This is a genomic window from Corynebacterium vitaeruminis, from assembly GCF_001054325.1.
GTDB classification, from domain to species: domain Bacteria; phylum Actinomycetota; class Actinomycetes; order Mycobacteriales; family Mycobacteriaceae; genus Corynebacterium; species Corynebacterium vitaeruminis_A.
The window spans coordinates 57,672-115,030 of sequence record NZ_JVVM01000026.1 but is presented as its reverse complement, the minus strand read 5'-3'; the positions used below and the strand labels follow the sequence as shown (position 1 = coordinate 115,030).

Annotated in this window: 51 protein-coding genes and 1 pseudogene (2 of these 52 cut by a window edge); 24 read left to right on the top strand and 28 right to left on the bottom strand. The window is 57.8% G+C overall.

Features of this window, described 5'->3' with window-relative positions; genetic code table 11:
• The 3 genes in view from ADA16_RS09285 to holA are tightly spaced (each overlapping or abutting the next) and all read left to right on the top strand, a layout consistent with a single transcriptional unit that may run on beyond the window.
• Positions 1-739: the 3' portion of a ComEA family DNA-binding protein gene (locus tag ADA16_RS09285; RefSeq protein WP_239659427.1), read on the top strand. 38 nt of this gene lie to the left of the window's left edge; 739 of the gene's 777 nt are visible here — the last part of the coding sequence; its start codon lies off the left edge, out of view; its stop codon occupies positions 737-739.
• Complete coding sequence (locus ADA16_RS09280) at positions 723-2,723, top strand: ComEC/Rec2 family competence protein (protein ID WP_048761231.1); 2,001 nt, start codon at positions 723-725, stop codon at positions 2,721-2,723. Before ADA16_RS09285 ends, ADA16_RS09280 begins: the two co-directional genes overlap by 17 nt.
• The gene (gene holA / locus ADA16_RS09275; protein ID WP_048761230.1) at positions 2,720-3,778 is read left to right on the top strand and encodes a DNA polymerase III subunit delta; all 1,059 of its coding nucleotides are present in this window, start codon (positions 2,720-2,722) and stop codon (positions 3,776-3,778) included. The genes ADA16_RS09280 and holA overlap by 4 nt, the downstream gene beginning before the upstream one ends.
• Before the next feature lie 119 nt (positions 3,779-3,897).
• Here the strand turns inward: holA and ADA16_RS09270 are convergent, their stop codons facing one another.
• The 3 genes from ADA16_RS09270 to ADA16_RS09260 form a co-directional block, all read right to left on the bottom strand.
• A complete protein-coding gene (locus ADA16_RS09270; protein WP_048761229.1) occupies positions 3,898-4,332 on the bottom strand; it encodes an OsmC family protein in 435 nt (144 codons plus the stop codon).
• Positions 4,333-4,756: 424 nt separating this feature from the next.
• Complete coding sequence (rpsT, locus tag ADA16_RS09265; RefSeq protein ID WP_038628143.1) at positions 4,757-5,023, bottom strand: 30S ribosomal protein S20; 267 nt, start codon at positions 5,021-5,023, stop codon at positions 4,757-4,759.
• Positions 5,024-5,330: 307 nt separating this feature from the next.
• Positions 5,331-5,945: a type II toxin-antitoxin system PemK/MazF family toxin gene (locus ADA16_RS09260; protein WP_048761227.1), complete on the bottom strand. Its 615-nt coding sequence runs from the start codon at positions 5,943-5,945 to the stop codon at positions 5,331-5,333.
• A 162-nt stretch (positions 5,946-6,107) separates the two neighbouring features.
• Between ADA16_RS09260 and lepA the strand changes: the two genes are divergently transcribed.
• Positions 6,108-7,955, top strand: coding sequence for a translation elongation factor 4 (gene lepA, locus ADA16_RS09255; protein ID WP_048761226.1), 1,848 nt, complete (start codon positions 6,108-6,110; stop codon positions 7,953-7,955).
• A gap of 91 nt (positions 7,956-8,046) precedes the next feature.
• On the opposite strand, the gene ADA16_RS09250 is transcribed toward lepA, so the two are convergent.
• Complete coding sequence (locus ADA16_RS09250; protein ID WP_048761225.1) at positions 8,047-9,063, bottom strand: GIY-YIG nuclease family protein; 1,017 nt, start codon at positions 9,061-9,063, stop codon at positions 8,047-8,049.
• 160 nt (positions 9,064-9,223) lie between these two features.
• Between ADA16_RS09250 and ADA16_RS09245 the strand changes: the two genes are divergently transcribed.
• The 6 genes from ADA16_RS09245 (at position 9,224) to ADA16_RS09220 (ending at position 18,425) form a co-directional block, all read left to right on the top strand.
• Positions 9,224-10,240: an ankyrin repeat domain-containing protein gene (locus ADA16_RS09245; RefSeq protein WP_048761222.1), complete on the top strand. Its 1,017-nt coding sequence runs from the start codon at positions 9,224-9,226 to the stop codon at positions 10,238-10,240.
• A gap of 91 nt (positions 10,241-10,331) precedes the next feature.
• Entirely contained in the window at positions 10,332-11,915 is a 1,584-nt protein-coding gene (locus ADA16_RS09240; protein ID WP_048761219.1) for a cation:proton antiporter family protein, read from the top strand.
• Between the two features lie 184 nt (positions 11,916-12,099).
• Positions 12,100-13,035 (top strand): hypothetical protein, encoded by a 936-nt coding sequence (locus tag ADA16_RS09235; protein WP_239659426.1) that lies wholly within the window; start codon positions 12,100-12,102, stop codon positions 13,033-13,035.
• A gap of 49 nt (positions 13,036-13,084) precedes the next feature.
• Positions 13,085-13,657 carry a histidine phosphatase family protein gene (locus tag ADA16_RS09230; protein WP_048761216.1) on the top strand — a complete coding sequence of 191 codons (573 nt, stop codon included), beginning with the start codon at positions 13,085-13,087 and terminating at the stop codon, positions 13,655-13,657.
• A gap of 82 nt (positions 13,658-13,739) precedes the next feature.
• Positions 13,740-17,453, top strand: coding sequence for an exonuclease domain-containing protein (locus ADA16_RS09225; protein ID WP_082150694.1), 3,714 nt, complete (start codon positions 13,740-13,742; stop codon positions 17,451-17,453).
• 6 nt (positions 17,454-17,459) lie between these two features.
• A complete protein-coding gene (locus tag ADA16_RS09220) occupies positions 17,460-18,425 on the top strand; it encodes an ADP-ribosylglycohydrolase family protein (RefSeq protein ID WP_048761210.1) in 966 nt (321 codons plus the stop codon).
• A 16-nt stretch (positions 18,426-18,441) separates the two neighbouring features.
• Here ADA16_RS09220 and ADA16_RS09215 read toward each other — a convergent pair whose 3' ends face one another.
• Complete coding sequence (locus ADA16_RS09215; protein ID WP_048761372.1) at positions 18,442-20,280, bottom strand: BCCT family transporter; 1,839 nt, start codon at positions 20,278-20,280, stop codon at positions 18,442-18,444.
• A gap of 158 nt (positions 20,281-20,438) precedes the next feature.
• Positions 20,439-21,524, bottom strand: coding sequence for a lipoate--protein ligase family protein (locus ADA16_RS09210; RefSeq protein WP_048761207.1), 1,086 nt, complete (start codon positions 21,522-21,524; stop codon positions 20,439-20,441).
• On the opposite strand from ADA16_RS09210, the gene ADA16_RS09205 reads away from it, so the two are divergent.
• Positions 21,523-22,032 (top strand): cation transporter, encoded by a 510-nt coding sequence (locus tag ADA16_RS09205; RefSeq protein WP_082150693.1) that lies wholly within the window; start codon positions 21,523-21,525, stop codon positions 22,030-22,032. The two genes, ADA16_RS09210 and ADA16_RS09205, sit on opposite strands and share 2 nt — an antisense overlap.
• Positions 22,033-22,052: 20 nt before the next feature.
• On the opposite strand, the gene nagB is transcribed toward ADA16_RS09205, so the two are convergent.
• The 4 genes from nagB to ADA16_RS09185 form a co-directional block, all read right to left on the bottom strand.
• Positions 22,053-22,838, bottom strand: coding sequence for a glucosamine-6-phosphate deaminase (gene nagB, locus ADA16_RS09200; RefSeq protein ID WP_048761204.1), 786 nt, complete (start codon positions 22,836-22,838; stop codon positions 22,053-22,055).
• A 99-nt stretch (positions 22,839-22,937) separates the two neighbouring features.
• The gene (locus ADA16_RS09195) at positions 22,938-23,249 is read right to left on the bottom strand and encodes a hypothetical protein (protein WP_048761199.1); all 312 of its coding nucleotides are present in this window, start codon (positions 23,247-23,249) and stop codon (positions 22,938-22,940) included.
• Between the two features lie 220 nt (positions 23,250-23,469).
• Positions 23,470-24,258: a MerR family transcriptional regulator gene (locus tag ADA16_RS09190; RefSeq protein ID WP_048761197.1), complete on the bottom strand. Its 789-nt coding sequence runs from the start codon at positions 24,256-24,258 to the stop codon at positions 23,470-23,472.
• A gap of 96 nt (positions 24,259-24,354) precedes the next feature.
• Entirely contained in the window at positions 24,355-26,130 is a 1,776-nt protein-coding gene (locus ADA16_RS09185) for an ABC-ATPase domain-containing protein (RefSeq protein WP_048761194.1), read from the bottom strand.
• A 141-nt stretch (positions 26,131-26,271) separates the two neighbouring features.
• On the opposite strand from ADA16_RS09185, the gene ADA16_RS09180 reads away from it, so the two are divergent.
• A complete protein-coding gene (locus ADA16_RS09180; RefSeq protein ID WP_239659425.1) occupies positions 26,272-27,597 on the top strand; it encodes an MFS transporter in 1,326 nt (441 codons plus the stop codon).
• Between the two features lie 41 nt (positions 27,598-27,638).
• Here ADA16_RS09180 and ADA16_RS09175 read toward each other — a convergent pair whose 3' ends face one another.
• The 3 genes and pseudogenes from ADA16_RS09175 to ADA16_RS09165 all read right to left on the bottom strand — a co-directional run bounded on the left by ADA16_RS09175 (position 27,639) and on the right by ADA16_RS09165 (position 29,404).
• Complete coding sequence (locus ADA16_RS09175; RefSeq protein WP_048761192.1) at positions 27,639-28,238, bottom strand: LURP-one-related/scramblase family protein; 600 nt, start codon at positions 28,236-28,238, stop codon at positions 27,639-27,641.
• Between the two features lie 29 nt (positions 28,239-28,267).
• A pseudogene (locus ADA16_RS09170) lies at positions 28,268-28,783 on the bottom strand (zinc-binding dehydrogenase); the annotation flags it as partial.
• Between the two features lie 24 nt (positions 28,784-28,807).
• Complete coding sequence (locus ADA16_RS09165; protein WP_048761190.1) at positions 28,808-29,404, bottom strand: HD domain-containing protein; 597 nt, start codon at positions 29,402-29,404, stop codon at positions 28,808-28,810.
• 57 nt (positions 29,405-29,461) lie between these two features.
• Between ADA16_RS09165 and ADA16_RS09160 the strand changes: the two genes are divergently transcribed.
• On the top strand, positions 29,462-30,556 hold the full coding sequence (locus ADA16_RS09160; RefSeq protein WP_048761187.1) for a trimeric intracellular cation channel family protein: 1,095 nt from the start codon (positions 29,462-29,464) through the stop codon (positions 30,554-30,556).
• Between the two features lie 15 nt (positions 30,557-30,571).
• On the top strand, positions 30,572-31,867 hold the full coding sequence (locus ADA16_RS09155; RefSeq protein WP_048761186.1) for an alpha/beta fold hydrolase: 1,296 nt from the start codon (positions 30,572-30,574) through the stop codon (positions 31,865-31,867).
• A 49-nt stretch (positions 31,868-31,916) separates the two neighbouring features.
• On the opposite strand, the gene ADA16_RS09150 is transcribed toward ADA16_RS09155, so the two are convergent.
• From ADA16_RS09150 to arsC, 9 genes are all read right to left on the bottom strand, one after another.
• Positions 31,917-33,770, bottom strand: a complete 1,854-nt coding sequence (locus ADA16_RS09150; RefSeq protein ID WP_048761182.1) for an amino acid ABC transporter ATP-binding/permease protein — start codon at positions 33,768-33,770, stop codon at positions 31,917-31,919.
• 1 nt (position 33,771) lies between these two features.
• On the bottom strand, positions 33,772-35,604 hold the full coding sequence (locus ADA16_RS09145) for an ABC transporter ATP-binding protein (protein WP_048761179.1): 1,833 nt from the start codon (positions 35,602-35,604) through the stop codon (positions 33,772-33,774).
• A 21-nt stretch (positions 35,605-35,625) separates the two neighbouring features.
• Positions 35,626-36,666, bottom strand: coding sequence for an ABC transporter substrate-binding protein (locus ADA16_RS09140; protein ID WP_048761176.1), 1,041 nt, complete (start codon positions 36,664-36,666; stop codon positions 35,626-35,628).
• A gap of 84 nt (positions 36,667-36,750) precedes the next feature.
• The gene (locus tag ADA16_RS09135) at positions 36,751-37,611 is read right to left on the bottom strand and encodes an ABC transporter ATP-binding protein (RefSeq protein ID WP_048761172.1); all 861 of its coding nucleotides are present in this window, start codon (positions 37,609-37,611) and stop codon (positions 36,751-36,753) included.
• Positions 37,608-38,705, bottom strand: coding sequence for a FecCD family ABC transporter permease (locus ADA16_RS09130; protein WP_239659424.1), 1,098 nt, complete (start codon positions 38,703-38,705; stop codon positions 37,608-37,610). The genes ADA16_RS09135 and ADA16_RS09130 overlap by 4 nt, the downstream gene beginning before the upstream one ends.
• A 142-nt stretch (positions 38,706-38,847) precedes the next feature.
• Positions 38,848-39,015 (bottom strand): antitoxin, encoded by a 168-nt coding sequence (locus ADA16_RS11030; protein WP_082150692.1) that lies wholly within the window; start codon positions 39,013-39,015, stop codon positions 38,848-38,850.
• A 120-nt stretch (positions 39,016-39,135) separates the two neighbouring features.
• Positions 39,136-39,330 carry a YbdD/YjiX family protein gene (locus ADA16_RS09125; RefSeq protein ID WP_048761166.1) on the bottom strand — a complete coding sequence of 65 codons (195 nt, stop codon included), beginning with the start codon at positions 39,328-39,330 and terminating at the stop codon, positions 39,136-39,138.
• Positions 39,330-41,660 carry a carbon starvation CstA family protein gene (locus ADA16_RS09120; protein WP_048761162.1) on the bottom strand — a complete coding sequence of 777 codons (2,331 nt, stop codon included), beginning with the start codon at positions 41,658-41,660 and terminating at the stop codon, positions 39,330-39,332. The genes ADA16_RS09125 and ADA16_RS09120 overlap by 1 nt, the downstream gene beginning before the upstream one ends.
• A 266-nt stretch (positions 41,661-41,926) precedes the next feature.
• Positions 41,927-42,271, bottom strand: coding sequence for an arsenate reductase (glutaredoxin) (arsC, locus tag ADA16_RS09115; protein WP_048761159.1), 345 nt, complete (start codon positions 42,269-42,271; stop codon positions 41,927-41,929).
• Between the two features lie 190 nt (positions 42,272-42,461).
• Here arsC and ADA16_RS09110 point away from each other — a divergent pair, with 190 nt between their 5' ends.
• From ADA16_RS09110 to ADA16_RS09080, 7 genes are read left to right on the top strand one after another with little or no spacing between them, the layout of a single operon-like run.
• A complete protein-coding gene (locus ADA16_RS09110) occupies positions 42,462-43,592 on the top strand; it encodes a metal ABC transporter substrate-binding protein (protein ID WP_048761156.1) in 1,131 nt (376 codons plus the stop codon).
• 23 nt (positions 43,593-43,615) lie between these two features.
• A complete protein-coding gene (locus ADA16_RS09105) occupies positions 43,616-44,299 on the top strand; it encodes a metal ABC transporter ATP-binding protein (protein ID WP_065421351.1) in 684 nt (227 codons plus the stop codon).
• Positions 44,289-45,119, top strand: coding sequence for a metal ABC transporter permease (locus ADA16_RS09100; protein WP_048734944.1), 831 nt, complete (start codon positions 44,289-44,291; stop codon positions 45,117-45,119). Before ADA16_RS09105 ends, ADA16_RS09100 begins: the two co-directional genes overlap by 11 nt.
• Positions 45,112-45,930 (top strand): metal ABC transporter permease, encoded by an 819-nt coding sequence (locus ADA16_RS09095; protein WP_048734941.1) that lies wholly within the window; start codon positions 45,112-45,114, stop codon positions 45,928-45,930. Before ADA16_RS09100 ends, ADA16_RS09095 begins: the two co-directional genes overlap by 8 nt.
• A gap of 3 nt (positions 45,931-45,933) precedes the next feature.
• Positions 45,934-46,626 carry a metal-dependent transcriptional regulator gene (locus ADA16_RS09090; protein WP_048734938.1) on the top strand — a complete coding sequence of 231 codons (693 nt, stop codon included), beginning with the start codon at positions 45,934-45,936 and terminating at the stop codon, positions 46,624-46,626.
• Positions 46,593-47,036, top strand: a complete 444-nt coding sequence (locus ADA16_RS09085; protein WP_048734934.1) for a hypothetical protein — start codon at positions 46,593-46,595, stop codon at positions 47,034-47,036. The genes ADA16_RS09090 and ADA16_RS09085 overlap by 34 nt, the downstream gene beginning before the upstream one ends.
• Positions 47,033-47,554 (top strand): hypothetical protein, encoded by a 522-nt coding sequence (locus ADA16_RS09080; protein ID WP_048734931.1) that lies wholly within the window; start codon positions 47,033-47,035, stop codon positions 47,552-47,554. Before ADA16_RS09085 ends, ADA16_RS09080 begins: the two co-directional genes overlap by 4 nt.
• Positions 47,555-47,567: 13 nt before the next feature.
• Here ADA16_RS09080 and ADA16_RS09075 read toward each other — a convergent pair whose 3' ends face one another.
• A complete protein-coding gene (locus ADA16_RS09075) occupies positions 47,568-48,533 on the bottom strand; it encodes a quinone oxidoreductase family protein (RefSeq protein WP_048761357.1) in 966 nt (321 codons plus the stop codon).
• Positions 48,534-48,607: 74 nt separating this feature from the next.
• The gene (locus ADA16_RS09070) at positions 48,608-49,288 is read right to left on the bottom strand and encodes a GntR family transcriptional regulator (RefSeq protein ID WP_048761154.1); all 681 of its coding nucleotides are present in this window, start codon (positions 49,286-49,288) and stop codon (positions 48,608-48,610) included.
• Between the two features lie 195 nt (positions 49,289-49,483).
• On the opposite strand from ADA16_RS09070, the gene ADA16_RS09065 reads away from it, so the two are divergent.
• Together ADA16_RS09065 and ADA16_RS09060 are read left to right on the top strand one after the other, a co-directional pair.
• A complete protein-coding gene (locus ADA16_RS09065; RefSeq protein ID WP_048734924.1) occupies positions 49,484-50,962 on the top strand; it encodes an MFS transporter in 1,479 nt (492 codons plus the stop codon).
• Between the two features lie 11 nt (positions 50,963-50,973).
• A complete protein-coding gene (locus ADA16_RS09060; protein WP_048761152.1) occupies positions 50,974-51,441 on the top strand; it encodes a GNAT family N-acetyltransferase in 468 nt (155 codons plus the stop codon).
• A 47-nt stretch (positions 51,442-51,488) separates the two neighbouring features.
• On the opposite strand, the gene ADA16_RS09055 is transcribed toward ADA16_RS09060, so the two are convergent.
• Both ADA16_RS09055 and ADA16_RS09050 read right to left on the bottom strand, forming a co-directional pair.
• On the bottom strand, positions 51,489-52,964 hold the full coding sequence (locus ADA16_RS09055) for an NAD(P)(+) transhydrogenase (Re/Si-specific) subunit beta (RefSeq protein ID WP_048761149.1): 1,476 nt from the start codon (positions 52,962-52,964) through the stop codon (positions 51,489-51,491).
• A gap of 6 nt (positions 52,965-52,970) precedes the next feature.
• Positions 52,971-54,563, bottom strand: a complete 1,593-nt coding sequence (locus tag ADA16_RS09050) for a Re/Si-specific NAD(P)(+) transhydrogenase subunit alpha (protein WP_048761147.1) — start codon at positions 54,561-54,563, stop codon at positions 52,971-52,973.
• A 377-nt stretch (positions 54,564-54,940) separates the two neighbouring features.
• On the opposite strand from ADA16_RS09050, the gene ADA16_RS09045 reads away from it, so the two are divergent.
• On the top strand, positions 54,941-56,143 hold the full coding sequence (locus tag ADA16_RS09045) for an alpha/beta hydrolase (RefSeq protein WP_048761146.1): 1,203 nt from the start codon (positions 54,941-54,943) through the stop codon (positions 56,141-56,143).
• 37 nt (positions 56,144-56,180) lie between these two features.
• On the opposite strand, the gene ADA16_RS09040 is transcribed toward ADA16_RS09045, so the two are convergent.
• Together ADA16_RS09040 and ADA16_RS09035 are read right to left on the bottom strand one after the other, a co-directional pair.
• On the bottom strand, positions 56,181-56,726 hold the full coding sequence (locus ADA16_RS09040) for a TetR/AcrR family transcriptional regulator (protein WP_048761144.1): 546 nt from the start codon (positions 56,724-56,726) through the stop codon (positions 56,181-56,183).
• Positions 56,713-57,359 carry the final stretch of an MFS transporter gene (locus tag ADA16_RS09035; protein ID WP_048761142.1) on the bottom strand. 850 nt of this gene lie beyond the right edge of the window, so 647 of the gene's 1,497 nt are visible here — the last part of the coding sequence; its start codon lies off the right edge, out of view — the gene reads right to left on this strand; it ends in the stop codon at positions 56,713-56,715. The genes ADA16_RS09040 and ADA16_RS09035 overlap by 14 nt, the downstream gene beginning before the upstream one ends.

The following is a 57,359-nucleotide window of genomic DNA, read 5'->3' as shown; positions in this document are numbered from 1 at the left end:
ACCGATTGATCAAGACAAGCGCATGGCGGTGGACTTTTCCACGCGCCGGGCGGTGGTGACACCGCGGGTGGCGATGGCTGCGTGCATTGTGATCGTGGTGTTGGCGCTGGGAGCTATCGCTGCGGTGGTGTGGCCATCGTCGCCGCAGGTGGAGATGCCTGCGGTGCAGGACGCGGCTGCTGTGGGGACGACACCGGAGACGACTGAGACCGCGGCGGAGACGCCTGGCGATCCGGGGCAGGAGGCTAACGCGCAGGCGCAGACGGGGCCGTTGATTGTGTCGGTGGTGGGGCTGGTCGTGCATCCCGGCGTGGTGGAGGTGCCAGCGGGAGCACGGGTGGTGGAGGCAATTGAGCGTGCGGGTGGGCTTTTGCCGGAGGCAAATCCAGCTAGCGTCAATCTCGCGGCGCCGTTGATGGATGGCCAACAGATTGTGGTTGGGACGGAGGCGTTACCAGCAGGGGAGATGGCGGGTGGTCCTGGTAGCGCTGGGGGTTCTGGCGCCGGTGCTGCCGACTCTGGTGCTGCTGGCGCGAGCGAGTCGAGCGGGAAGATTAACGTCAATACCGCGACGGCGACGCAACTGGAGGAACTACCCGGAATCGGACCCGCAACGGCGACCAAAATCATCGACTTTAGAGAAAAGAATGGGCCTTTTGCGAGCATCGACGCGCTTGAGGAGGTCCCGGGAATCGGCCCGGCGAAGGTAGAGGCTTTGCGCGATGCCGCCACCGTCTGACCTACGCGCTCGTGCTGGGCTCGATGTGCGGTTAGTGCCAGCAGCGGTGTTGGTGTGGGTGACTGCGGTGGCAGTCATTATGCGCCCAGAATGGGCGATGGTCGTGGCACCGAGCGCAATCGTGATTGCGGTGGGGTTGCCGTGGGCGTGGCAACACTGGTCATGGCGATGGGGCAGTGGCGCGGTGACCTCCGGGTGGCGAGCCATCGCCACCCTCCTGGTACCGGTTGTGGCAGTGGCCAGTGTTGCGCTAGCCACGCGAATCCGCATTGCCCGAGCCCGCGCCCACGAGCTCTATGACGACATTGGTGGGATGGCGAAAGTGCAGCTGCGCCTGGTCACTGAGCCGAAGGCAACCGAGTTCGGTGCCAGTGCGAAAGCACGCATCGAGGGTCTTCCCGGGCAAGTCTCGGTTTTCGGCGATGAGTCACTTTTAGCGGTTACGAGAGACACCGTCGTTGAATCCACCGCCGGTGTGCGCGCTGCGAGCAAACCCTGCATTAGTGGAATCCAGCTGAATCTCCGCGGCGATGTTGAGGTTATCGCGCCACCACGGGGACTGGCAGCTGAGGTTCGTCAGCAGCTCTTTGAATCGGCGCAGGCTCTCCCCGTTGGTCCCGACCGTCTAATCCCCGCCATGGCCATCGGCGATGAGCGTGGCTTTAGCCTCACCGACGGCGACATGATGACCGCCTCCGGACTTTCACATCTATCAGCAGTCTCTGGAGCCAACGTTGCGCTTGTCGTGGGAGCTGTTGTAGCGGTGTTTTCGTGGGCTGGGCCGCGGGTGCGGGTCGCAGTCGCCGCACTTGCCCTGTATGGTTTTGTGGCAATTGTGGGCACAGAACCGTCAGTACTACGGGCGGTGGTCACCGGTTGCATTGGGTTGCTGGCAATTATCGTGGGACGAGCCGGCCAAGCCATCGCGGCGCTGTCGGCTGGCATTATTGGGTTGATTCTCCTGGCGCCAGACCTGTCGGTGTCCGTGGGTTTCGCCCTTTCCGTCGCTGCCACCGCTGGCCTAGTCCTCCTTGCCGAGCCCCTTGCCAGACGCCTTTCCACCACCACCGTTATGGGTACCTGGCCCGCACCAATTGTTCGAGCAATTGCCGTAGCGATTGCCGCACACGTGGTCACAATGCCAGTATTGGCGCTCCTCATCGGCGAAATCAGCCATATCTCACTGTTGGCGAATCTGCTCGCCGCGCCCGCCGTCGCACCGGTTACTATCGCCGGTTCGTTAGCTGCCGTTGCCGCCGTACTGCATCTCAACTGGCTGGTCAGCGCTCTGCTCTGGTGCATCGCACCATGCGCGTGGTGGATTTATCAGGTCGCACGCCTCAGCGCGAGTCTCGTCGCGCCCGCCACTGGAGCCATCACGTTGCTCGTCTCCTGCACGCTGACAATCACATGCTTGACGACGCTCTGGGCGTGGCCCCGTCTTGCGCTACGCGCTGGTGGCTTTGCAGTTGTCCTGGCCGCCTGTAGCTACGCCGTTATTTGGGTGTTTGGCCTCGACATTGCGCGTGCACCAAAGGGGTGGAAGCTTGCCGCCTGCGCTGAGAAAAACCAGCTTGTTCTCATTCACGCGGGCGCTGTCGAAGAGCCCGTCAGCCATGGCGCTTCTGTAGACCGCTCTGCGCGAAATCCGGACAGCAGCTCTGCACCAACCTCGCTCAGCCGGCAGTGCCGAATTGCCCTCAGAATCACCGAGGAAATGACATGGCATGCCCAGGGGCTCGATCCAGCCGTTGATAATCCCACGACAGGAACCGTGGTGGTGGAGTCCCCTTCGTATATCGCTGAGGCCGTGAGCGGCAGAGTTCTCCAAATACGTAGCTCACCGCAGTGGTTTGTCGCCCGCGAGTGTGGTCCGCGCGTGCGAGAAACCGTAATGACCCCGGAGCACATTCCTGTGGTGTGTCCGCAGCGAGATGGGCCACAAGCTCTCTATTCAAATGGTGACGTCTGGCGAGGGAGGTGAAATCCGGGCTGTCCCGTAGGCTAGAAATAACAGTCGCAGGAATCAACGCGGAAAAGAGGTCGGGATTGAGCGCCGTCGCACCCGTGAATTTGATTGTGGGCAAAGAGGAGCTGCTGAAAGACCGCGCCCGCCTCGCCATCGTCGCTGCCGTCCGCGCGCAGGCAGCAACGGAGTCCGATCCGGGCGGACGCTCGGTGCCTGTGACCACCATCCGCGCAGGGGACATGACCACTGTCGATGCAGTGGAACTTTTCAGCCCCTCGCTATTTGGGGATGACCGAATTGTGGTTGTCACCGACTGCCAGGATGCGGGAAAAGAACCTGCGGCACTGTTGATGGATTCTGTTAAAGATCCCGCGCCGGGCATCACATTGATCCTGCTGCATAGCGGTGAGGGGCGTCAGAAGAAGATGGTCGCTGACCTGCGTAAGCTAGGCGTCCGCTTCTTCGAAGCGCAACCGCTTAAGAGGAACGATTTGCCGGGTTTCGTTGGCGAAGAGTTTGCCTCACACGGGGTTAAGGTGCGTCGCGACGTCATTGATACCGTCCTAGATGCGGTCGGTTCGGATCTCCGTGAGCTGGCCACTGCCATTTCTCAGCTCTGCGCAGATACCGCGGGAAAGGTTACCTCGGAAGCTGTGCGCACCTACTACGGTGCTTCGGCGGAAGTTTCGGGTTTTGAGATTGCCGAGCTCGCACTGCGCGGTCGCGGTGGGGAAGCGTTGGCCAAGATGCGTCGTGCTTTGCAGCTGGGAATGGCACCGGCCCTACTGTCAGCTGCGATCACGGGAATGGTCGGTGATGTAGCTCGGCTCCACGGCGCACGTGGCGTTAATGCTCGCAGGGATGCCCACCGCTATGGCATGCCGCCGTGGAAGTTGGAGAAAACTCAGCGGTTGGCCTCTGCCTGGTCAACCCCTGCGGTTGCTCGCGCTGTGGTGGTCGCGGCACAGCTGGATGCGGACACGAAGGGAACCTCGTCGACACCGGAGCTATCGCTGGAGCAATCGGTGCTTCGTATCGCAGAGCTGGCCCATTCGTCCCATCGGCGTTAAGTCGTGAGAGGTCGTGGGAGCTTCAGTTCTGTGGTGACAGGCGAAACACCGTGAAGAACACGGTGACCGTGTGGCCGTCCTGCTGAGCAGGTTGCTTCGCTAGCGTCGATGACTTTCAGCTATGCGAGTTCGAAGGACGATGTAGCCGGGTTGGACAGCGTGTCCTGAACAGGGCAGTGGGATTCGACAAAGTCGAGGAATGCAACTAGTTCATCCCTCGTGTTGTCTGCATCAATGTGGAAGCGGGTGTGAATCTCGGAGAAACCGATCTTTGCCTCCGGGTTCTTCCCCATGAAACCGTCTGGATCGAGCACACCGGAGCACTCAACCTTGACATCGTTGAGCTTGATGCCCTGGGCGGCGGCGAATGAGCGGACGACGATGCACTTGCAGGCGCCTAGGGCTCCGAGCAGCGCCTCGACCGGGTTCATGCCCTTGTTGGTTCCCCCGAGGTCAGTCGGCTCGTCCAGGGTGAAGCTCATATCGCGAGAGGTCACAGTGGTTTCAAGGTTGGTTGGGGAGTGCGCGACGGTCGTGAAAGTTGTCTTCGGCATGACGTTCCTTCCTGTGGAAACTGTGCTATCCGCATGTGCTATCTGCATGTGCTGGCCGCATGTTGGTGTGCTGGAACCGAAGCGATGGGAAATCAACAACCAACAGCGTGGGAGGCGGGGCTCACGCCCCGCTCTACGGGCTGCAAATGTGAAACTGTGCGAGTTTAGGGCACTTTCAGGCCATTTTTCGGGCCATTTTTGTCATAAACGCAGTCAGTAACTTGCATTGCCCCACTGCCGCCAGCCATAAACGCAGTCACTTAACCACATTAGGGTTAAATTACAAAAACCGCTTCCCGCCACATCCGGAAACAAATCGGAAAATAGCAGGAAGCGGTTATTGTTCACGGTGCAAGCGCGGCAAAATGCAGCGCTAGCACGACGCAAGCGCAGTGCTGCAACAGCACAGCGCCCAAAAAGGGAATTAGCCCTCCAGCTTGTTGAAAGCCTTAGCCATACCGGACTTCTTGTTAGCCGCAGTGTTGCGGTGGAAGACGCCCTTGGTGACAGCCTTGTCCAGCTTGCGGGATGCAACGCGCAGCTGAGCCTCAGCAGCAGCCTTGTCGCCAGCCTCAACAGCAGCCTTGAACTTGCGGATCTCAGTGCGGACTGCAGAGCGGATTGCCTGGTTACGCAGGCGAGCCTTCTCGTTGGTCTTGTTGCGCTTGATCTGGGACTTGATATTTGCCATCGTGAATACCTCTTGTATCCGTAGTAGTTGGAATTGTTACCGCCCGCCACCAAGAAAAGTCCTGATCACAGTGCAAAACGTGGAGTGTCATCATCGCCGGTCAGTCGAATTAACCAGCAGAATGAAGCCACACACTGCGCTTGTACGACGATGAAAACGCGAACCCAAGGTCCTGCCCGCGCTCGCCGTAAAGGAACACAACGGTAAACAACTTGCAGAATCTTAGCAAACAGCGCTGCCTAATACCAGCCACTGCCTAATTCCAGCTACTGAGTAATTCCAGCCATGTCCCAGTTACAGCCGCTGCTTAATTCCAGCCGTAGTCTCCGCGCAGTCGGGCGGCGATGAGCTCAAAGCGCCTGCGGGGCATCATCGCGCCTGCGCGACGAATACCGGATTCCGGAATGAGCAAGATTCGGTCCATGCGCACCCACGATGGCTTGGGATCTTCATTCCAGAACCCGCTGCCGATAAACAGCCACTCCGGCTGCTCGCTGTGCTCACTGCGTGTGGAAATCAGCATGCCCAGAAGGTACTGGTCATGGCGGCCAACCACGACCACAGCGCGCTCGCGCAAAGCAGCATTTTCACCTTCGAGCTGCAGTGGAATCCACACGACTTCGCCGGGGTCGGCCTGGCCATCCATGTCAGGGCTGTACACGATTGTGCGGGCCAGTTCCGCGGTCGGACGCGCGATGGTCACCGGATCACGCAGTCGAAGTAGGGTCTCCTTGGACTCGTCGGAAAGCGAGGTGTCCTGGGCGAGCCCAAGCTGCGTGTTGAGCTTAAACAGTGCCTCGTCGAGTGTGTCGGGGCCGCGGAACCACTCGGTACCGGCGAAAAGACGCGCGCTGATGCGATTACGCAGGCGGCGTGGCCAGCTTTCGCGTTCATTTTGATCGGTGGACGAAGTGGAGCTCATGAAATCTAAGTCTAGAGGTTTAGTGCGGAGGGAATCGATAGGTAAGATTGTGCGTGATTGTATTTAAGCCCGGCTGGTCGGTTTTCGAGGCCGGCGCATATGGGTCGGCCAACGCCGCGCCCCAATGCCCATAACGTCTTTATTTTTCGGAGTAGACCCAACGTGACCAAGAATTTTGCGGAGCAGACTTTTACGGACCCCTCACGGATTCGAAATTTCTGCATTATTGCGCACATTGACCACGGTAAGTCCACCCTGGCGGACCGAATTCTGCAGCTCTCGGGTGTTGTGGAGGCGCGCGACATGCGCGATCAGTACCTCGACAATATGGATATTGAGCGCGAACGCGGCATCACTATTAAGGCTCAGAACGTGCGCCTGCCGTGGGTTCCGAGCACAGGTAAGCACGCGGGGGAAGAGATCGTCCTGCACCTGATTGATACGCCTGGTCACGTTGACTTCACCTACGAGGTCTCGCGTGCGCTGGAGGCGTGTGAAGGCGCGATTCTGCTTGTCGACGCCGCTCAGGGCATCGAAGCGCAGACTCTGGCCAACTTGTACCTGGCCATGGAAAACGACCTGGAGATCATCCCGGTTCTGAACAAGATTGACCTGCCGGCCGCGGATCCGGATAAGTACGCGGAGGAAATCGCGCACATTATCGGCTGCGAGCCGGAAGATGTCATGCGTGTTTCGGGCAAGACCGGTGAGGGCGTTGACGAAATGCTCGACCGAGTCTGTGAGCTCGTCCCGGCGCCGGTCGGCGACCCGGAGGCACCTGCCCGTGCGCTGATCTTCGACTCCGTCTACGACACCTACCGTGGTGTGGTCACGTACATCCGTGTTGTTGATGGTCAGCTCAAGCCGCGTGAAGTTATTCAGATGATGTCCACCGGCACTAAGCACGAGCTGCTGGAAATTGGCATTGTTTCGCCACAACCGAAGAAGTGTAAAGGTCTTGGCGTCGGCGAGGTCGGCTACCTTATCACCGGTGTGAAGGACGTCCGCCAGTCCAAGGTCGGTGATACCGTCACGCTGAACGCCACACCGGCTGAGGAGCCGCTGGAAGGCTACGAAGAGCCCAAGCCGATGGTTTACTCCGGTCTGTTCCCAATCTCTCAGCAAGACTATCCCGACCTGCGTGATGCGTTGGAAAAGCTTCAGCTTAACGACGCTTCGTTGACATTCGAACCGGAGACTTCGGTGGCTCTCGGATTCGGTTTCCGCGGTGGTTTCCTGGGCCTGCTGCACATGGAGATCACCCGCGCCCGCCTGGAGCGTGAGTTTGACCTGGATCTGATTTCGACGGCTCCGAACGTTGTCTACCGCGTCGTTACTGAGGACGGCACCGAGGTTACCGTTCACAATCCGAGTGACTGGCCGGAAGGTAAGCTCCGCGAGATTTACGAGCCGATGGTCAAGTGCACCATCGTTGTGCCGAGTGAATTCGTTGGCCCCACCATGGAGCTGTGTCAGCAGAAGCGCGGTGAGATGGGTGGCATGGACTATCTGTCCGAGGACCGCGTGGAGCTGCGTTACAAGATGCCACTGGGCGAGATCATCTTCGACTTCTTCGACATGTTGAAGTCCCGTACCAGGGGTTATGCCTCGCTGAACTACGAAGATGCCGGTGAGCAGCTTGCGGATCTGGTCAAGGTGGATATCCTCCTGCAGGGCGAAGCAGTCGATGCTTTCTCCGCTATCGTCCACCGCGACAACGCCCAGTGGTACGGCAACAAGATGACCAAGAAGCTGCGCGAGCTGATTCCTCGCCAGCAGTTCGAGGTCCCGGTTCAGGCCGCAATCGGTTCGAAGATTATCGCCCGCGAGAACATCCGTGCGCTGCGCAAGGACGTCCTTGCTAAGTGCTACGGCGGTGACATCTCCCGTAAGCGCAAGCTGTTGGAGAAGCAGAAGGCCGGTAAGAAGCGCATGAAGAACATCGGTTCGGTTTCGGTGCCGCAGGAGGCATTCGTGGCTGCGCTGTCCACCGACGAGGGCGGTAAATAGGGAAGCGGCGCTGCTTCCTTTGTGAAGCCTCCCAATTGGGAGGCTTCAACTGTCTAGTTTTGGGTGCGATGCTGTCATGCTTTCAGACAGCTTATTGTTTTTCCTTCAGGGCACGACAGTGTTGAAATACCTCAGTTGAAAGAGCCTGGCTGTGCCAGCGGCGAAACTTTCCGGATCCACTGTTTCGCATGAGGTTAATGACGAATTGGCGCGCGTCTATCAGTAGATCAGGTTCGGTATTAAAGAATTCACGGAGCGTTCCGATAGGCATCTCGACGCCCACTGTGTCAATTAGCCTGTAAAAACGTCGTTCGAAATATATCCAGGAATGCTCACTTCTGATTATGGCGTTATCGTAACTCCGGTCGAGCACGCATGAAGGCAGATTAAAAATTACAAGCTGGTGCATGTCTGCGATGCGTCCTTCTGGATCATCGAAAAAGAATCTAGGAAAATAAGCTAGTTCGAGGTTGCCGACATTGAGTGTCGCGAATCGTCCGCCCGAAGTACTTGGGTAGTCAGAGATTGTCCAGTACGTAAATTCCAGTTTCACTGCATCGGGGACTATGTGGCTTAGGCAAAAAGCGAGATCATCTAACACGGCGGTATAGGTCTCATTGGTTATTAAGGTTGGAACCTTGGAACGAAGTTTGCTTGAGGTCGAAGGTGCGCCAGAAATGCGCAATTCTAAGTTCTCAAGCTTGTAGTTACCGTGGCCGAGTGCCCAGTGTCGCTGCTCTTCAACGGTGACAGCATCATCAAATTTTGAGGGCTGGTTATGGCCAAGGTTGAAAACCTTGTTCCGTAGCTCAAAGCCAAGCGATTTTTGCCTATAAATTTCTTGGTATTCCGCTTCGTCAAGATTTCCCGCTGGCATCTCGCGGAACTGAATTGCTACAACGTCGTCCCATCCTTCGTGGTGGGACGATCCGTGGACATGTGTTGCAAAGCGGCTGACAACATTTACTGATTGGCCGACATATCGACAGCCATCGGCGAACTCGAGAATATAGATTCCGCGTCGTTGGCGACTAATTAGTGAGCTAATGCTCATGCCAGGTTCTAGTTCCCAGCGTTTGAAAACGACGTTCTCACCTGCAGGCTTCATAGATATTGATTTTATGGGCAGCAATTCTTCTGTACGTAACCTCGCGCCAATCTCTCCGACTTCCGTTAGTCTGCGTGCATAACAACGAATTTTCATCTTCCAGAGAACCTTTGGCAAACCACAGTGTGTTGCTAGCAAGACTGGAGAAAGGGCAGACTCCATGCCACGGAAGCGGAAGAAACTGGTCGAAGATTTCGAAGAGCTGCTCGAAGCCGGTGACATGGATGCGCTGAAGGCCGTCTATGACGCTTGCGCACTCAACGCAGTTTTCGGATACAGCAAGGACACTGCACTGGCGCTCCGTGGCACCCCTCCGGAGCTCATGCGCTGGCTAATCGACCAGGGGCTCGACGTCAACACCGAGAACCGCTTCGGTAAAACCGCCCTGGCAGAGCACGCAAGTCGGGGCGACATCGACAAGATGAAGATTCTGCTTGAATGCGGTGCAGACATCGAAGCTGGCGCCCATCCGCCGCTTTTCATGGCTGCGAAGAGCCATCAGCCCAAGGCCATTGCGTTTCTGCTGGAAAACGGCGCTGACCTCCACCGCGAGAACCGCCTCGGTCACGGCCGGACAGCGTTCAAAGAGGCTGTCGCTGCCGCCGATACCGATGCTCTCAGTCGAGTCCTGGAGAGTATCGAGGTACTTCTGGACGCTGGGTCGGAAATCGACGACGAAGCCCGCGAAGAGTTCACTAAGTTCGGTCGCCGCTACAACCGCCTGTCAGACAAGGCGCGCAACGAGTACCAGCCGGTCATGGATCGTCTCTACGAGCGCGTCGGTGCGGAACATCCGCAGGTGGTCACGCCTCACGATGGTCACAGCGACATCATTGTCCCTGCAGATAAGTCAACCAATGGCCAGTTCCGATATCTCTGGAACTACCTAGTGCCGGGTGGTGGCCCAGCCGCGATTGTGCAGGGCGAAGTTATTCGCATTGTTGGCCGGCTCGGGTACGAGGCCCTGGAGATGGGCTATGTCAACTGGGACGAAGACTATGCCAAGATGACCGACTTCTGGCTGGAGACGGTTGGGGCTGCCGAGGGTGCAATGGCCGTCGTGAAGCAGTGTAAAGCTGGTGAGGCGGACATTGATGCGCTGACGGAGGCGACAATCGAGTGGGTTACAGAGCACCCGCAGCCGATTGCGTTGGGCGAGGTCCCGTACCGGCGCTAACTCCCAAGAAGCTAACCCCGGTTTGGTGTTAAAAATCTGTTAATGGTTAGCCACTGCATCAATCGGTAGTGTCAGCCGTTATCTTTGATGGGTGGAATCCGTATACCTAACAGCAATACTGTTTTCGATTATCGGCGGACTCGGTGCGTCGTTGCTTCGGCTGCCGCCGCTGATTGGTTTCCTTGGGGCCGGTTTTGCCGTTCATGCAATGGGGCTCGAGGAAATCCCGTTCATTGATTCGCTGGCCGAGCTCGGTGTTACCACCTTGCTGTTCACGATTGGTCTGAAGCTAAATCCGAAGGATATCGTGGCGCCGCGAGTGGTCTTTTCGGGGTTGGGCCACGCGTTTTTAAACACGGTAGTTTTTGCCGCGCTATTCGGTGTCGCCAGTTTCTTGCCGCTGCGTGAGCTCACCGGGCTGTCGGTGACTGCGTTGATTTACATCGGCATTGCGACTTCCTTCTCGTCGACGGTGTTTGTGATGAGCCACTTGGAGGAGCAGAACCGCGGTGCTTCGGCTATTGGCCGCATCGCGATTGGTGTGCTCATTCTGCAGGACATCATTGCGGTTGGTGTGCTGGTGGCATCGTCGGGTAAGACCCCGGAGCTGTGGGCGCTGGCTCTACCACTGTTGTTCTTCATCCGTCCGCTGGCGGCGCGTCTTCCCAACCGCATGTTCCGCACTGAGCTGCTGGTTCTCACCGGCATTGGTATTGCTGTGGCCGCGTACTCGGCTTTCGAGCTGGCAGGGCTGTCCGGCTCGCTGGGGTCCTTGGTTGCCGGTATTCTGCTGTCCTCGCACCCGATTTCTGACCGTCTGTCGGAAGCTCTGATTAGTATCCGTGAGCTGCTGCTGGTCGCGTTCTTTATCGAGATTGGTCTCGGTGGTCTGCCAAGCGCGGGCGGCTACGTCATCGCTGCGATTATGGTGCTGTTCCTGGTGTTCAAGGCTACTATCTTCATCTGGATTCTCAAGCGCATGGGACTGTCGCTGCGCACGAGTGCATTGGCGGGACTGACGCTGAGTAACTACTCGGAGTTCGGTCTGATTGTCATGGCGGCTGCGACACAGCAGGACATTCTGCCCGATGAGTGGACCTCGATCATGGCGGTCGCCGTGGCGGGTAGCTTCATTGCCAGCTCGCTGATGGCCCCGCACGAAGACAAGATTGTCAACTTCCTGCAGAAGTTCGTCCCAGAAACCCCAGAGGACCGCCTGGTGCCAGAAGAGGCAAAGGTCATTATTGATAACGCCGATGCTCTCATCATGGGTATGGGGCGAGTCGGCGTTGGTGTCTACGGCAGGTTGGTTAATGAGTACGGCATGAACGTCTTCGGCGTTGACTTCGATGAGGATCGCATCGAAAAGCTGCGTGAGCAGGGCTACCAGGTCATCCCAGGCGATGTGACAGACCCAGAGCTCTGGCACCACATCGAGCTGGAGAAGAAACCAGCGCTGTACGTGCTGGCGCTGTCTGAGCACGCTGAAACCTACACCATGATTCAGAACATCCGTAAGCAAGACACCGAGGCTGTAGTTGCGACTACCACCAAGGTGCAGCGGTTTAAGAGCCAGCTTCTTAACGTTGGTGCTGACATGGCTGTCTACCTATACGACGGTGCTGGCGAGGAGCTCGCCGACCGTGCAGTGGAGGCACTTAAGCAACGCTCGTAGTCGTAGTCGCGGCAGCTGATGGTGACCGAACTCGGGCCATGGCAGCCGCGGTACCGTCGCATCCGTTAAATACGGCAAACAACAAGCCAGCCGATTCGTTCGGCGATAAGCTGATTTCATGTCAGTCACCCAAAACCAGATGCCCGCGAGTCCTATTCGATCCAGTCGCAGTGCGATGTTTCGGATGACCGCGGGCCTTGCTGTTGTCATGCTCGGAACTCTCGTCGGCTGCTCATCTTCAGATTCCGAAGATGCCGCCGCATCACAAAGCAACAATGATCAGAGTGAGGTGCAGTCGCAATCGACGTCGGCAAGCGAGGGCGATAATCCGAAGATGCCGTCGCCGACGAAGGGGACAAGCGCCGACAGCATCGGATTTGATGAAAGCGCCTACCAGAAAATTGACGTTCAGCGGTTTAGCCAGAACGGAATCAAGGCGTTCTACGTCACGCTAGACGGGAAAAAGAGCGAGTGTTTCTACTCAGACGGCGCGGTGACGTGCATCGGTAAGGCTGATTCGTCGATTCCCGACGTGGAGGTTCCGCCGTTCCCACCACAGTCGCCGGGCGCAATCATGCTGAATACTTCAGGTGCCGCGTACACGCTCGTCGAAGGGGTACCGCCGGCTCAGGAAGAGCTTGACGACGGCCAATGGACGAGCTTCGGCACCGCTGCGTGTGCGAAGACGGATGCGAACAAGCTGGTGTGTCAGTCGGATAACGCGGCCTTTGCCATCGAAGGCAAGGACAGGAATATTCGCACCTCCGGCAAGGTTTTCGATTCCGTCGAGGAACTCATGGCCCAGGGGAGTGAGCCAGCGAGGGGCTACAGCCAGGGCACGGATGCACTTGTTCAGGGGCCGATGATGTGCGGTGCCATGGAGGGCCATCGTCTGGCGGAAGTGGTCAAGGGTGAGATGACCTGCGCTGAGGCCATGGATGTGTTGGATCGGTACGACGCAATCAAGGACACTGAGGGCGGTGGCAACACCCTGACCGCTCAAGTAGGGGACTGGACCTGTAGCTCTCCGACGGCGGCGAGGTCTGAGGAGTTGGGAGCGGTAACGGTGTGTGAGGATCCGGAGCGTGGCTTGGAAGTCCGTGACCCCGTGATGGGCTAGCAGGGTTACCGCGGCTAACAGCATTTTCAAATAAGCCTAAGCTGGAACTATGACTGATTTATATCTCGTGCGGCACGGTGAAACTGAGTGGTCGCGCACTGGGCAGCACACATCGGTAACTGATCTTCCGCTGACTGACAACGGTCGGGAAGAAGCCAAGGCCCTCAACGGCTGGCTGGATCCGAAGGGCTTTGGGCTAGTGCTGGCATCACCCCGTCAGCGCGCCCAGGAGACCGCTCGATTGGCGGGGTTCCACGACTTCGAAGTCGAAGAGGATCTCGCGGAATGGTTCTACGGCGACTACGAGGGGATTACCTCGAAGGAAGTGCAGAAGACTGTTCCCGACTGGCAGATTTGGACTCACGGTGTGCCCAATGGCGAAACCGCGGAGGAAGTCCGTGAGCGCGTTGAGCGCGTGGTCAAAAGGGTGCGCGAATCGGGTGAAGACAAGGCGATTTTGTTCGCACACGGCCACTCGCTGCGTGCACTCACCACGGCCTGGTTGGAACTGCCCATTGCACTTGGCCAGTCCTTCCCATTGAATACCGCATCCCTGTCCGTGCTTGGTCGCTACCATGACCGACCCGCGGTTCTACGCTGGAACCTCTCGCGGGGATTGTAACCGCCGGCACCGTTCGCCTGTCAGCCTAAGAGCTGCCAGCATATGATGTGAATCTCCCCGAAAGAAACGGAGTCCGCGTCCAATGACATCCATTCCGCCTAGCAATTTCTTTCAAGCGATGAGGCCTACCGGTAGCAGGCCCGGCTTTGCGGTCTTGGACTTTGAGACAACGGGTTTTTCCCGGCACGACAGAGTGATTGAAATTGGTGTGGTGCTCTTGGGCGCGGACTGCCGTGTTGAGCGGACCTGGCGCACACTGGTGCAGCCGAACCGGGGTTTCGATAACTCAGATGTCCACGGTATTACGCCCACTGATTTAGTCGGCGCACCCACGTTCGAGCATGTGGCGCGCCGCTTCGCCGATGTTCTCAACGGCCGCATTGTTGTCGCCCACAATATCGCCTTTGAGTACAAGTTCCTGACCAACGAGTTCGGGCGCCTCGGCGTCGAGCTTGCCGACGGCAATTGGTTGCTGGACACTATGGTGCTGGCTCGGCAGTTTATGCCTGGCCAGCCTGTTTCACTAAAAAATGTGCTCAGCATCATGGGTATTGAAAACTCGGCGGAACATACAGCACTTGCGGATGCCGAGGCGACAGCAACTGTTTTCCAGCGCTTTATGCAGGCTCGTCCCGACATCGCGAGTTATGCTGAGCCGCTCTATTTTGCGCCAGCGCAGTTGGCACAATTGCATATTTCCGACGTGCCACTTCTCGAACGCAATGATGCGCCTGGTTTTGGGGACGTAAGCGCTGCAGGTTCGGTCGCTGCAAGTACTGCTGCAGATGCAACCTTTGGAGTTGCGCTGCAGGAAAGCACAGGCGAACAAGCTTCTGAGAAGCAGTGGCTAAAGGCACTCACGCAGCACGTGCCGCGAACTGGTGATGAGGCCTCGGACCAGTACATTGGCTTCCTGGTCCAAGCGATGGTCGATGGGCGGCTGGACATGCGAGAGCTGGCCAAGCTGCACGGTATTGCCGCCGAGCATGGCCTGAGCGCAGATGATGTCAATATTCTGCACGAGCAATACCTGCAGCAGCTCATTGTGCAGGCCTGGGCCGATGGCGTCGTAACTGAGCAGGAGCGTCGCTGGCTTATCCATATCGCCGGAGAGCTCAACATCGAGCGTGAGCGTGTGGAAGATTTGGTCACTTCTGCACGAAAACTGCAACTTCGCCCCGGTGATCGCGTGACTTTTACCGGGGCTATGGCAACCCCGCGAGAGGTCTGGGAAGCACGCGCCCGTGCTGCTGGCCTCGACGTTGGTGGAGTCATCAAGGCTTCTGTGGTTCTTGTTGCCGCGGATGTGCACACGCAGTCGGGGAAAGCGAAAAAGGCGCGTGCACTGGGCATTCCTATTGTCGATGAGGTGACTTTTGCTCATGCGCTGGCAGAGCTGAATGCTGCGCAAAAGCGCAGCGCCGAACAGAATCTCGCGGACCAGGTGCGCGAAGCGGACGACGGGCCGCATCCGGAGACCATGGCCGATACAACAGCTGCCGCCGACACAACAACCGCCGATAGTTCGGTCAGCACAGACGCATCAACCAACACAGGCACTTCAGCCACCACTGACAGTGAGGAAACCACGGGCAGCGATCCCATCTCAGAGCTGCGGGACCTCACCACAATTTTCCCGTGGCTTACCGATAGGGACTTCAGCGGAATCGGCGAAGATGTTCTGGGAATCGCGCAGGCGTGGATTAAGGATCACCGGACCTCGCGTCTAACAGGGCTGTCGCCGTACATGAACTTCGTGGTATTTCCAGAGAGCCCAGAATGGCAGCGTGTTTTAACCAAGCTGGGTCTGGCTGAACCGCAGGTCAAGGACACCTCTCTACGCGACCGTCTGATTCGTGAGCTTACAGTTCGGGACCTACAGGATCTAAAAGGCTACGGTCGTGTGCGGGTCCAAAAGCTGGTCGCAGATGCTGTCACGCACGCTTTCGACGAGTTTGAAGCAGGCGAGGTCAAAGACATTGGTGACGTTGTTTCGTCACTGATAAACAGTGCTCAGTCCGAGGAAAACACTGCAGAAAAACCGGGCGATGACAGCGTGGATTACACCGCCGGATACAGCACGGACTACAGTGCGGACAACCCATTCGACAACACCGGAGACTTCGGCATTAGCTGGGACGACACCACAGCTCCCGACACTTCGGTACTGCTGGATTGGTTGGCGATCACCGGCGCATCGAATCGCATCCTCGCCGCAACAGAGGACAAGGCCTACGTTCCGGAAGCCGTGCGCGAACAAGTGGCAAGCCTCAATGACCGAGTCCCAGACATCCTCACCGGCGCGGAACGGGAAATCCAGCGCATCGCTGACCAGGATGAACGCTTTCCAGTAATCCTCAACCGCCGCCTCCTCGACGGTGCCACCCTGGATCAGCTTGGTCAGCAATTCGGTGTTACCCGCGAACGTGTCCGGCAGCTCGAATCCGCGTTGCTGACATCGATGGCCGATGCCGGCCCCAACTGCGAGATTCTCCGCACCGGTATCTTCCACCGCTACGCGCCGTTGGCTAGAATCAGTCGACTCCGCAACGAGATGCCAGGCCTGTTCACCGTTCCCGACGGGATGTCCGCACCGCTGCTGAACCTGGTCAACCTCACCGGCACCGCGGGCGCTGCTGTGCCCCAGGCACAGTGGGGCATTGAGGGCGAATGGTTCATCGCCAACGGGTTCGAGGACAAATTCGCCACCGCTGTCGAGCAGCTCACCGATGACTTCGGCATCGCTCCACTGCCCGAATTAGTGTCCGAGCTCGACCTCCCCGAGGCAACCGTGCGCGAGTGGATCGCCCAGCGTACCGGGTACAAGATCTTCGAAGGTCACCTGTTTACCAAGGTCACGTCGGTAAGCGATAGGGCAGTGGCGTTGCTCGCGCACCGTGGCAAGCCGATGCACATCGACGACATCGCCGCCGTTATCACCGACCGGAACTCGCGCGGTATCGACGGCCGTCTGGCGCTTGATCCGCGGGCCAAGCGGTGCGCGCCGGGCACGTGGGCGCTGGCGCAGTGGGAGTTGGAAGAGTGGACGACGATCGCCGACTACATCTCCCGACGCATTGATGATGCCGTCGCACAGGGGCAGGATGGCGTTTTGCTTGACGACGTCATTGCGGGTGCGACCGCGTTTGGAGTATCTGAAAACTCCGTGCGCACCTACGCCGCAGGTGGTGAGTTCGTGGTGGAAGACGGCTACGTTCGTAAGCGCTCGGACGAAGAAATGGAACCAATCGATGCCACGCCGGAGGAATCCCGCGATCTCTACTTACGCGATGGGCAGTGGTGCCTGCTGCTGACCATTAACCGCGATCATATGCGTGGCTCGGGAAGCGCTATCCCCGCTGGCATCGCGGGCATGTACGGTCTGGGCTACGGGGATGAGAAGCTGTTGCCATCGAGGTTGGGTGACCAGCGGATTGCTGTGGGGCGCACCAACACGTCGATGTCGACGATTTCCCGCTTCGTCAACGATATGCAGCTGGCCGAGGGCGAGCGCGTGTGGGTTCACTTCGGCGACACTTTCGACATCACGCGTGCACCCGCGGAAAACCCTGACGCGGAAGGCCTGGCAGCGCTGGTCAACGCTTTCGGTCTCGATGAGGAGTTCGCTGCGGAGCTCTCTGCTGAGGGTAATGCTGCGGAGCTCGATGTCGATGCTGTGCTCGCGGCTATCAATAGGCAGCTCGGCCTGCCCGCCGATGCACCTCGCCGCAAGACGGTGTCGCGCCTGCGCCATCGCCGCGATGACGAGTTGGCCGACACGATTCAAGCTCTGTAGGCGCCCGTGAATCACAATTCTGATGCTTTCGCCCGCGTAGTCGACCGTGCCCGAGGCGTGCTCTATGGCCAGGTCATCGGCGATAATCTCGGGGCGCTAGTGGAGTTTTGCAGTGCAGAGGACATCGCACAGCGCTATCCGCACGGTGTTCGCGAGCTTGCCGATGGCGGCACCCACAATATCGCCGCCGGTCAGCCCACCGATGATTCCGAAATGGCACTGGCGTTGGCCCGCTCACTGGTGCGCTGTGAAGGCTATGATGTCGCCGATGTCCGCGAGTCCTATGTGCGCTGGGCAAACTCCGATGCCTTCGATATGGGGGAGGCTACCACGTCGGCGTTGCTCCGGCGCGCACCGAACCCGAATTCCCAGGCCAATGGCGCACTCATGCGCATTTCACCCTTGGCTATCGCGTACTGGCGCAACCCCGCACACGCTGGTGGACTCGCCCGCAAGGACGCCGCAATCACGCACCCGCACCCGGTGTGCATCGACGCCAACTCACGTTACGCAGCCGCGCTTGCCGACGTCATCAGCGGTGGCCTCCACCAGCCGCGCCGCGGCATTGGTTTGAGTGCGCTGATGGAGTGGCTGGCTTCCCAGCGCACGCAGTGGGAGGCCGAGTGGCAGGCCAGCGGTGCCATGGTGAACAGCGGGGAGCCGGATTTCTCGGTGCATCAGGGCTGGCTGCGCTTTGCGCTGTGGGCGCTGCATGAAGAACTTCGCCGGGTAGAAGAAAAATCCACGACCTTTGAGGACTCTCTGGTTCGAGTCATTGGCCGTGGTGGCGACACCGACACCAACGCGGCCATCGTTGGTGCGTTTCTCGGTGGCGTTTTTGGTGCCTCCTCCATTCCGCAGCGGTGGCGGGATGTGATTGATTCCTGCTCGCCGAAGCGAAACCGGCCCGCGGAGTATCACCCGAATGATGTTGCGGAATTGGCGGAGAAGCTGGCTACTGTAGGGAACTAATTAGATAGTGCACTAACTAATGGGTAGACGTGTGTTTTGATGTCTTACCGTTTGACGATTTTTCTCCCTCATCGTGGGTATCAGTCGTCTCAGCCATCTCGTTGGTCTGCTGGTACCACTCGGTCAGCTGCTCCATGCCGGTTTCCACACCGGCAACGGAGCCGACACCTTGGCCCTCGTCGGCACGCTCGACAGCGAGCTCGAAGTCATTGCCGTACTCTTCCAGGCCGCGGATGACGGCATCGCGGACAGCGGTCTTGGCGAAGGTAGTGCGGATAGCTTGCGGGTCAGTCGTGAGATCCTTAACGAATGATACGAGCAACGCAATGATGATCAGCACGAATGGCATTGCCGTCAGAATAGTCAGTGACTGCAGGCCAGACAGTGCGTCTTCGCCGCCGGTGAGAAGCATGACCACGGCGATGCCCATCATGAGAACACCAAAGAAGACTACGACCAGCTTATTCGGTTCCGGATCGCCCTTGGAAGCCATCGTGCCCATCACCACAGATGCCGAGTCAGCAGAGGTAATGAAGAAGATAGCCAGAATCACAACCACCAGGGCAGAGACCACACCACTAAACGGCAGCTCGCCGATCAGGTTGTAAAGCACCTGCTGGGCAGAAGCCGAGCCGTCAAATCCGGGAACATTGTTGCGAGCGAAGTCCATAGCGGTGCCACCAAAGACAGCGAATGCGAGCATCAACACAAACGTCGGCACGATGATGGTGACCAAAATGAACTCACGAATCGTGCGGCCACGGGAAATGCGGGCAATGAACATACCTACAAAGGGAGCCCAGGCAATCCACCAGGCCCAGTAGAACACGGTCCACGCGGCTTGAAAGTCCAGTGTTTCTTGACCCCACGACAGCGAACGCGAAGACATATCCAGGAAGTTGTCCAGGTAGGTCAAAATGCTAGATGGCAGAAGGTTGATCAAAAACAGCGTTGGACCAGTGATGAAGACGAAGAAGATAGCCAAGAAGGTCAGCATGATGTTGGTATTCGACAAGAGTCGAATACCCTTCGACACACCAGAGACCGCCGAGATAATAAAGCCAACGCTCAGCACCAAAATAATCAGCAGCAGCACGGCCATTGACGGTGTGAAGCCAGAAAGCGTTGAGATACCTTCGCCAATCTGCAGTGTGGCAATACCCAGCGAGGCAGCAGTACCAAACAGTGTGGCCACAATCGCCAGAATGTCGATAGTGCGACCGATGGGGCCATCAGTGCGTTTCAAAATTGGCGCGAATAGCGAGGAAATTAAGCTGGCGCGACCGCGTCGGTAGGTCGAATACGCTAAAGCGCCACCCACCAGCGCATACAGTGCCCACGGTGAGAATCCCCAGTGGAAATCGGCCTGGGCAACTGCTCGGTGCAGCGCCTCTTCAGTGTGGGGCTCAACCGTCAGCGGCGGAGGCGAGTGGTAGAACTCCAGCGGTTCAGAGGGGCCGAAGAAGAAGATACCGACACCGATACCGGCAGCGAACATCATTGCTACCCAGGAAAAACGGGAGTATTCAGGTTCCTCGTCGTCCTTGCCCAGCTTGATATTGCCATAGCGGGACATCGCCACACCCAGCATCACAATGATGCAGACAACCAAAATGACGTTGAACAGCCAGCCGAAGTTTTCCAGGCCCCAGGACAGAGCGGCCGAAGAAACCGAGGAAACTGTTTCAGGGCTGGTGACACCCCAAATGACAAAGGCGATAATCAGCACCGCGTTGACGCCGAAAACCAGCTTGTCCAGACCGAATTTGTATTTCAGTTCTTCAACACTGAAACCCGGCACCAGACCTGGGTGCATATTCGCAGGATAGAGGCCGATGGCGCGCTTGGCACGCATACCGCGAGCTTTATCCAGGGTCTCATCAAGAGGGCTTAGATTTTTCTTTTGACGCTGTTTCTTCTCGCCGCTCACGTCGACTCTCCTTTGTTTACTTGTCTCCTTTAGTTAACTCCTTTTCCCGACCAGCTGTCGTATACAAGTAAGCAGTGCGACGTTTAGGGGACTCGGTGAGTCCAGCCCTCCGTGCCGTATTTAGTGTCAATAAGATGCTGCGCCGCAGCGAAGTCCTCGTCGGAAAGCGATGCCTCGGCGGCACCGTAGCGGTTGATGAATGTCTGCTTCATCGTGTCAATAACTTCCACGCGGCTGGCACCGGTCTGGCGACGGAGCGGATCGACGCGCTTCTTCGCACTACGTAGCCCCTTATCCGCAATCTTGGCCTTACCAATGCGCAGGACTTCCATCATTTTGTCAGCGTCGATGTCATAACTCATGGTGACGTGGTGAAGCACTGTTGAGCCACGGCGCTTCTGTGCGGCACCACCAATCTTGCCGCCATCGGAGGTGATGTCATTGATAGGGACATACCACGCATTGACGCCGAGCTGCGCGAGTGCAGCAATGACCCAGCGGTCGAGGAATTCATAGGATTCGACGTAGCTAAGACCAGCAACCAGCTTCTCTGGCACATAGATCGAGTAGGTGACGCAGTTGCCGCCCTCCATGAACATCGCGCCACCGCCGGAGAGACGACGCACCACTTGCACATCGTGCTTCTCTACGCCCTCGGGCTCGAGTTCGTTGACATAAGACTGATATGAACCGATAACGGTGGCACGATCATCCCAATCCCAGAAACGCAGAGTCGGGCCACGCTGCCCGGAATTGACTTGATCAAGAAGGATTTCGTCTAGGGCAACATTCATCACCGTCGGCAGGATACCCGGCTGCAAAACCTCCCACTCCAAATCAGTGAAGTCGACGGCCTGTGTCAGTGCGCGGCGAACGACCTGCGCAATGACGTGGGTATCAAAACCGTGCAGTCGCACCTCGCGACCAGACTGATCCTCAAAATCCTTTAGCGCCGCATCGAGGCGAGCCTGTAGGCGTTCCGTATTGTCCCCGGCAGGCGCACCGAGGAGAGCGTCATTAATAATGTCGTAGGCTTCATCGGGTTCGAGGAAAAAATCGCCCGAAATGCTTATCGACGAAATAGTGTCACCGGTGGTCTCGCAGTCGGCAACAACCAATTTGCCGCCGGGAACCTTCATTTCTGAGTGAAATTTCTGTGCGGGGGTCATGGGTTTCGATGGTACTCGCGCCGGGCGTTACGATGTCCTCCGTGTTTACCTCATCAACCTGCTGGTTCTCACCGCGTTGGGTTGGTCGCTGGCGAGCCGTCGTAAAGCAAGCTTCGGCCTTGCCGGGCTAATCCTGATTCCGGCGATTGCGGCGTTCGGCACCGCCATTTGGAAGATGATGAGCGGTGAGCCGCCCGAGCCACTAACGCTGTCAGTGACTGCGATTATTGCGATGGTCATCAACCTAATCTGCGCGATTTTGCTGATGAACCTACGCAAGGCTGACAGTGCGCTCATGCGTGGCGCGTGGTTGGCGGCGCGTAACGACGTCCTGGCGAACCTGCTCATCCTCGCCGCCGGAGTGGTCACCATTTTCTGGTTCAGCGCATGGCCGGACATCGTTGTTGGGCTTGTCATTGGCGTCATTAACCTGACGGCCGCGAAAGAAGTCTACGAGCAGGCGCGCGCCGAAGACCCCGAGCTAGAGATGGACGATGACGACGACTAGCACTGACTAGTCGTGTGTTCTTACTTCCACATATCCTTCTGCCACTGCGGCTTATGAGCATAAGTGAACTCGTAGTATTCCTTGTTCTTCAGCTCACTGGCTGCGGCCTGATCAATGACAACCGTGGCCCGTGGGTGCAATTGCAATACGGACGCGGGCATAGAAACGCTCAGTGGGCCTTCGATGGAGGCGGCAATAGCGTGCGCCTTTGCGGTGCCGGTGGCCAGTAACAGGAGATGGCCCGCACGTGAAATAGTGCCAAGCCCCTGGGTGACCACGTGGTACGGCACGTCGTCCGCGGAGTCGAAGAACCGGGCGTTATCCAGCACGGTCTGCGGGTGCAGCGTCTTAATGCGGGTCAGAGAACTAAAAGAGCTGGCGGGCTCGTTAAACCCGACATGCCCATTGGTGCCGATGCCGAGCAACTGAATGTCGATGCCACCGGCCTCGATAATCTTGCGTTCGTAGTCCTCGCAGGCTGCGCCGATGTCGTCTGCGAGACCATCGGGAATATGGACACGCGCCGGGTCGACATCCACGTGATCGGAAAACTCATTGTGAATCACGTGGTAGTAGCTCTGCTCATGCTCGATGGGCAGCCCCACATACTCGTCGAGTGCAAAGAAACTGCAGTCCTTGAAAGTGACATCACCAGCCCGATGGCGACGAATCAGTTCCCGATACGTCGCAAGCGGGGTCGATCCTGTCGCTACACCAAGGTTTGCACCCTTATTTGCGTAGTGAGCGAGGTAGTCCGAAGCGATGTTCGCGACTTCGGCCTCAGAATCGACGATGATGATTTCCATGGTGGAACACTCCAGAAAAAGCTAACGCGCGGCAGAAAATGAAAAACGCTCAGGGCAAGGCCGTAGGTGCCGCTGCCCTGAGTGTTTAGTCGTACTGAGTTACTTCACCCAGAAGTTACCGTTCTCATCCTTGTAGATGATGTCGCCGGCGTAAGCAACCTGGGTCTCGTTAACCTGAAGATCAACCAAATCCAGCGTTTCGACGATTGGCTCAATGTAGACACCACCGTTAAACCAAACCTTGAAAGCATCTGCCGAAGTTGAAGAACCGGAGAAACGGTGTGCCTCATACTTGTGCACCGGAGCAAAGGGGCAGCTGATCGCCTGTGCGATAGCAGGAGAGGCAGCAACAGCGCCAAACACAGTAGCGGCGCCGATGGTGATAGCGGCGAGAGAGCGAGAGAACTTCATAGTTAATTCCTTCCCGAGTCGGGGATATGACGGAGTCATGAGGGAAACAGAACCATAAAAATGGGCATCATAGCTATGACAGTGTGACAGCTAATCTATTTCAATTATCCGTCAATCCCACGGCAAATGTAAATCGGTAACCCATTGGTTCATATATTTCGGGGTTATGAAAGCGCCAGACGCCACCTAGCGACACCTGCCAGTTACCGCTACACGCCACCTACCGCCACTCGGCAGTAGCCGGGTCAATACCTTCCTTACGGGCCTGAGCTTCGATCAATTCCAGCAAATAGCCAGCATTGCCACGGTAATACCGGTCAAACCGGGAATCAGCGATATACATGCGAGCCAGCAGAATCTGCTTCTCTCGACCAGCCTCGTAGAAGCGGGTAATAGAGGACAAGTGACGGTCAACTAACGTAGCCGCTTCAGTGGAACCTGGCTCCACGTGGCGCTCGGCAGCGTCGCCAAGCGCATCGGCAAAATCCTTGGCCTCCGCCTCAAGAGCAGCCCAGTCGCTATCCGTCATGTTTTTCTGAGCCTGCTGGGACTGCTCCCACTCGGTGGTGTCACCCCAGCGCTCCTCAGCCTCGGCCTCTAGATTCTGCCAGTCGCGGCCCAAAAGCTCTGCCTTCGTCTTTGCTTCCATCGTGTGTCCTTCCTCAATCAGTTTGTCCAGAGCCTGCACCATGTGGTGCAGGTCAGCGATCTTCTCGGTGAGAACAGTTCGCTGTGCGAGCAAACGATCTTTCCGACTTATCGGGGAGGAATCGCCGTGGATGAAATCCCCGATAGTCTTCAACGGCACACCAGCGGCGCGGTAGACCAGAATCTCCAGCGCGGTGTCGATGTCCTCATCGGTGTAGAGGCGGTAATCGGACCACGTGCGATACTGCGGGCTGAGAAGCCCAATGGTATCCCAGTGTCGCAGCGTGCGCGTGGTAACGCCCAACAGTTCAGCTGCCTCGCCGATGGTGTACTCGTTGTCGTTGTTGCTCACGGGAATCATCTTTCTGTTTGACGCCGCGTCAAGGTCAAGACCCGACGCCGAAAACCGTCGAAGAAGTTAGTTGCGGCAGCCGCAGGTGTGCCGTTCTCGCGACCGTCAATCTGCGAGGCCCGACCGCAAGAGCCGAAGCCGGTTGATTGCCGCCGCAACTTCCTGGAAACGAGGCTCGGCCAGATGACCAGAATTGGTAGACGCAGCTGCCGCGTCGAAGAGCGAATGACAAAAGTTGTCGTACTCGCGCTGGATTAGCTCGGTGAGGTCAGTACGCCCATCGAGCTGCTTTACGACGGCGCCCAGAATCCGGGCAATGGCTTCTGTTTGGGAGGAATCCATCAAATGGCCAACAGCGCGCAGGTCAAGATTGTCCTTGCCCACCTGAATCAACTCCAGGCCACGAGCACGCGGTGGCTTAGGCGGTTTCGCGCCGCGGCCACGACCACCGTGACCACCACGACCACCATGCCCGTGACCACCACGACCACCATGTCCACCACGCCCCTCACCGACAGGGAAGTCCGCCCGCAATAAACGCTCACCAATTTGCGCAAAAGCTGGCGAAGGTGCAGCCGGAGTGGCAGATTCTCGGAGCTCACGGGCGCGCTCGGTGACATCGTAAGGCGTGTACGCATCCATAGCAATCACGGTGTCCGCGACATCGATGAACGCACCAGAACCACCAGCGACGATGACCGTGGAGATCCCGTGGTCCTCCCAGAGCTCGCGGACCCGTGCGACCAGTGGAGTAATCGGCTCGCGGTCATCGGGGATGAGTCGGCGCATACGCTCATCACGAATCATGAAGTTGGTCGCGGAGGTGTCCTCATCGATGAGCAACACGCGCGCACCGGCACCCAGCGCCTCCATCAGACCCGCAGCTTGGGAGGTCGACCCCGACGCGTTCGTCGTGGAAAACCGGGTCGTGTCATCACCGGAGGGAAGACCGTTGATAAACGGCGAGATATCCACACCAGTGATGGCCCGGCCGTCCTCGGCACGTAGCGCAACCGCAGTCTCGTCAGCGACCACAAACTCGCGGCCGTCGCCAGCGACATGGTTATAAACGCCCGTGACCAGAGAGGACAGCAATGTGGACTTGCCGTGGTAGCCACCGCCGACAATCAACGTCACGCCCCGCGGAATGCCCATGCCGTGCACCGTTTTACCCGATGGCAGCTGAAAACTGTGCTGCAACGATTCCGGCGAGGTAAACGCAGTCGCGCCGGGCTTCGGCAGCTGGCTATTGCCCGCCTGACGGGGCAACACCGACCCGTCTGCCACAAACCCAATCAGATCCGCGTCCGCCACCGCACGGCGCAAAAAGAGCTGGTCATACTCCAATTCCACGGCTGCCTCGAGCGCATTGATGGGTGCGTTCACAATGGCGTCGTCAAGCGCGTCCAACAAATCCTCACAGATCAAGCGCGCCGCCTCACGCCCGAGAATGCGTCGACCACGGGCGGGCAGCTGGATTTCCAGGCAGATCTGGAGGGCATCGTCATGCTTATCGACGTCGTGCGCACCTGCACGGAGCTCAGCGACAGCTGTTCGGCGCAAGACCTGCTGCCCCGGAGAATCGATAAACAGCCCGCGGCCATACTTCTTAAAAGCTCGCACGAGGCGGCGATTCAATAAGTCGAGCTCAGCGGTGCTGAACCTGCCCGGTTGTGAGTGGGATGCGCCACGATAGTCCAGCACTGACAGCGGAATGTGGACGCGTGCCCGTGATGCTGGAGCATAAGGGTCGGATTGGACCTTGTCGATAAACAGCGTCGCGTCCAGATCCGGCAGGTCGTGGGAGCCACGAAGAGATTTGTATGCGCCGTAGCTCTTGCCATCGAGGTTGGAGAGACGTCGATAAAGGTCAGCGGGCATATTTCTACTTTCGTTGAGAAGTTGGGTGCTCTTCCCGCGAGTGTAGCGGCAGATGAGACAGCGCGATTCGCTCCTGGAACGGCCTGGGGCAAATGACCGTGTGCGGTAGCGCCGTTGCTGCAGGAAGGTAGCGTGAGAGGCATGACTGATAGCTCGGAAGCTGACAAACCCACGGACGCAGGGAACAACCCAGAGTCGGTGCAAAAACACGCCCGCGCGAATGCCAAGCGCTACGTCTGGGCGAACGGACTACAGAATATCGGCGACCAAATCGTCGCGGCAAAGACGCTGTTGCCATGGCTGCTGCATTCGGCTGGCGCGCCGGGCTTCTTCATCGCCATGCTTGTGCCGGTGCGCGAGTCCGGTTCGATGCTTCCGCAGGCCGCCCTCACGCCTTGGGTGAAATCTCGCCCGCGCCGCACAACCGTCTGGATTGCCGGCGCCTTGGGGCAGGCCATCGCGGCAGCGCTGATTGGTTTGGCTGCGTTGTTCCTGGAAGGTGTCGCACTTGGCGTCGCTGTCATCCTCGCGCTTGCAGGCTTTGCGACGGCACGAGCACTGTGCTCGATGGCCTCCAAGGATGTTCAGGGACGCACGATTCCCAAGGGACAACGCGGCCAGATCAGTGGCCGTGCTGCGATGTTGGGCGGCGTTGCAGCAATTATTGTTGGTGCCGTGTTGTGGATCATCCGCGACAACGTCACCAAACCAATCGTGGCGGGACTCATCTTTGTTGCGGCACTATCATGGGTGGTCGCGGTTTTGATCTTCCGGGGAATCGTCGAGCCCACCAATGAAGGTGGCAAGGAAGAGCCGAATAAAACTTGGTGGCAGGACACCTGGCGGCTCTTTGCAGAGGATAAGAACTTCCGCGACTTTGTGATTGTCCGAAGCCTGTTGTTAGTCACAGCGTTGTCCACGTCGTTCATTGTGACCTTAAGTGCGCAGGTAGGTGCTGATCTGGAAGCCTCTGACGGTAGCGGCGGGGGAGTAAGCGCCAATGTCGGTATCTTCATGCTCGCCGCAGGCTTCGCCTCTTTGGTTGGTGGAAAAGTCGCCGGAATCTGGTCGGATAAATCCTCGAAGAAGGTCCTGACCTACTCTTCGCTGGTCGGTTCTATTGTTCTCTTTTTGTTGGTCGCAAGTGCTCACTGGCTTTCCGCCGGTGCGAACGCTTGGATTTTCCCGCTCGGCTTCTTCGCGATGTCCGTCGTCCACGCAGGTGTTCGTGTGGCTCGTTCGACCTATGTTGTTGACATGGCAGAAGGCGACAAGCGCACCGAGTACGTCGGAGCGGCCAACACCATTATGGGTGTTGTCCTGCTCATCGTCGGTGCGCTATCGGGCGTTATCGCCAGCTTTGGCCCCGCGGCAGCACTGATCTTCCTGGCGTTGATGGGACTGGTTGGCGTCGCTATGTCGAGCAGGTTGAAGGAAGTCTCGGCGCCGCACAAGGTGACGCCTTAGCAGGGCAGTTCTTTAACAAGGCGGTTATTTAGCTAGAAGCGCTAGCTCACACTAACCGCTACAGCCTCATCGTTCTTGCGCCTGACAATGTCAATAACCAGCGCAGTACCAATCACCGCAGCCCGCGTTTCCTCGTTCAAGTTCGGCTCCAAGTGCAGAGCGTACGTGTCCTTGCCGGTAATAGCGCCTTTGAGACCACGGTACTTCCGGTCAATCTTCGCAATCGGGCGTCCCTTGCTGGTCAGTGCGTAATTTTTACCGCGGAAGCCGCCGTCAACATCGACGTCGGAAAGCCCTTTGACGGACAAAGTTAGCCGTGATTTTAGGCTGAATCGTTTGGTCTTGGCTGTGGCGATCTTAGCGCCGTTGGGTGTGAGAACCTTGTATGTGTCGCCGAAAACGTTCGCGGGGTCGGTGAGGGTGAGGAGCTTGTCGCCCTCTTTGCCATCCTCGTCCACATCGAAGATGTCGTACTTGACACCGATGCCCAACATGCGACGACCCAGTGATCCCGCTTGGGAAATTTGGGCAATCTGGGTGCCGTTGTCATCGAAAATGGAGTATTCACTGCGCATAACGTTGCGTGTTTCTTGAATCAGCAGTGTGTCGGTCGTAAGCAGTCGAGGTTTCTGTGTGTTCACGAATTAGCTCCAAACTCGATGACAGTTATTTAGAACTCTACGACCATCTTGCCGGTATTGCCTCCGCTAAACAGCTCGAGGAATGCAGCTGGCATGTTCTCGATACCGTGGCGAGTGGTGACATCGTAGGCGACCTTACCGCTGACGACCAGCGGAGCTATTCGCTCCTGGAATTCACCTGCCAGGTGCAGGTACTTGCCCAAGACGAAGCCGCGCAGCGTAATGCACTTGCCAATCGCCAGAGCCAAGTTACGTGGTCCGGTCGGCGCTCCAGTGTTGTTGTACTGGGAGATTGCGCCACACATAGCGACACGGCCAAAGGTGCGCATCGCGCCGATGGCTGCATCAAGGTGGTCGCCGCCGACGTTATCGAAGTAGAAGTCAATGCCCTCTGGAGCGGCCTTTGCCAGCTGTTCTGCAACCGGGCCATCGTTGTAGTTGAAGGCGGCATCAAAGCCGAGTTCGAGTAGACGCTCAACCTTCTCGTCCGAGCCAGCGGAGCCAATGACACGGGCTGCGCCCATCTGCTTGGCGAACTGACCAGCTTAAAGCGATTGGGAAATCGCAGGTTAAGTCTCCTGTACCCAGGAATCGAGGCGCTCAATTAGAACGTCCAAGTCGTCCAACAGAGGCATGTCGGGCAGTCGTTCGGCGACTACGTTGCGGACACTCCTGTACCACCACAATTGCTGGCTCGGAGTTGAACGAAAGCGTCGCCACAGGGAGTGGCCTTCGCTGTCTAAATCCTCCAGAGTTTGGCTGAGATTGTGGAACTTATCCGCGGCGGCCACGATGATTGACTCCGCGCTGCCACGAGAAAGTTGCTCCAGGTAGGCATCGGCGCGTTCCTGCCAGGAGGGCAGGGAAGAGTTTTTGGTGACGCCCTCGACAATCTCAACCACTCGAAGCCCGAACTCATCTTTCATCTCGGCACGTGAGTAGTTTTCCGGCACGTCTTCCAAAATGTCGTGGAAGAGGGCTGCCAACAGCACGTCTTCGTCGTGAGTCACGCTCGCCGCAATCAACATCACTGACATCGGATGGCTGATATAGGGAACGCCAGAGCCCTTTCGGTAGTGCCCATCGTGCGCGCGGGAAGCAGTTGCGATGCCGCGCATGAGCCTGTCGCTGGGGCGCGCCAAAGCAAAGGTGTCAGCGTTTTCCATGGGTATTCCGACCTTTCGTTGATGCTTGAAAAATAGCAGCGTCTAAGCTTGAACATCATGAACGTCGCAGAAGTAGATCCGCTCATCGAGTCGATGTACCGGTGGTCCGATGTCAGCGGTGTCCTGCTCATGGGCATCATCGGTGGCACCATCGCCCGGCAACGAGGCTACGACATCATAGGGTTCTTCTTTATTGCGCTGTTCTCCGCACTGGGTGGCGGCATGATTCGCGATGTTCTGATTAACCAGGGCACCGTCGCCGCAATGAGCCAGCCGGAGTACCTAATCCTGGCATTCACCGGTGCACTTATCGCGCGATTTTTCTATTTCAAAGGTAAGACCTGGGAATACGTTCAGGTCCACGGTGACGCTGTGGTCTCGGGGCTCTGGGCCGCTACGGGAACGGTTAAAGGAGTCACGTATGGCTTGCCCATTCTGCCGTGCATCATGATGGGCGTTTTCACCGCCACTGGCGGTTCCATGATTCGTGACATTGTTACTGGGCGGGTACCCGCTGTTTTCGGCGGCAACCAGCCCACGGTCATCCCCGCCGTGGCTTGCGCAATTATTGTCATCGGAGGCCACCATCTGGGATTTATGGCCGTGTCCATGGTCGTCGGTCCCGTCGTCAGCATTCTGCTTTCGCTGCTGGGGTACTGGGGCAATTGGCGCGTATCGGCACGCTCTGAGTGGGCACCATTGAACGACACCGCGTCGCAGATTGCGGTCCTCGCTCGTCGTGCAGAGGGCAAGAGCCGTGAGGTCGGTCGACGCTTCGAGCCCGCGCGCCTGCGCAGTTGGCGCCACCGCCAGATGGAAAAGGCGCTGCAGCGTCGTATTCAGGCTGAGGTCGATAGGGGAGTATCGCGTTCCGACGCAGAGGCCAACGCGGAGGAATTCCTGGAGGAGTTCAATGCGGACTTCCCAGCGGATCTGGAAGTTCCGTCGGCACAACAGGAGACAGAGCAGGACGAAAGCGATGAATCTGATTTCGGTGTGGACCTATCCGGCGATTCCTATGACGATTACGGGGAAGATACTGCGCTGCGGCAGCGGGAATACCGGGAGATGTTGGATCAAATTCTTGCTGACGATGAGGCGACCGATTTGCTCGTCGCAAAGCTGATGAAGAAATACGACCAGCGGGATTAGAGGATCGGTAGAGACATGGCATCGACGAGTACTGCAAGCAGGCATTTTGGGCACATTATTAAGGAACACACCCTTGAGGTTCCCTGGGATCCTTTTGCCGGGGCTGCGGATGCTGCGACATTTGAGCTCTTCGCAAGGGAGATCTATGCGCCAGGAAATGAGGACGCGCCGGCAGTTGTCTATTTGCAGGGAGGTCCAGGCTTCCCGGCACCGCGTCCGGTGGGAACTAGCGGAGTAATTGGTGAGGCGCTGAAGGAATTCCGCGTGATTCTTTTGGATCAACGTGGCACGGGGCGCTCGCATCGAATTGATGCGGCCAATATTGCGGATATTCCCGCCGCGCGGTTTGCGCAATTGCGTCAGGAATACATTGTCGAAGATGCGGAAGCATTGCGAAAGCATTTGGGCATTGCGAGATGGTCACTGTATGGGCAGTCCTTTGGTGGTTTTTGCATTACTTCATATCTCAGCCGCTATCCGGAATCCGTGGAGCACGCTTACCTCACAGGTGGTTTGCCCGTTCTGGACCGTGGCGCTGATGACCTTTATCGCACGACATATGGGAAGCTGCGCACCCGCCACGAGCGCTTTTATAGCGAGTATCCATGGGCCGAAAACCGCATTCGAGAAATCTGTGCGCACCTGGAGCAATCTGCAGAAACTCTCCCCACTGGTGAGCGTCTGAGTTCTCGCCGATTCCGCACCATCGGAATTGAATTAGGCCGCGGAGATGGATTCCATAATCTGGCGTATTTGTTGGAAGAGCCATTCCACATTCGCAATGGCGAAAAGCAATTGCGCATTGATTTCCTAGCCGATGTCGGATCCCGCGTGAGTTTCGCCGACGGTCCGCTATACGCCGCGATTCACGAATCTATTTATGGTGGCGTCGGGGACCACTCCACAACTAATTGGGCAGCTCACCGCATGCGCGAGGAAATTCCAGGTTTCGAAGAAAATGCCAATCCCGCAGGAGACGAGCCGTTTTACCTCACCGGCGAGCACATTTTCCCCTGGCAATTCGACGAAGACCCCGCGCTTATTCCTTTCAAGGAAAAGGCGGAAGCATTGGCGCAGCACACCTGGGAAAACTCGCCGTATGATTCCGCGCGCTTGCTTGCCGACGCTCCGACCTCGGCAGCCGCGATTTATCTCGACGACATTTTCGTACCATTCGAATACTCGATGGAGACAGCCAACAGCTACCGCGACCTGCGGCCACATGTGACCAATGCATTCCAGCATGACGGTATTCGCCACGATGGCGCGGCAATCTTTGCGCGGCTCCGCGAGCTCGTCGAGGATCACTAGGCGAGTATCCGAGTGCTGCGGAAGACCTGCGCGGAGAGCTAGATCGAGCCTAGACCTCGGCGCGCGCAAGTCGAGCAAAGGCACCGTCGGCGCTTAAGAGGTTGTCGTAAGTGCCGCGCTCGACGAGCTGGCCGTTTTCAATGACTAGGATGTCGTCGGCTTGAGCCAGCGTCTGAAGTCGGTGTGCGATGAAGATGCAGGTCGCTCCACATGTTCGGGCATTATCCACGATACGGGCCTGCGTCAGTGGATCCTGGTGGCTGGTGGCTTCGTCGAAAATGACAATCTTTCCGGTGAGGTGTGCGGTGGGTGCATGGGGCACGGAACCGTCGGCAAGTACCGCGCGTAAGTAGGTGCGAGCCAGCGCTAGTCGTTGACGCTGACCACCGCTAAGCCGCTGTGCGCGGCGGCCAATGGGCCTGTCCAGCGGCAGCTCAGCAGGGTCGATGGCGGCGAGTTCGAGTGCCCAGCGCATCAGTGATTCGGGAACCTCGCAGCCATCAGGTGAGCCGAGACACAAATTCTCGGCGACGGTGGCCTCCATGAGAAAGGGATTCTGATCTGCGACAACAACAGCTCGGCAGACATTGGTTGAGCCGAGGCCACGGGCATTGTGGCCGTTGATGATGACTTCGCCGGAATCCGGATCGACATGCCGTTGGATTAGCCGGGCGAGTGTGGACTTGCCCGAACCGGTTGGGCCGACGACGCCGATGAACTGCCCTGTGGCAATGCGCACGTTGATGTTGGTCAGCGCCGGGCTGTCGGCGCCAGGGTAGTGGTAGCTGACATCGCGCAGTTCAAGGGCAGGGGCTGAGTCGGTGGATTCGGACAAGCACGTCTCCGCACCTGGTGCATTCGGTGACTCCAGCGGCTTCGGCAAGCCCAGCGATTCCGGCTGATCCGGCTCTTCCACGGTCGGCGGCTGCGCGGCCAGCTCCCTAATCCGAGTGACTGCATTGAGTCCCGCTGGTAGAGACGATGCCAGGCGCTCAATCGAATCCATAGATGAAGCAGTTCCCGCCACCAGGGATGTCGTCACCAAAACTGCGGGCAGCATGCGGTAATCGGCTGAAAGCGCCGGGATACCAGCACAAAAGACAGCGATGCTGCCGCCCCAAATCCGAAGCCCAGTCGCACCAGAGCGCAGTCCAGCCCGCTTGCCGCCTGCACGCATCTTCTGCGCAAGCTGCTCGTCGAGCTCACGCAGTCCCCGCAGCCGCTGCTCGGCTGCGCCGTAGATGAGGATTTCCTCCCGAAGTCGCAGTGTATCGGCGATATACTGCGCAATCTCCGTGCGTGTGGAGTTCGTTGCGGAGGCCTCCGTCGTCGCCTTCTTAGAGCCTGCGAGCGCAATCACAAAGCCAACCGCAAAGGTCAGTGCCAGAGCAATCGTAGGCAGTGCTCCGGCAGTCAATGACGCTGTCACGACCGCTAGCAGCGGAATAAGTACGGCCGTCACCGCGGGCGCAATTGTGTGCGCAAAGAAGACTTCCACACGGTCAACATCACGAATCGCAATCGTGTGAATCCTGGCAGTACCCAGCCCATCGGTTATCGCGGGCGCCTGCGGGATAAGGCGCTCGACGATCCACAGTCGCAGCTCGCCGAGCAGCCGAAATGCCGCCAAATGTCCGAGGTACTGCTCGACATACCGCAGAATCGCTTTCAGCAGCGCCAGCCCCGCAACCACGCCAATGACCGCCCAGGTCCACGTCATGCCCATGCTTTGCGACGAGCCGGTTGCGTCCCACTTCGACAGCGCAATTGTGGCAATTGCCCAGGCAGGCACGGCCAGCATTAATGCGCCCAGTATGTGCCCAACCACGCGTGCGAGGATAGATGCGCTGAGCGCCCCGCGAGCCTGTGCGGAAAAGCGCAGCAACCAAATGATGTTGTTCATGTCAGCTCTCCTCGGTCAGCGCCCGTGCGTAATACTCATTGCTTGTGCTCAATTCGTCGGGTTTGCCCGTAGCCACAATCCGGCCTTCAGCGACGACAATGACCAGGTCAACGTCCGATAGTGCTTCCATTCGGTGAGCGACCATAATGCTCGTGCGACCTGAAGCGAGGCGGGTCAAGGACTCCTTGATGAGACCTTCCGTCCGACGATCGATGTCCGCTGTCGGCTCGTCGAGAAGCACAATCGGAGCAGTACCGAGCAGACCACGCGCAATGGCTAGGCGGCGTCGTTGCCCGCCCGAGAGCCAATTGCCCTGATCGCCGACCTCCGAATCGAGACCACCAGGGCGCTGTTCGATTTCGGTGAGTAAGTGCACGTCGCGAAGTGCTTTTCGCATATCGACGGCCGTTGCGTCCGGGCATGCGATGCGAAGATTGTCCGCGACGGTGGTGCCGAAAATGGCTGGTTGCTGTGAGATGAGTAGCGAGTTGGCGAGCAACTCCGGGGTTGAAAGCGCGTGGCCGTCGAGGGACACTTCCCCGGAATGTGGCTGCAGTCCTGCGAGTACACGCAGGAGTGTGCTTTTTCCGGAACCGCTGGGGCCAACGATGCCGACTCTGATGCCGACTGGAATTATCAGGTTGATATCGGAGAGAATGCGCTTTTCACCGATGTCAACGCTCACATCGCGGAGGGAAATCTCCGGTGCGTGCTGTACGTGCGGTGCTTGCGGCGCGGAGGCATCGGTGGAATGCGCTGTTGCGGCTGTGGACGCTTCAGCTGGAGGTTCACCGAACATCTCCACAATTCCATTTCGATGGGTGCGTCCACCGAGTCCGATGTAGAAGGTCCGGCCGACACGATTAACGGGCTCGTAGAGCAGAACGGAGAGAAAAATACCTGCGAGAGCAGTGCCTACGCTGATGGTGCCGACCTGTAAACGCAGCAGGACAAGGCCGATTGCTGTAGTCGACATTGCAATTCCAAAAACCGCATCGTTGACAATAATCATCAGCTGATTGCGGGCGAGCAGGGCAGTGAGCTCAGCCATCGCAGTGCGAGTTTGGCTGGCAAAACGTGCCATGACCCGGTCAATTGCTCCAAGAACTTTGAATGTGCCCAGTCCTTCGAGCATTTCCAAATACGCATGTGTGGCCTTCGCTTGCTTTCGGCGATACGTCGCATTGGATTTCCGCAGGATTTTTCCAGCACCAATAATGATCAACGGCGTGGAAATGAAAAATAGTGCCAGCCACAAGGCGGTTTTCGTATCCACCCACAAAGCCCAGACCACCAAAATGATCAGTGGAGCACTAAACGAGGCCAACGTGGGAGCGAGAAATGTCGCTCGGTAATTCGCGGTCTGTTCGACGCTTGTGGTCGCGGCATCGAAAAGTAGTCCCTCGCCAGTGTTAGAGGCGCTTTGATCTGCGTGACCGGATTTCCCGCCACCGTGCCCTTTTCCATGCGAGCGCTTCGGGGCCTGTTCAGGAGCAGAAAACTCCGGCTTCAGCACACTGCCAACCACATGCCAGCGCCACAGCTTTTCCTGCTCACCAGCTAGCCGTGGTGGCAGGGCCTCGGTGACATAAGCACAGAGGCTTCCCAGAATGACCGCCACAATTGCAGCGGCCAAAGATTCATAAAGCCCCCAATCCCCAAACCAATTGCCGCCACTGGTGTCGGTGACACCGCCGTGCAAACTGCTGAGAGCATCGAGTGAGCACCCAAGGAACACGGCACTGAGAGCGAAGAAAAAGCTACGTCCCCAGCTAGATAACAAAACCCAGTGCATTCCGCGGGGAGGCGAAGTCAGTGCTTCATGAATCCACATAGCGACGTGAAAACCTATTTTCTATTTAGCCAGCGCGTCAGCGATCTCACTCAGTCCATCGGGCATGTGCATACCGGCGGTGCCAGAGGTCGTCTTCGCATCAATCAGTTGCACTCGATCATTCTTGACCGCAGCGACGTCGGCAAGCGCCTGATTATCCAGCAACTCCTGGAATGGAGCCTTGCCCTGTCCGTGGAAATCCTGAATCAAAATGACATCCGGATTGAGTTGCACAATTGTTTCCGGGTCAGCGGGAACGGCACCCGGGCGCTTGCCCTTTGGCGAAATCGGCTCGCCACCGGCCAGCTCAACGAGATTCGTCGTCGCCGACTGCATTCCCATAATCATCTTCTGACCACCGCGGGCAAACAGGACCAGCGTCTTTGGCTTAGTTGTGGAATCAATTCCCGCGATAATCTCTTCGGTTTCCGATTCAATCTTGGCGACCATTTCGGCCGCCTTGTCCTCGGCTCCCAGCAGCTTGCCGAGCGTGGTCACCGATTCTGCCAGCGCCTTCGGCGAAGCGAAGTCACTGCTGGAAAACGCAGCGGTCGGAACATCGCTGGCGCCCAGCAGCTTGCTTGCCGACTGCTCCTGATCGTGGCGGCTAGTCATCAACACCATGTCCGGCTCATAGGACAGAATCTGCTCCGGATCCGGCTTCGTGGAGTTGGCAATTGCATTAGGCACCTTACGCGCCAGCTCAACCTGATTACCCGAGCTCTCATCGAGAGCGTTCTTCGTCACCGCTACGACACGCTCTGGCCCAACCAGTTCCAACGCCAGATCTGCAACCTCGGTCGACAGTGCAACGATGCGCTTCGGCTGGCTCTGCACCGTAACGTCGTTGTCGCCGACGGTCACAGTCCGCGGCCACTGCGCCTGCTTGTTCGTCGCAGTTTCGCTTGACGACGGCTGCTGCGACGCCTCCTCCGAAGAAGAACAGGCGACCACCGCAGCGAGTGGGAGCGCTGCAATCAACGGCAGAGCGAAGGTCTTTTTAGAGTTTTGCTTCAAGGTAGAGGCAGAAGATGTTGAGGCAGGAGAGGATGGTGAAAACACGAAAGTACTTCCTTGAGTGTTGAGTTTTGATTGTGGGGAAAATTTTCAGTTGCGTTAGCGCTAGCTGGAATCAGTTAGCCGCAATCAGTCAGCCGGGCGAGCCCGAGCCAACGCCGTCACTCGCACCGAACCGGTATGTGGATCGGTATCGACAGCGCTGGAGATGCGATAAATCGCATCTATTCGGGGAGGCGTCAGCACCGCTTCGGCGGAACCAGTGACTTCCAATCCGCCGTTGTGAATCACACTGAGCCGGTGGCAGCTGCGGGCCGCGAGGTTGAGATCATGCAGGACGACTCCGATACCGTGGCCTTCGTCGGCAAGCTCGCCGAGGAGTTCGAGGATTTCCAGCTGAAACCCGATGTCCAAGGCCGCAGTGGGTTCGTCGAAAAGCATGACCTTGGCCTGTTGTGCCAATAGCTTTGCGATGAACACCAATTGCCGCTGCCCGCCGGACAGAGCCGTGATAGGACGGTCGGCGAGTGCGGTGACACCAACGCGGTCGAGAGCGTAGGCGACGATGTCGTGGTCCGTGGAGTTTAGTGAGCTGCGGAAACGGTCACGCCGACGGTGGTGCGCGTACCTGCCGAGTGCCACGACAGTTCGAACGTCAATAGCAGCATCGGCCGGTGTGTGCTGCGGCAGGTACGCCAATCGAGTGGCGCGTTCGTGGGCACGAAGCTTCGTCAGCGGCGCGCCGAGGAGCTCAACCTGCCCCGAACTCGGTGCCACAATGCCAGCCATAGCACGGAGCAAGGAGGATTTTCCGGTGCCGTTGGAGCCGATGATGCCGTGGACTTCGCCAGGCCGAATAGCAAGGTTCACGCCACTTACGACGGTCCGATTGCGGTAACCGACACTGAGGTTGGTAGCCCGCAGCAGCCCGGTGCTGTCGGTGTCTGGCCTAGTGACGTGGTCGGTGAAATTTTGCGTCTGTTGACTCATGACTGGCGACCACCTTGCCGAAGAATCAACGCGAGTAGCGCAGGTGCGCCAAGGAACGCGGTGACTGTGCCAGTTTGCAGAGCAACTGGGGAAAAGAGACTGCGGGCGACGAGGTCGGCGAGAATGAGAAATACTGCGCCGAGGCACATAGAAATGGGCAGCAGGCTGCGGTGATCGGGGCCGATGGCAAGGCGAATCAGGTGCGGGACGACCAATCCGACAAAGGAAATAACGCCAGTGACAGCGACGCCCGCTGCCGTGACTAAAGCAGCCAGGGCGAGTAGCAGTTGCCGGATCCAGACTGTGCGCATACCAGTGGCAGCGGCCTGTTCTTCGCCGAGGAGGAGCAGGTTGAGTTCGGGAATGAGCATCATCAAGATAACTGTGCCGACGGTAATGGGGCCGACTGCCAGCGCAATGTCTTGCCAATTGGCAGCGGTTAAATCGCCGTTGAGCCAGAACATGGCCTGTTGTGCGTCATCACTGTGTGGTGCGTTTGCGATGGTGGCGGCGATGACTGCGCCGAGGAATGCGTTGAGTGCAATACCGACGAGCAACAGGGTGGCTCCGCTGCCGCCATTGAGACCGGCGACGATCTGGACAAATATGACAGCCAGCAACGCGCCTATGAATGCGCCAGCCGAGAGGACCCAGGGCGCTTTCGCGGCCACGCCGGTCACGATGAGAATAACGGCTACCACTGCTGCACCGGAGGAGACACCGGTAACACCGGGTTCCGCCAGTGGATTGCGAAAGACTGCCTGCATGGTTGCGCCTGCGACAGCGAGCGAGGCACCGACCAGCCCCGCCAACAGGACACGGGGCAGCCGGATGCTCCAGACAAGTGATTGCGTAGCAGGGGATATCTCTGGCAGAAGGTGGTTGAGAGCTGGGAGGTCGTCGGAAATCGTATTGATGAGCGGGGTGAGCAGTGCGACGATGCCGTTGCTGAAACCGGTTCCCGCGGGGCCGATGGAGATCGCCAGGAGGATTGTGGCGGGGACGGCCAGGAAAAATAGAAAGCCGAAGAGCCGGGCTCGAAGTTTTTGTTTTCGAGTACGCGGAAGAGAAGCTCTATCGACAATGGTTTTCACTTGGTTAATGATGGACAATTTGAAAACTATTGTCAATAAAGGAGTGTCGGTGGGTCTGCGGGGTCTCCTAAGAACAGCAAAACCCCGCACCAGCTCCCCTGTGAAAGTGGGGTGCTAATGCGGGGTGAAAAAGCTCTGTAGCTTACTTCTCGTCGCCCAGGCGCTCGTCCGCCATGTCGCGGACCTTCTTGATTTGGTCGGCCTTGTCCTCGCCGAGCTTGTCCTTGCCCAGCTGCTCAGCCTTGTCCAGAACCTTGTCGGTGTTCTCTTCGTTGCTCAGTGCTTCCTTGGCCTTGTCCATAAGTCCCATGGTAAAGACTCCTTCCATTTGTAATGTCTACTCGCGATTTTTCGTTTGTGACATAGAGTGTACCGATGAATTGGCGACCTTGCGACCGCACTGTCCTCACGGATCCAATCAACAGTCCGATTAGCAACACCGTGACTGCGGATTCGCCTCCGCATCAGAGTGCCGACGTCGCCAGTATTCGCGCTCACTGGGGATCGGTTGATCAGGGTGATGAATGCGCAGGTGATCACAGTATTTCTGGTAGTCGTGGTCACCCATGAGTTCGCCGATGTACCAAGTGACGGCCTTAAACGGCTTCAAAGCCTGCGCAATCATCAGTGTCCTCCAACATGAGCATGAGAGTGTGCGGTCTCCTGGAAGCGCCTCGGATCGTCCTCGGGAATCTCGGCCCATGCGGACTCAATTTCCTTCTCAATGTCTGTGCGCACAAAACCGATTGGAGCGAAGTAACGGGAAGCAACGTAGGGCTCAGCACTTGTTCCGACGTCCTTGCCGGAGGCGGCACCATTTTGCAGAGCCTTCACAATTGTTGCGACGCCGGCAAATACAACCATCAGCGTCACGGCCGCGAACACTACAGAGAGCGTTCCCTGCACGGCGGTGTTGCGGATAACGGCATCGATGTCCTCAGCTGTCTTGGCCGTTTTAAACTCGGTCAGTCCCTGCGCCCTCGCATTCTTAAAAGCATTGTGTAGTGCCCAGTAGCCAATCGCGGGGTCATCGTGGAAAATCTTCTGCCATGACGCGGTCATCGTGATAATGAGATCCCACGCCAGCGGCAGGCCCGGAATCCATGCCCACTTGATCAGGCCATGCTTAACGACGACCACCGTGATCAGTGTCAATGCCATTGCCGCCAGTAGCTGGTTTGCAATACCGAACAGTGGGAACAGCATGTTGATGCCACCCAGCGGGTCGGTGACGCCCATGACCAGGATGGAACCCCAACCGAGGCAGACGACAGCCGAGGTAATCAAGTTGCCTGTGGTCCACGACGCATCGTGGAACTTGGTCAGGCCGGGGATGTTGCCCATGGCGTCGCCAAGCATGAAGCGGGCGACACGAGTGCCAGCGTCGATGGTGGTGAGGATGAACAGGGCCTCAAACATGATGGCGAAGTGGTACCAGAAGGCCTTGAGGGCATCGCCACCGAAGAGCTCGGACAGAATTTCCGACATACCGAATGCAAGCGTCGGAGCGCCGCCGGTGCGGGAGACGATGGAGTTCTCACCGACGGACTGTGCTGCGGCGGTGAGCGCTGCGGCGTCAATATCCGGAGAGTTCAGGCCCAGGCTGTTCACATAGGCCGCCGCGCTGTCGGCAGCGCCACCGGTTAGTGCGGCAGAGGCATTCATGGCGAAGTAGAGATGTTGGTCAATGATGACGGCTGCGCACATTGCCATCACGGCCACGAAGGACTCCATAATCATGCCGCCGTAGCCGATCATGCGCATCTGGGATTCCTTTTCCACTAGCTTCGGAGTGGTACCCGAAGAGACCAGTGAATGGAAACCGGACAGGGCGCCGCAGGCGATAGTGATGAACAGGAACGGGAACAGTTCGCCGGCAAACGCCGGACCAGTGCCGTCCAGTGCGAACTTGGTGACTGCTGGCATCTGAATGCTCGGGCTGACCAGCACAATGCCGACGGCCAGCAGGCCAATAACGCCGATTTTCATGAAGGTCGACAGGTAGTCGCGTGGGGCCAGCAGTAGCCATACCGGCAGGACAGAGGCGATGAATCCGTAGCCAATCAGCGCCCAAGCAAGGGTGGTCTTGTCCCACAGGAAGATGTCATGCCAGGTCGGATCAGCGTTGACCCAACCACCTGCGACAATGGCCAGCATTAGAAGGGCGACGCCGATGATGGAGACCTCAGAGACTCGACCGGGACGGATGTAGCGCAGGTAGAGCCCCATGAAGATGGCGATCGGGATGGTCATCGTGATGGAGAACACGCCCCAGGGGGACTCGGCGAGTGCGTTGATGATGACGACACCGAGCACCGCAATCAGGATGGTCATAATGACCAAAATGCCGACGATTGCGAAAATGCCGCCGACTTTGCCCATCTCGTCGTTAATCATCTGACCAAGCGAACGGCCCTTGCGACGTGTGGAAATGGCCAGCACCATGTAGTCCTGCACGGCTCCCGCAAACACTGCACCGAACACAATCCAGATTGTGCCCGGCAGGTAGCCCATCTGAGCTGCCATGATCGGTCCAACTAGTGGGCCGGCACCGGCAATCGCGGCGAAGTGGTGGCCGAAGAGCACGCGGCGGTCGGTCGGCATGAAGTTTTGGCCGTCGTTATAGCGTTCAGCGGGAGTGGCGCGGTCATCGCGTGGGCGAATGACGTTGTACTCAATGAGGCGTCCGTAGAAGCGGTAGCCGATGATGTAGGTTCCCACTGCGGCTAGTACGAGCCAGGTCGCGTTAACGGTCTCACCGCGGTTGAGGGCAATCATTGCCCAGCCGATGGTCGCGACAATGGCGATAGCGGCAAAGATCAGCCGCTTTGACCAGGGCATTGGACGCCAATCGACATATCCGACCGGCGGTAGGTCCGTTACTGGCGCGAGTAATTCGACGCCTTGGCGCTCTGCAATGGTGGTTGCAGAAGCATTGGGTTCTTGCGCTGGCATGGCACCCCTTATCTAAAAGCATGTAGAAATGCGGTCGGTTCCGACGCCGGGTGTCGAAAACGCGCGGGGTGGGAGTGCTTGCCGACGGTTCGAGCGGGGAATCAACCAAATGCGAAATAATGCGTGTGTTTGCGCCAAGGGGTGGTGAAACGCAAAAGCACCGCGCTGATCAGGTTGAACTCAGTGGGCGGGCAGCAATTATTAGAGAAATTTAACTTTGGTTTAGTGGTAAGTATAGGACCCCCGAAGGGGTCGGCTAACACTGGCTACAAAATTTCTTTAATTGCCTCGGTAGGACGAGCCATACGGACGCCCTTGTCGGTGACGACGAACGGGCGCTCGATTAGGAGGGGGTGCGACACCATCGCATCCAGGAGTTCCTCGTCGCTGGAGTCCTTGGAGAGTCCCAGTTCCTTGAACTCTGCTTCCTTGGTGCGCACGGCATCGATGACGTTCAGGCCGGCCGCCTCGATTAGCGAGCGCAGCTCGGTCTTGGTTGGAGGAGTGTCTAGGTACTTGATGATCTCCGGCTCGATTCCGGCCTCGCGTAGTACGGCGAGAGCTTGGCGGGACTTTGAGCAGCGGGGGTTGTGATAAATCTTCGCTTCCATGTCTCCATCATGGCTGATGTTGTGGTGTGACGGTTGATGGAGCGGTGTAACTGTATGTGGTGAGACCTTGTTCATTATTTATCCAGAAAGTCTGTAAAGCCAACAACACTTAAGTTCAATAGGTTGAAAATAGTTGTCGTTAGGTTTACTCTCACACGTGATAGATGAACGACGAAGAGTGGGAACCAACATGACAATTTCCGGAAAGCTTTCGCGATCAGCTAAGTCCATGTGCGCGGGCATTTCAATCTTGCTAGCGGGCGCTGGCCTTGCCGCCTGTGGCGATAGCAGCGATGAAGCCAGCGGCGAGGACCCCATCAATGTGGTGGCCTCTACCACGCAGATTTGTGATTACGTCAAGCAGCTGGACATCGATGAGGTAGATCTGACCTGCCTGCTCGCGCCCAATGCAACAGCGCACGAGCTGGAAATGACCCATGAGCAGCTGACCAAGACTGGTAACGCCGATCTCTTATTCGTCAACGGAGTCGATCTGGAGCACTTCCTGGACCAGGCGATTGAGTCGTCAGGCTTTTCCGGAACGATGGCAGTGACCAGTGGCGTCCTCACGGCAGCTGACGTCGACGCTATGAAGGCGGACAAGGACCTGGATAAGACGAAGCCACTGCCACCGGAGGAAGCGAAGAACGGCAACTACACCATTGACCGTGGCGTGGAAAAGGTCGATGTCGCCCCGTGGCCATTCCCGCCGGAAGAACCCGGTGAGCAGGCAGAATTCCGCTTCGATCCGCACGTGTGGACCTCACCGAAGAACGCTAAGATACAGGTTGCCAACATTGGCTACGCCCTGGAACAGGTTGCTGAGGAACGTGGTGACAATGAGCTGAAGTCCACTATCGCCGACCATGTTGCGGCCTACCAGGACAAGCTGGATCAGCTGGATGGCTGGGCAAGTAAGTCCATCGCCAGTGTGAAGGATCCTGTTCTGTTTACCAGCCACGATGCGTTTGGATACTTCTCCCACGAGTTCAATATCAACTTCATCGGCGCAGCGCTGTCTGATTTCAATGAGCAGCAGGATGCCACGGCCGCGCACATCGCAAAGGCCGCGAAGACCGTGAAGGATTCGGGTGCAACCGCGCTGTTTGCGGAAAACTCGAATAACTCTAAGTCAATTGAGGCAATTGCCAAGGCCGCGGGTGTCAAGGCCGTCGTCGGCGAGGACGCACTCTATGGCGACTCCCTTGGTCCGGCCGGAAGTGCTGGCGAGACCTACATCGGTTCAATCATCCACAATGTCACTCAGGTAGTGACTGCGTGGGACGGAACCGTCGCGCCGCTGCCGAAGGACATCAAGTGACCCCTAGCGACCCAGTCGATCCCATGTCTGCCAACCTCATGTCTGCTAACGCCATAGTCTCGCTCCGCGATGCCTCATTCGGCTACACAGCGGTGCCCATCGTCAGGCACATCACCGCCAGTGTCGCGCCGGGCACTGGGCTCGCGCTAATCGGTGCTAACGGCTCCGGCAAAACCACCTTGCTGCGTGGAATTCTGGGTGGGACTCGTCTTCTCGCCGGTGAGATGCATAACCGTGCGAAGACTGTGTCCTACGTCCCGCAGTCGGCGGACCTCGATCGCACTTTTCCGGTAACGGCCTTCGACGTTGTCGCAATGGGCGTCCTGCACGAATTGCGCCCCTTCCAGCCGCTCGGCCACCGCAAAGAGCGCATCCGCGCAGCGCTGGCCAAAGTAGGGCTCGCCGACCGCGCCAGCGAACGCTTCGGCAACCTCTCCGGCGGCCAACAACAACGCGTCCTGTTAGCGCGCGCCATTGTCGCACGCCCGCAGCTCGTGCTTCTCGACGAGCCGTTCAACGGCCTCGACACCGAAAACCGGGCCGTGCTGTTGAACCTTCTCAACGAACTGAAAGAAAACGGCACAGCGATTATCGCTGCCACCCACGATCTCGTGCTAGCTGAAGAGACCTGCGAAAACACATTAATTGTGGCAGAACAGCCAGCCTTTGGTGCGACCTCGAAGTTGGTGCCAGCCTATGTGGACTGAGCTTGCGAATGCGCTTGGGGTTGCGCCTTTCATGTTCAGACCACTGGTGCTGCTGATTGCCCTCGGGGTGGTTTCCGGTCTGGTCGGTGTCATTGTGAACCTGCGTGGTCTTGAGTTCAACGCAGAAGCCATGGTGCATTCAATATTTCCCGGGATTGTGGCCGGTGCCGTATTCGGCGGCATCGACATGATTATCCCGGTGGCAGCCGCATTTGCGGTGGTAGTGGCAGTGGCGCTGACTTTGGTATCGCGCTCGCACATGTCGGAAGCTGGGGTTGCAGTTGTGCTGACCAGTTTCTTTTCCATCGGTGTGATTCTCTCGCTGAAGAAAGGCGACCAGTCAGGACAGCTGGAGGCGCTCATGTTTGGGCGACTATTGGAAGTCACCGACTCCCGTCTCACCAGCGCCCTGATTGTCTGCGCCATCGCTTTGGTTCTTATCGCAGTGACGTGGCGTCAGCAGGTGTTTGTCGCCTTTGACCGCTTCGGAGCCCAAGCCACCGGCATCAATGTGTGGGGCGTTGACCTCACCATCAATGCGGCAATCGCTGCGGTGGTGGTGTCGTCGGCAAGCGCAGTGGGCGTGCTGCTGGTGGTCGGCTACCTGGTCGTACCGGGAGCAGCGGCGAGACTGCTGACGCGCCGGGTGCATGTGATGGTGCCGATTGCGATTGCAGTGGGCTGTCTGAGCGGAATCGTTGGTTTGGCACTGGTGCCTTTGGGGCCGGTGTCGCCACAGGCCGTCGTGGCGCTGACGTCGGTGGGACTGTATTTCGTGGCGCTGGGACTGCGTGCGGTGATCGGAGGCAATCGTGTCTAGCATCCTGATTCTGCCGATTATCGAACTGATTTTGGTCGGAGCCCTGGCTGGTGTAGTTGGGGTACTCGCGGTGCTGGGCAGGCAAGTGTTCTTCGCAGAAGCGATTACGCATGCGACCTTTCCCGGCGCGGTCGTGGGCGTTGTTATCGCGGCAGCGCTTGGACTGAGCCACTCGTGGATATCTGTCTTCCTCTTTATCGGTGCATTTCTGATGTGCATTCCCATCGGTGCACTGTTCGGTCTCTCAAGAGTGGGAACGACCTCTTCGGCAGCGGGAATCGTTCTGACCTTCGGGTTTGCGCTGGGGTACTTCCTGAACAAGTGGTTCGCCCCGTTGCCGGTCAAGGTAGAGAGTTTCCTGGTCGGCAGCGTGCTAAATGTGAACAAGATTGATATTGCGCTGTCGGGTGGACTCTTGCTGCTGGTGGCGTTGGTGCTCTTGGCTCGGTGGCGGCAGCTGGTTTTCTTCACCTTCGACCCGGAGTCTTTCGAGGTGGCACATTCGAGGAGAAAAGCACAGTTGGTCATCAGCGGGCTGATTGTGTTGACTCTGGTGGCGCTGATTCCGGCGGTGGGTACGATTCTGTCCATCGCGCTGTTGGCTGCCCCTGCAGCTGCGCTTGTTGGGGTAGTAAACGATACCCGTTTGCTATTCGTGTTAGCACCATTGATGGGTATCGCGATTGGCCTGGTGGGATTGTTCATTGCGGTGGCAACCAACCTGTCAGTCGGTGGCTGCATTGGCGTTTGTGCCGGTTGTTTCTATGTCCCCCTCAAGATTGCGTCAACACGCAATAACGCTAAAGTCTAAAGAATGCACGTGGAGGATTTACCAGCAAAGACCCAGGACTACCTCAAGGTCATTTGGGATTTGCACGAGCGCACCGGTGAAAAAGTGGCCCTTGGCGATGTCGCTGAGCGGATGGGTGAGAAGAAGCCCACCGCCAGCGAGGCTGTGAAGAAGCTGGCTGCACGTGGTCTTGTTATTCACGAACCGTACCGGGGCATTAGCCTTTCAGATCGCGGACGCGATATCGCGCTGGTGATGGTGCGACGCCACCGGCTTATTGAAAGCTTCTTGGTCTCAACTCTGGGATACACCTGGGATGAGGTTCACGAGGAAGCGGAAAAGCTTGAGCATGCGGTCTCGGAGGATTTCATTAGTCGTATTGATGCGATGCTGGGATTCCCTGAGCGCGATCCGCATGGTGATCCAATTCCCAGCGCAAGCGGTACCATCGCCAACGCGGTGCGCACCGACCTGACGGATATCGAAGTTGGCGAGATGGTTGTGGTCGATCGCATCAACGACTCCGACCCGGAATTGCTGCGCTACTTGGCGACATCAGGGGTTGGCCCGGGAACCGTGCTCCGCGCAGAAGCCGCACCATATTCGGGTATGCACGTCTTCGCCATCCTCGATGAGGTGGGCGATGCCGAACCAAAGAAAATTCATGTGGCAGACTCGGCTCTATGGGCAATCAAGGCGACTCCAACGACGAACTGACCAGAGCCGCAGCGCGCTCTTACTATAAGATGTCGCGGAATCTCAGTGGGCCGACCAAAGTGCCGCCCGCACCGTCGGTTTCGTTCGACAGTGTTAAGAGTGCTCGTCGGCAGGCATATACCAGCGTCGAGAGCTTTGATGTGCCGTTGAATGCCATCGCTATCTCGTCCGCTGAGCAGCAGGAACACATGGCTGACATCGAAGGTCGCTTGAAGGCCTCGACCAAGGACATGCGAGCACTGCTTGACTACGAAGAGCAGCGCGTTGCGGTCACCAGCACTGTTAAAGAAGCAATCGTCTATACGCTGCTGGCCATACTCCTTCTGGCAGCGGCCATCGGACTTGGCTATGCCAGCCACCTGGGCGCCGATGCGATTCTCAATGCCGGGGCGGAGATGATGCCGCGATGAGTAAAGGCTCAGGTTCCGACAACGGCTGTGCGATGGTCATTGTCGTCTTTTTCTTCTTCGGCCTGATTATTCAACTCTTCGGGGTCACGCTGTGGATTCTGCAATTTGTGTTGCCAGTTGCAGGCCTGATACTTGCGATTCTCATTGGATATCAGGCATGGGCCGGTGTGCGCCGCAGTGCTGAGGCCCACGAGCTCGCCGAGCGGAATCACGCCCAGCTGCAGCAGATCGCCATGGACACGGAGTACCAGCTCACCGCAATCCTCTCTGCTTGGGACAACGTGAACACCACAATGGGCGTTGGCACCATCTACAAGGATGTATTTGCCTCTGGAGAGGCTACGCCGGAGCTCATCGAGCTGCGCGGTGAGCTCTCTCGTGCCCGCAAGCTAAGTAATCGATTGCGCGAGCAGCGCGAAACTATGACCAACCGGGAGCTGCTGGAAGCCATCTCTGATGCCGACGAACTGTGGTGCTCGTTGACGAAGACATATCAGAACGCCCGTCGAGAGCTGTAGTAACGCACTTGCATTACTCAGCAGTCATCACAATCTTGCCGTCAGCGTGACCGTCTTCCAGCACTCGGTGCACTTCCGCAACCTCGGTGAGGTCCTTAGTCAGGCCGATAGGAAGCGAAATTTCACCGGCAACCACGCGGTCAGCCAGGTCGGCGTAAATTGCCGTGTCGTTCGAGATAGTCGGAATATGCGCCTCGATGCCACGCTCCTTCGCCGGTGTCAGATCGGCTAGTGAAGGCAGCGCCACAATCCGCCCACCTGACGCCAACACATCCAGTGAGGGCAGGAAAGTGTTGAAGTACACGCCATCGAGCACAACATCTACGCCATCGGGGAACTGATGGCGTACAGCCGCGAACACATCTTCCGCGGTGTAGTCAATGTGTTGTGCCCCGAAGCCCACCAATTTTTCGTGATGGCGTGACGACGCACTCGCCAACACTGTTGCGCCACGGGCAACCGCCAGCTGCGTCATCAGCTGGCCAACACCGCCACCGGCACCATGAATTAATACGGTGTCACCGCTTTTCACCTTCGCCAGTTGCTCGACAGCTACCGTCGCCGTGATTCCCACCAGGGCGAGGCCCGCAGCGGTAACGTCGTCAAGCGAATCGGGAATTCGGACGACGCCGTCAGCGGGGAAGACATTGTGTGTTGCGTATGTGCCGCGGAAGTCGTCGAAGCCGCGCATGCCGAAAACTCGGTCGCCGGGGGCGAAGTTGTCCACACCCTCACCGACAGCAATGACTTCGCCAGCTGCTTCGCGCCCGAGTACGGCGGGCGGGGTGAACTTTGCGCATAGGCCGGAAGAACCATCACGCATCTTGTAATCCAGCGGGTTCGCGCCGACGGCTGCGGTCTTGATCAGGATTTCGTCAGGGCCGGGCTCCGCAGGGGTGCGAGGAACTTGCGTGAACTCCTCGGGGCCACCGAAGCGTTTGATGATCATTGCGTAAGACGTCGAGTTATTTTGTGCCATTCCACGATGGTAGGTGAGTTCGGCAGCGTACGTTATGCCCATTACGCCGGTTGGGGAGTGTGAGCCGTCAATAACTACTTTGCTGAGGTTCTCATGGCCTCGCACAAAGTGTCGTATGAATCCCGCAGGTACGTCTTCATAAGATTGGCTGCTCCTGCTGCGTCGCCCTGGCTGAGTGCGCCGATGATTTTCTGATGCCGTTGTGTAAAGGTCACGTGAATATTCAAGCTTGCAGGATGCGAAATAAAGCACAGGCGCAATTGGGCAAGAATTGATTGAGCTGTGGCCAATAATTCAGGCGAATGGGACGCCGCCACAATAGTCAGATGAAATTCATTATTGCGATTGGCAATATTTGCATCGTCAGTTGTCGAGAGAATTTCACTCAAAACTGCGGCTAGTTGGACAGCTTCCTCTTTGGTGAGGCTGCGGAGAGTGCCGCACTCCGTGATCTTTCGAAAAGCGTAGAGCTCTTTGATTCTGGGGACATCAAAACACGCGACATAAACACCTCTGTTTGGGATGTGAGTCACGAGCCCCTCGGCCTCGAGCTTGCGGTATGCCTCGCGGATGGTGTTCCGGCTCAGTCCCAGGCGAGTGGATATTTGAGTTTCACGCAATTGTTCACCGCTGTAGTGCTCACCGGCGAGAATCTCATTTCTTAAGAGATTGGCGGCAGTGTCGGCGGCGGCTAGCGTTGGGGTATGCGCAGACATCGAACGTGATAGGGTTCGTTCACCTGCGGAATTGTTCATGTGATGTAGGTTACTAAAATGCCCCGCCTGTGTTTGTATTTACCAAATCTTTTTCCGCATTGATTGCTGAGCAATTTTTGCCAATAGTGCCCGGTGCGTGCGGCGAGTATGAGCTGGCTACGCTCTGTGCACTGCCCTGTTTTAGGAACTTGCGGGATTGAGTTCACATACTCAGCGCGTATAAATAGTGGAGTGATGCAACAAAATCAGACGACTCCAGATCCACAAAGGTGGCGAGTACTCTCAGTTCTGCTGACGGGTATTTTTATGGCGCTGATTGCTGTGAGCATCGTCAACGTGGCTCTGCCCAGCATTCAGACCGGGCTTGAGGCACGTGATGCGGATGTTCAGTGGGTGCTCAGCGGCTATGCCCTGTCATTTGGTGTAGTTCTGGTGGCCGCGGGGCGAGCGGGTGATTTGCTCGGCCGCGGCGGACTCTACATCCTGGGCATGGTTATCTATACCCTCGGCGCTATCGCTGCAGGTTTCGCCCCGAACATAGAGATGCTTAATCTCGCTCGCTTCGTGATGGGCATCGGTGCCGGCTTCTACAACCCGCAGGGTGTCGGCATGATTCAGCAGTACTTCTCGGGTCGTGAGCGAGCCATCGCTTTCGGCTACTTCGGTACCGTCGTGGGCGTTGCGGTGGCCATTGGCCCGCCGCTGGGTGGACTACTCATTCGTCTCGGCGGCCCTGACCTGGGTTGGCGGCTGACCATGCTGGTCAACGTCCCCGTCGGCATCCTCACGATTATCCTGGGGCTCATATTCTTCCCACGCCCCTACCTGCGGCGACTCCGCAATGCAGACGGCAAACCAATTGGCCTGCTGCGCACAATCCGCGCCCTTGACCCAGTTGGTGCACTGCTGCTCGGGCTCACCGTCCTCATGGTCATGCTGCCGTTTATGGAATCACGTGGCTCCGCATGGGTGTGGGCCATGCTTCCTGCCGCAGCAGTGCTGCTTGTGGTGTGGCTGAAGTGGGAAAAGCACATGAAATCCACTCCGACCGCGCCGATGGTGGACTTGGACATTTTCCGACTCCGCCATTTCCGTAATGGCGCGATTATTGCCACATTGTGGTTCTTCGGTACGACCAGTATTTGGGTGCTCGTGGCGCAGTACTACCAAAATGCGCTGGGGCACTCGGCATTGGTGTCCGGTTTGATTGGTTTGCCCGCTGCGGTACTCAGCTCGATTTCTGCGAACTGGGCTGGCCATCACTTGGACAAGGGAGGCCGCAGAATCGTCATCGGCGGCATCGCCATGTCCATTACCGGCCTGCTGCTGACCGTGGGCATCATCGCCCTGCACAGCAAATTCGGTGTCAGCGAGTACTGGATGATTCTCACCTTGTGTTTCGTTGGCGCCTCTGGTGGGTTGGTTATTTCACCAAACCAGGCACTGTCCTTGCGTGATGTGCCGTTGACCTATGCCGGGGCTGCAGGTGCAGTGTTGCAGACCGGCCAGCGTATCGGTACTTCCGTCGGTCTAGCAGTTATCCTCGCAGTCACGTTTGCGGTAAAGGATGCAATTAATTGGGAAGTCGGTGCTGCAGCTGGCTTCCTCACTATCATTGTGGCCTTCTTCTTGACCCTGCTTGTGGCAGTAGCCGATGACCGCGGAGACACGAAAGCGGTGAAGCTTTCGCATCTTCCGGAGCCGCCGCATTAGTATCGGATTCCATGATTGAGCGAGCTTCCTTTTCCGCCATCAGTGCGACCGATGTATACGCTATCTCGGCACTGCGTACCGACGTTTTCTATCTCGAGCAGTCCTGTACGGAGCCGGAAATGGATTGGCGCGATCTGGAAGATACCGCGGAGCACTATTTCATCCGCGACGACAATGACTCCCGCAAGGTTGTTGCGTACTTGCGTGTTATTGACACGCTCGATGAGTTCTCGTCGAGCTACCCGCGCACCATCGGCCGCGTTGTCGTGGATGCCGCGGACCGGGGTAGGGGATTGTCTTCGAAACTGCTGCAGCAGGTCATCGCAGACCATCCGAACACCGGGCTCATCCTGCATGCCCAGACGCAGGCGAAGGCTGTGTACGCAAAAGTCGGCTTCCATGAGATCGGGGAGACCTTCATGGAAGCCGGCATTGAGCACATCACGATGGTGCGTGATGCAGGTAGCGGCGAAGCCTAGGAATTAATCGCCCGGGCACCACTATTACGCGCTGTTTGCGCAAAGCGTTAAGCGTTGACCTTCGAATCCGCCAGGATGCGGTTCAGGGAGTCGATGCTGGCCTTCGCATCACCGATGAGCATATCGGTGTTTTCGTTGAAGAACAGCGGGTTCTGCACGCCCGAGTAACCCGAACCCATCGAACGCTTGAGAACAATCACGCGCTCAGATTCCCACACCTTCAGCACCGGCATACCCGCAATCGGGGAGCCCGGTTGCTCTGCCATCGGGTTGACGGTGTCATTTGCGCCGATGACCAGGGTGACATCCACATCAGCGAAGTCGTCGTTGACCTCGTCCAGCTCCAGCACGATGTCGTACGGAACCTTGGCCTCAGCCAGCAGCACGTTCATGTGACCCGGCAGTCGGCCGGCGACTGGGTGGATACCGAAGACGACTTCCTTACCTGCTTCACGCAGGTTACGGACCAGGTCGGCAACGGCGTACTGAGCCTGTGCTACAGCCATACCGTAGCCCGGAGCGATGAGAATCTTGTCTGCATCACGCAGGATCTCGGCGGTGTCCTCGTGGTTGACCTCGGTGTGGGAGCCTTCCACGGCGCTTGCCGACGAAGCTTCGGAGCCAAAGCCGCCCAGAATAACGTTGGCAAAGGAGCGGTTCATGGCCTCACACATGATGTACGACAGGTAGGCGCCGGAGGAACCAACCAGCGCACCGGTGATGATGAGCAGCGGGTTGCCAAGCATGAGACCGGTGAAAGCGGCGGCCCAACCGGAGTAGGAGTTCATGATGGACACGACGACCGGCATGTCGCCACCACCGATAGCGATGACCAGGTGCCAGCCCAAGAACAGCCCCAAAGCAGTGACTGCAATCATGCACGCCCATGCGATGGCGTCGCCGTTCGCACCGGTTACGACGAAGACACCCAGCAGAACCAGCGTGACCACCAGAATGGCAATGTTCAGAGCATTGCGGCCCGGCAGCAGCAGCGGCGAGCCCTTGATCTTCTCAGACAGCTTCAGGCCAGCGACGATGGAACCAGTGAAGGTCACAGCGCCGATGAAGACGCCAATGTAGACCTCGCCGAAGTGGAACTTCAGGGCATCGGCGTCAACATCTTCGGCGAAGATGTACGAGTTGAAGCCGATGAAGATAGCGCCGAGTCCAACCAGACCGTTGAACAGTGCAATCAGCTGCGGCATACCAGTCATGGCAACGCTGCGTGCGCGGGTGATACCGATGACACCACCGATGCCGATAGCGACAGCGATGAGAATCAGGGTAATCAGCGGGGAGAAGTGAGAATCCGGCTTGGTGTCAGCGGTGACGAGTGCCTGAAAGATGGCAATTACAACGGCGACGGCCATGCCGGCAATACCGAAGGCGTTTCCGCGGCGAGCGGTCTCCGGCTTGGACAGGCCCGAGAGGGCAGCGAGGAACAGGACGGCGGCGACAATGTAGCCGACGTTGGACAGACGGTAGGTCCAGTCCAGAAGCGAAGCAGTATCAATGCTAGCCATTAGACTTTATGCCTCCTCTTTCACAAACATGCCAAGCATGCGGTCGGTGACGGCGAAACCGCCGAAGATGTTGATGGAGCTGACCACGATGGCCGCGAATGCGAGTCCGGAAACCAGCAGGTTGGAGCTTCCGACCTGCAGAATCGCGCCCACCAGCACAATGCCGGAAATCGCGTTGGTCTCAGACATCAGTGGAGTGTGCAAGCGTGGAGTGACCGCGGAGATGACGTAGAAGCCAAGCACGATGGCCAAGGTGAGAACCATGAAGTTGGAGCTCACGCTGTGCGGTGCGCTGAGCATGACCACAATCGCCAGCAATGCAGTCAAACCAATAGCAATCTTGGAGCCCATTCCTCCGCCCATGAAGGAGACCTTCTCCGGTGCGTTTTCTTCAAACGCAGCCTGCTGAGCTTGCTGCTCCTGCAGTGGGGCAGCCGGGGTGACAGCAACCTTGATTGGCGGCGGTGGCCAGAGAATCTCAGCTCCGGTAGCGCCAGTGCCACCTGCCTGCGGGCGAGCCTTCGTCACGGTGATGCCACGGATAATCTCGTCCTCGAGATCGAGAACCGGAGAGCCATCCTTTTCTGGCGTAATCAGCTTGAACAGGTTGACGATGTTCTGGCCGTACAGCGACGATGCCTGAGCGGGCAGACGTCCAGCGAGGTCGGTGTAACCGATGATGGTCACACCGTTGTCGGTGACAATGGTCTTGCCCGGAACGGTCATCTCGCAGTTACCGCCACCGGCGGCAGCCATGTCGACGATGACGCTGCCCGGCTTCATAGCTGCAACGTCTGCAGCAGTCAGTAGCAGCGGAGAGCGTCGGCCCGGAATGTTCGCGGTGGTAATGACGATGTCAGCCTGCGCGGACTGCTCGGAGTAGAGCTTCGCGGCAGCGGCAGCCTGATCATTGGTCATTTCCTTGGCGTAGCCGTCCTCAGACTTCTCGGTGGCAGCCGGAATCGGGATGAACTCTGCACCCATCGATTCGACCTGTTCGCCGGCTTCAGGGCGCAGGTCCGTTGCCTTGACAATTGCGCCCATCGAGTTGGCCGTACCAATTGCGGCCAGTCCACCGACACCGGCACCGATGACATAGACGGTAGCCGGTGGCATTTTGCCTGCAGCAGTCACCTGGCCAGTGAAAAGACGACCGTACGCAGAAGCCGCTTCGACCACTGCGCGGTAGCCGCCGATGTTGGCCATCGAGGACAGCACGTCCATCGACTGTGCCCTGGAAATGCGGGGAACTGCGTCCATAGCAAGGGCAGTGATGTTGCGCTGAGCGAGCTCTTCGACCAGTTCTTCGTTACGGCCTGGCGCAAGTCGGCTAATCAGCAGGGCACCGTCGTTAAGCAGTGCACGGAACTGCTCCGGCGGGGTGTCGAGCGTTACGACGATATCGCTGTGCCAGACAGACTCGTCGACAATGGTGGCACCGGCGGATTCGTAGTCCGCGTTGGTGAACTTAGCAGCCAGGCCGGCGTCAGCCTGCACGGCGACATCGTAGCCAAGCTTGACGAGCTTGCTGACGGTATCCGGGGTCGCAGCCACAATTGTTTGCTGGGGATCGGGTTCTAAGGGGATGCCGATTCTCATTGTGGGAGTTCTTTTCTATTCGGGGGGTTTTGTTAAGGGCCATGCGCACTCGGTTGTTGGTTGACAGTGAGTGTGGGCGTGACCGCTTTCTCCTTGGTGTCAATAAGGTATGCGCTGGTGGTGAGGTCGCGGAGGTGTTTGTGGAAAAAGGTAATAAAAATATGCGGGTAACGGTGGTGAGGTGGGTGTTTTCGATTTTGCGCAATAGTGTAAGGGGGTAGGCAATGGGGGTAAGGGGTGTTATTTTCGCGCGAGAGTGAACATTTGTATCGCGCTCGGTGATTGTTTGGGGGGTGAAATTTGGGGGAGGTTACTTCTATCTTTACACTTTAGGTAGATTCGTATTCCTAGGTTCTTGGCAAGAGATAAGGAAAACAATGATTGGTTCAGTAAGGACGGCCGGAAAGACTGTGGTGGCATCCCATCAAGGGTGGGGACGCAAGGCCTCAAAGGTGGTTGCTCTCTCGCTCGCAGCTGGTGTAATTCTCGGTGGACAGATGCCAGCACAGGCAGCGCCGCACATTGGTCAGCTGCCGGACATCACTGCACGTGAAAGCACTATTGACTACCAGAACTCGGAAACCGTGGACAAAATTGGCGGTGGCCTGGTTGATGTTATGGGTGGCGTGAACCGCATCATCACTGATGGTGAAAGCGGGCATATCACCGAGCCGTTTGCTCCAGAAGCAGGGCAGTTGCGCAACGAGTTCGGAGCGATGGGCTCCCATCCGGTTGCCGCAACCCGCGAGGCAATGCCATGCGATGGCGTGGTCTACACCATCTACAACCGCGTACTGCGAGACCTCCACGGTGTCCACGACACCACCGGCTGTTACGACGTGTTGCCGGAGTCGGCCAACGCCTCCCCAGTTGGCGCGCAGCTTATCTACCCGGCGGATATTGACTCCATGGAGTCCGCACCACTGATTGTTTTAAGCCCTGGCATCGGCACCGAGCCGGGCATGTATGACGCGCATGCGCGACTGTACGCAAGCCACGGATACGTCGTGGCTCTGGGCTACAACTTCACCAACTGGTTCGCGCCACAGATGGTGCTCGCAGCATCAGTTGCTGCCGCGGCCAATAAGGACGAATCCACGCCGCTTGCAGGCAAGATCGATTTCTCCCGCACGATGCTGGTCGGGCATTCCGCAGGTGGTGGCTCCGCAATCTTCCTGAACAACAGGATGGATAAGGCCTTCCAGGCTGCGGGGATTGACATGGTCACCCGCGGGCTTGTCGCCATCAACCCAGGGCCTTCCGACGCTGGGCTGCTCTCCACTCCGCCGGAGATTCCGAGCCTCGTTGCCATTGCTGAGTACGAGGACATCGTTCCTTTTGATGCGGATCGACGTGGTTACCGCGACGCTGCAGGGCCTGCCTGGGAAGCGGTGGTCACCGGTTCCTATCACGGCAGCTACCTGGACGATCCGTCCAAGAATGTGCTCGGCTCGCTGGTGCTGTCCTTTGGTGAGTATGTGCTCGACGGAACGGAGCGCGCAAAGGCCGTCTATGAAGGTGCTAACTACAGCCTGGCCACTGACTCTGAGCTCAAGGACGTTCAGCGTAAGGGGGTTTAGCGTAAGGGCGTTTAGCGTAAGGGCGTTTTAAAATCAGCTACTCCATTGACTCCGGAATCAATTTTGTCGCGGCCTCGACAATGGCCTTGCGCTGTGCTTTCGTGAGCTGATTGCCATTGAGATAGTCGTTAGCCCAGAGTCCATCGGAGATCATCTGGACAACGTAGGCCATACAGGCGTCCTCATCGGTGGCAATCTGCTCCACCGGCGGATTCCATCGGCGCAAAAGGCGGGTCCAAATCTCGCGCAGCTCCGGGTCTGCAGCGGAGTCGATGGACATAAGTAGTTCAGCTCTCGTTGCCGTATCCAGCGAGACCTGGAGGTTTGCACGTAAGCGGTTGGCGGGGGAGACCTCATCCGCGGGCCCGCCTGCGGCTTCAATCAGTTCTTCCTCCCATAGCTGCGCCATGTATTCATGGACGCTGCGGATCATGTCTTCGCGGGAGGGGAAGTGGTAAATCAACCCTGATTTACTCATTCCGCATTGAGTTGCGACATTTTCGTAGGTGACCTCGGAAAATCCGCTTGTCTCGATAATCTCAACGATTGTGTCGAGGATGGCAGTGCGCTTACTCGTGCGCATATTCGGTCTCCTTCGGATTTCCGCGGAATGTCACCGCAGTCACGATTGCCGCAATGACAGCAACGACAGCCAGAATAATCAAAATGGCCAGGTAGGAGCTGTCGAGTCCGGCGCGGGCGCCGTCGTTAAGCGCTGGTGTGTGAAGCGCATCGGTGAGCGAGATGCTGGCGTCAACGGGCGTGAACAGAGCGTAGAACATGGGCAGGAGGCTGCCGGTGATGGCGACGGTAATCAGCGTGCCGAATTCGTAGGACACGGATTCCATCGCCGCTGCCATGCCTGCCTTTGACTTCGGAGCCGAGCCGATAATCGCGGTCGACGACACCGACATCACAGAACCCGCCCCTGCGCCGAGCAGTATCAATCCCGCGATTGTGAGCGGGAAACTGCCCGAGGAAACGCCGTAGTACATAAACCCCAGGCCGACGGCATTCAGTAGGAACCCGCCAGTGATGAGCGTGCGGAAACCCACCCGGTGCAGCACCATACCGCCGATGACTGCAACGGGGAGGGATGCCAATGCCGCGGTGGCGACTAGCAGGCCAGCGTCGAGTGGTGTGTAGCCGACGGAAATCTGGAAGCGCTGCGTAGTCATCAATTCGGAGCCTGCCAGAACAAACATGGCAAGCGCGG

Bases quoted from the DNA above. Each gene is read 5' to 3' on its own strand.
- ADA16_RS09280 (WP_048761231.1), top strand. From the start codon at position 723: ATGCCGCCACCGTCTGACCTACGCGCTCGTGCTGGGCTCGATGTGCGG.
- ADA16_RS09270 (WP_048761229.1), bottom strand. From the start codon at position 4,332: ATGCCGAAGACAACTTTCACGACCGTCGCGCACTCCCCAACCAACCTT.
- rpsT (WP_038628143.1), bottom strand. From the start codon at position 5,023: ATGGCAAATATCAAGTCCCAGATCAAGCGCAACAAGACCAACGAGAAG.
- ADA16_RS09260 (WP_048761227.1), bottom strand. From the start codon at position 5,945: ATGAGCTCCACTTCGTCCACCGATCAAAATGAACGCGAAAGCTGGCCA.
- ADA16_RS09250 (WP_048761225.1), bottom strand. From the start codon at position 9,063: ATGAAGCCTGCAGGTGAGAACGTCGTTTTCAAACGCTGGGAACTAGAA.
- ADA16_RS09245 (WP_048761222.1), top strand. From the start codon at position 9,224: ATGCCACGGAAGCGGAAGAAACTGGTCGAAGATTTCGAAGAGCTGCTC.
- ADA16_RS09235 (WP_239659426.1), top strand. From the start codon at position 12,100: ATGACCGCGGGCCTTGCTGTTGTCATGCTCGGAACTCTCGTCGGCTGC.
- ADA16_RS09230 (WP_048761216.1), top strand. From the start codon at position 13,085: ATGACTGATTTATATCTCGTGCGGCACGGTGAAACTGAGTGGTCGCGC.
- ADA16_RS09225 (WP_082150694.1), top strand. From the start codon at position 13,740: ATGACATCCATTCCGCCTAGCAATTTCTTTCAAGCGATGAGGCCTACC.
- ADA16_RS09215 (WP_048761372.1), bottom strand. From the start codon at position 20,280: ATGCGTGCCAAGCGCGCCATCGGCCTCTATCCTGCGAATATGCACCCA.
- ADA16_RS09205 (WP_082150693.1), top strand. From the start codon at position 21,523: ATGGGTTTCGATGGTACTCGCGCCGGGCGTTACGATGTCCTCCGTGTT.
- ADA16_RS09210 (WP_048761207.1), bottom strand. From the start codon at position 21,524: ATGACCCCCGCACAGAAATTTCACTCAGAAATGAAGGTTCCCGGCGGC.
- nagB (WP_048761204.1), bottom strand. From the start codon at position 22,838: ATGGAAATCATCATCGTCGATTCTGAGGCCGAAGTCGCGAACATCGCT.
- ADA16_RS09195 (WP_048761199.1), bottom strand. From the start codon at position 23,249: ATGAAGTTCTCTCGCTCTCTCGCCGCTATCACCATCGGCGCCGCTACT.
- ADA16_RS09190 (WP_048761197.1), bottom strand. From the start codon at position 24,258: ATGATTCCCGTGAGCAACAACGACAACGAGTACACCATCGGCGAGGCA.
- ADA16_RS09185 (WP_048761194.1), bottom strand. From the start codon at position 26,130: ATGCCCGCTGACCTTTATCGACGTCTCTCCAACCTCGATGGCAAGAGC.
- ADA16_RS09180 (WP_239659425.1), top strand. From the start codon at position 26,272: ATGACTGATAGCTCGGAAGCTGACAAACCCACGGACGCAGGGAACAAC.
- ADA16_RS09165 (WP_048761190.1), bottom strand. From the start codon at position 29,404: ATGGAAAACGCTGACACCTTTGCTTTGGCGCGCCCCAGCGACAGGCTC.
- ADA16_RS09160 (WP_048761187.1), top strand. From the start codon at position 29,462: ATGAACGTCGCAGAAGTAGATCCGCTCATCGAGTCGATGTACCGGTGG.
- ADA16_RS09155 (WP_048761186.1), top strand. From the start codon at position 30,572: ATGGCATCGACGAGTACTGCAAGCAGGCATTTTGGGCACATTATTAAG.
- ADA16_RS09150 (WP_048761182.1), bottom strand. From the start codon at position 33,770: ATGAACAACATCATTTGGTTGCTGCGCTTTTCCGCACAGGCTCGCGGG.
- ADA16_RS09145 (WP_048761179.1), bottom strand. From the start codon at position 35,604: ATGTGGATTCATGAAGCACTGACTTCGCCTCCCCGCGGAATGCACTGG.
- ADA16_RS09135 (WP_048761172.1), bottom strand. From the start codon at position 37,611: ATGAGTCAACAGACGCAAAATTTCACCGACCACGTCACTAGGCCAGAC.
- ADA16_RS11030 (WP_082150692.1), bottom strand. From the start codon at position 39,015: ATGGGACTTATGGACAAGGCCAAGGAAGCACTGAGCAACGAAGAGAAC.
- ADA16_RS09125 (WP_048761166.1), bottom strand. From the start codon at position 39,330: ATGATTGCGCAGGCTTTGAAGCCGTTTAAGGCCGTCACTTGGTACATC.
- ADA16_RS09120 (WP_048761162.1), bottom strand. From the start codon at position 41,660: ATGCCAGCGCAAGAACCCAATGCTTCTGCAACCACCATTGCAGAGCGC.
- arsC (WP_048761159.1), bottom strand. From the start codon at position 42,271: ATGGAAGCGAAGATTTATCACAACCCCCGCTGCTCAAAGTCCCGCCAA.
- ADA16_RS09110 (WP_048761156.1), top strand. From the start codon at position 42,462: ATGACAATTTCCGGAAAGCTTTCGCGATCAGCTAAGTCCATGTGCGCG.
- ADA16_RS09105 (WP_065421351.1), top strand. From the start codon at position 43,616: ATGTCTGCCAACCTCATGTCTGCTAACGCCATAGTCTCGCTCCGCGAT.
- ADA16_RS09100 (WP_048734944.1), top strand. From the start codon at position 44,289: ATGTGGACTGAGCTTGCGAATGCGCTTGGGGTTGCGCCTTTCATGTTC.
- ADA16_RS09090 (WP_048734938.1), top strand. From the start codon at position 45,934: ATGCACGTGGAGGATTTACCAGCAAAGACCCAGGACTACCTCAAGGTC.
- ADA16_RS09085 (WP_048734934.1), top strand. From the start codon at position 46,593: ATGGGCAATCAAGGCGACTCCAACGACGAACTGACCAGAGCCGCAGCG.
- ADA16_RS09080 (WP_048734931.1), top strand. From the start codon at position 47,033: ATGAGTAAAGGCTCAGGTTCCGACAACGGCTGTGCGATGGTCATTGTC.
- ADA16_RS09075 (WP_048761357.1), bottom strand. From the start codon at position 48,533: ATGGCACAAAATAACTCGACGTCTTACGCAATGATCATCAAACGCTTC.
- ADA16_RS09070 (WP_048761154.1), bottom strand. From the start codon at position 49,288: ATGAACAATTCCGCAGGTGAACGAACCCTATCACGTTCGATGTCTGCG.
- ADA16_RS09065 (WP_048734924.1), top strand. From the start codon at position 49,484: ATGCAACAAAATCAGACGACTCCAGATCCACAAAGGTGGCGAGTACTC.
- ADA16_RS09060 (WP_048761152.1), top strand. From the start codon at position 50,974: ATGATTGAGCGAGCTTCCTTTTCCGCCATCAGTGCGACCGATGTATAC.
- ADA16_RS09055 (WP_048761149.1), bottom strand. From the start codon at position 52,964: ATGGCTAGCATTGATACTGCTTCGCTTCTGGACTGGACCTACCGTCTG.
- ADA16_RS09050 (WP_048761147.1), bottom strand. From the start codon at position 54,563: ATGAGAATCGGCATCCCCTTAGAACCCGATCCCCAGCAAACAATTGTG.
- ADA16_RS09045 (WP_048761146.1), top strand. From the start codon at position 54,941: ATGATTGGTTCAGTAAGGACGGCCGGAAAGACTGTGGTGGCATCCCAT.
- ADA16_RS09040 (WP_048761144.1), bottom strand. From the start codon at position 56,726: ATGCGCACGAGTAAGCGCACTGCCATCCTCGACACAATCGTTGAGATT.